Origin of the sequence: Bacteroides sp. (assembly GCF_019417265.1) — a bacterium.
Lineage (GTDB): Bacteria > Bacteroidota > Bacteroidia > Bacteroidales > Bacteroidaceae > Phocaeicola.
In genome coordinates, this window is record NZ_DXVR01000004.1 from 1 (window position 1) to 57671 (window position 57671).

The 57671-nt window shown below is 39.6% G+C and carries 45 protein-coding genes and 1 pseudogene (1 of these 46 running past the window's edge); 10 read left to right on the top strand and 36 right to left on the bottom strand.

The genetic code is table 11. The annotated features are described in order from the left end of the window. The first annotated feature begins 553 nt into the window (after positions 1-553). Both QZ379_RS01295 and dnaG read left to right on the top strand, forming a co-directional pair. Entirely contained in the window at positions 554-1555 is a 1002-nt protein-coding gene (locus QZ379_RS01295; RefSeq protein WP_291557356.1) for a malate dehydrogenase, read from the top strand. Positions 1556-1656: 101 nt separating this feature from the next. Beyond that, the gene (dnaG, locus tag QZ379_RS01300) at positions 1657-3822 is read left to right on the top strand and encodes a DNA primase (protein ID WP_291557359.1); all 2166 of its coding nucleotides are present in this window, start codon (positions 1657-1659) and stop codon (positions 3820-3822) included. On the opposite strand, the gene folE is transcribed toward dnaG, so the two are convergent. The 19 genes from folE to lptB form a co-directional block, all read right to left on the bottom strand. Then, positions 3819-4415 carry a GTP cyclohydrolase I FolE gene (folE, locus tag QZ379_RS01305; protein ID WP_291557362.1) on the bottom strand — a complete coding sequence of 199 codons (597 nt, stop codon included), beginning with the start codon at positions 4413-4415 and terminating at the stop codon, positions 3819-3821. The two genes, dnaG and folE, sit on opposite strands and share 4 nt — an antisense overlap. Further along, positions 4415-4873, bottom strand: coding sequence for an SPOR domain-containing protein (locus tag QZ379_RS01310; RefSeq protein ID WP_291557473.1), 459 nt, complete (start codon positions 4871-4873; stop codon positions 4415-4417). Before QZ379_RS01310 ends, folE begins: the two co-directional genes overlap by 1 nt. A 102-nt stretch (positions 4874-4975) precedes the next feature. After that, on the bottom strand, positions 4976-5731 hold the full coding sequence (gene tpiA, locus QZ379_RS01315; RefSeq protein WP_291557364.1) for a triose-phosphate isomerase: 756 nt from the start codon (positions 5729-5731) through the stop codon (positions 4976-4978). Between the two features lie 42 nt (positions 5732-5773). Then, a complete protein-coding gene (locus tag QZ379_RS01320; RefSeq protein WP_291557366.1) occupies positions 5774-7096 on the bottom strand; it encodes a BT_3928 family protein in 1323 nt (440 codons plus the stop codon). Next, positions 7086-7628, bottom strand: a complete 543-nt coding sequence (locus tag QZ379_RS01325; protein ID WP_291557368.1) for a DUF1599 domain-containing protein — start codon at positions 7626-7628, stop codon at positions 7086-7088. Before QZ379_RS01325 ends, QZ379_RS01320 begins: the two co-directional genes overlap by 11 nt. Before the next feature lie 138 nt (positions 7629-7766). Then, positions 7767-8675 carry a peptidoglycan DD-metalloendopeptidase family protein gene (locus tag QZ379_RS01330; protein WP_291557370.1) on the bottom strand — a complete coding sequence of 303 codons (909 nt, stop codon included), beginning with the start codon at positions 8673-8675 and terminating at the stop codon, positions 7767-7769. Positions 8676-8909: 234 nt separating this feature from the next. Further along, a complete protein-coding gene (locus QZ379_RS01335) occupies positions 8910-9536 on the bottom strand; it encodes a DUF3256 family protein (protein WP_291557372.1) in 627 nt (208 codons plus the stop codon). A 154-nt stretch (positions 9537-9690) separates the two neighbouring features. Then, on the bottom strand, positions 9691-11589 hold the full coding sequence (gene mutL / locus QZ379_RS01340) for a DNA mismatch repair endonuclease MutL (RefSeq protein ID WP_291557374.1): 1899 nt from the start codon (positions 11587-11589) through the stop codon (positions 9691-9693). A gap of 24 nt (positions 11590-11613) precedes the next feature. After that, positions 11614-11910: a hypothetical protein gene (locus QZ379_RS01345; RefSeq protein WP_291557375.1), complete on the bottom strand. Its 297-nt coding sequence runs from the start codon at positions 11908-11910 to the stop codon at positions 11614-11616. Between the two features lie 8 nt (positions 11911-11918). Next, positions 11919-13481, bottom strand: coding sequence for an OstA-like protein (locus QZ379_RS01350; RefSeq protein WP_291557475.1), 1563 nt, complete (start codon positions 13479-13481; stop codon positions 11919-11921). A 129-nt stretch (positions 13482-13610) separates the two neighbouring features. Continuing rightward, positions 13611-14981, bottom strand: coding sequence for a peptidylprolyl isomerase (locus QZ379_RS01355; RefSeq protein ID WP_291557378.1), 1371 nt, complete (start codon positions 14979-14981; stop codon positions 13611-13613). Then, the gene (locus QZ379_RS01360; protein ID WP_291557380.1) at positions 14974-15837 is read right to left on the bottom strand and encodes a peptidyl-prolyl cis-trans isomerase; all 864 of its coding nucleotides are present in this window, start codon (positions 15835-15837) and stop codon (positions 14974-14976) included. Before QZ379_RS01360 ends, QZ379_RS01355 begins: the two co-directional genes overlap by 8 nt. Positions 15838-15873: 36 nt before the next feature. Continuing rightward, positions 15874-17052 (bottom strand): hypothetical protein, encoded by a 1179-nt coding sequence (locus tag QZ379_RS01365; protein WP_291557382.1) that lies wholly within the window; start codon positions 17050-17052, stop codon positions 15874-15876. A gap of 79 nt (positions 17053-17131) precedes the next feature. Then, positions 17132-18607 carry an IMP dehydrogenase gene (gene guaB, locus QZ379_RS01370; protein ID WP_291557384.1) on the bottom strand — a complete coding sequence of 492 codons (1476 nt, stop codon included), beginning with the start codon at positions 18605-18607 and terminating at the stop codon, positions 17132-17134. Positions 18608-18762: 155 nt separating this feature from the next. Continuing rightward, positions 18763-20946: a DNA helicase RecQ gene (gene recQ / locus QZ379_RS01375; protein ID WP_291557386.1), complete on the bottom strand. Its 2184-nt coding sequence runs from the start codon at positions 20944-20946 to the stop codon at positions 18763-18765. A 134-nt stretch (positions 20947-21080) separates the two neighbouring features. Continuing rightward, positions 21081-22331: an ATP-dependent Clp protease ATP-binding subunit ClpX gene (gene clpX, locus QZ379_RS01380; RefSeq protein WP_291557389.1), complete on the bottom strand. Its 1251-nt coding sequence runs from the start codon at positions 22329-22331 to the stop codon at positions 21081-21083. A gap of 48 nt (positions 22332-22379) precedes the next feature. After that, complete coding sequence (clpP, locus tag QZ379_RS01385; RefSeq protein ID WP_235326815.1) at positions 22380-23051, bottom strand: ATP-dependent Clp endopeptidase proteolytic subunit ClpP; 672 nt, start codon at positions 23049-23051, stop codon at positions 22380-22382. A 157-nt stretch (positions 23052-23208) separates the two neighbouring features. Continuing rightward, positions 23209-24555, bottom strand: coding sequence for a trigger factor (gene tig, locus QZ379_RS01390; RefSeq protein WP_291557398.1), 1347 nt, complete (start codon positions 24553-24555; stop codon positions 23209-23211). 141 nt (positions 24556-24696) lie between these two features. After that, positions 24697-25476 (bottom strand): LPS export ABC transporter ATP-binding protein, encoded by a 780-nt coding sequence (gene lptB, locus QZ379_RS01395; RefSeq protein WP_291557479.1) that lies wholly within the window; start codon positions 25474-25476, stop codon positions 24697-24699. A gap of 178 nt (positions 25477-25654) precedes the next feature. Between lptB and QZ379_RS01400 the strand changes: the two genes are divergently transcribed. Together QZ379_RS01400 and QZ379_RS01405 are read left to right on the top strand one after the other, a co-directional pair. After that, positions 25655-26398: an ABC transporter permease gene (locus tag QZ379_RS01400; protein ID WP_291557401.1), complete on the top strand. Its 744-nt coding sequence runs from the start codon at positions 25655-25657 to the stop codon at positions 26396-26398. Beyond that, positions 26395-27165: an ABC transporter ATP-binding protein gene (locus tag QZ379_RS01405; protein WP_291557403.1), complete on the top strand. Its 771-nt coding sequence runs from the start codon at positions 26395-26397 to the stop codon at positions 27163-27165. The genes QZ379_RS01400 and QZ379_RS01405 overlap by 4 nt, the downstream gene beginning before the upstream one ends. Before the next feature lie 123 nt (positions 27166-27288). Here the strand turns inward: QZ379_RS01405 and QZ379_RS01410 are convergent. The 3 genes and pseudogenes from QZ379_RS01410 to QZ379_RS01420 form a co-directional block, all read right to left on the bottom strand. After that, positions 27289-29298: pseudogene (locus QZ379_RS01410) on the bottom strand (alpha-glucuronidase). Then, entirely contained in the window at positions 29291-29437 is a 147-nt protein-coding gene (locus QZ379_RS01415) for a hypothetical protein (RefSeq protein WP_291557406.1), read from the bottom strand. Before QZ379_RS01415 ends, QZ379_RS01410 begins: the two are co-directional and overlap by 8 nt. Before the next feature lie 220 nt (positions 29438-29657). Beyond that, on the bottom strand, positions 29658-30482 hold the full coding sequence (locus QZ379_RS01420; protein ID WP_291557409.1) for a tetratricopeptide repeat protein: 825 nt from the start codon (positions 30480-30482) through the stop codon (positions 29658-29660). Positions 30483-30688: 206 nt separating this feature from the next. On the opposite strand from QZ379_RS01420, the gene QZ379_RS01425 reads away from it, so the two are divergent. From QZ379_RS01425 to msrA, 3 genes are read left to right on the top strand one after another with little or no spacing between them, the layout of a single operon-like run. Next, complete coding sequence (locus QZ379_RS01425) at positions 30689-31003, top strand: nucleotidyltransferase domain-containing protein (protein WP_291557412.1); 315 nt, start codon at positions 30689-30691, stop codon at positions 31001-31003. A gap of 54 nt (positions 31004-31057) precedes the next feature. After that, entirely contained in the window at positions 31058-31240 is a 183-nt protein-coding gene (locus QZ379_RS01430) for a HEPN domain-containing protein (RefSeq protein ID WP_291557416.1), read from the top strand. Between the two features lie 31 nt (positions 31241-31271). After that, a complete protein-coding gene (gene msrA, locus QZ379_RS01435; RefSeq protein ID WP_291557419.1) occupies positions 31272-31757 on the top strand; it encodes a peptide-methionine (S)-S-oxide reductase MsrA in 486 nt (161 codons plus the stop codon). Between the two features lie 81 nt (positions 31758-31838). Here the strand turns inward: msrA and QZ379_RS01440 are convergent, their stop codons facing one another. After that, complete coding sequence (locus QZ379_RS01440; protein ID WP_291557422.1) at positions 31839-34040, bottom strand: cation-translocating P-type ATPase; 2202 nt, start codon at positions 34038-34040, stop codon at positions 31839-31841. A 166-nt stretch (positions 34041-34206) separates the two neighbouring features. Between QZ379_RS01440 and QZ379_RS01445 the strand changes: the two genes are divergently transcribed. Together QZ379_RS01445 and QZ379_RS01450 are read left to right on the top strand one after the other, a co-directional pair. After that, positions 34207-35379, top strand: coding sequence for an iron-containing alcohol dehydrogenase (locus tag QZ379_RS01445; RefSeq protein ID WP_291557424.1), 1173 nt, complete (start codon positions 34207-34209; stop codon positions 35377-35379). A gap of 84 nt (positions 35380-35463) precedes the next feature. Next, positions 35464-36996 carry a carbon-nitrogen hydrolase family protein gene (locus QZ379_RS01450; protein WP_291557426.1) on the top strand — a complete coding sequence of 511 codons (1533 nt, stop codon included), beginning with the start codon at positions 35464-35466 and terminating at the stop codon, positions 36994-36996. Positions 36997-37056: 60 nt separating this feature from the next. Here the strand turns inward: QZ379_RS01450 and QZ379_RS01455 are convergent, their stop codons facing one another. From QZ379_RS01455 to QZ379_RS01500, 10 genes are all read right to left on the bottom strand, one after another. Further along, positions 37057-38436: a sulfatase-like hydrolase/transferase gene (locus QZ379_RS01455; protein WP_291557428.1), complete on the bottom strand. Its 1380-nt coding sequence runs from the start codon at positions 38434-38436 to the stop codon at positions 37057-37059. Positions 38437-38442: 6 nt separating this feature from the next. Continuing rightward, positions 38443-39606 (bottom strand): hypothetical protein, encoded by a 1164-nt coding sequence (locus tag QZ379_RS01460; RefSeq protein ID WP_291557430.1) that lies wholly within the window; start codon positions 39604-39606, stop codon positions 38443-38445. Positions 39607-39628: 22 nt separating this feature from the next. Continuing rightward, positions 39629-40339, bottom strand: coding sequence for an alpha/beta hydrolase (locus tag QZ379_RS01465; protein ID WP_291557432.1), 711 nt, complete (start codon positions 40337-40339; stop codon positions 39629-39631). 172 nt (positions 40340-40511) lie between these two features. Next, positions 40512-41678, bottom strand: coding sequence for a BACON domain-containing protein (locus QZ379_RS01470; RefSeq protein WP_291557434.1), 1167 nt, complete (start codon positions 41676-41678; stop codon positions 40512-40514). Positions 41679-41690: 12 nt separating this feature from the next. Continuing rightward, positions 41691-43268, bottom strand: a complete 1578-nt coding sequence (locus QZ379_RS01475) for a sulfatase (RefSeq protein WP_291557436.1) — start codon at positions 43266-43268, stop codon at positions 41691-41693. Positions 43269-43270: 2 nt separating this feature from the next. Further along, positions 43271-44377 carry a hypothetical protein gene (locus QZ379_RS01480; protein ID WP_291557440.1) on the bottom strand — a complete coding sequence of 369 codons (1107 nt, stop codon included), beginning with the start codon at positions 44375-44377 and terminating at the stop codon, positions 43271-43273. 14 nt (positions 44378-44391) lie between these two features. Continuing rightward, positions 44392-46305 (bottom strand): sulfatase-like hydrolase/transferase, encoded by a 1914-nt coding sequence (locus QZ379_RS01485; protein WP_291557441.1) that lies wholly within the window; start codon positions 46303-46305, stop codon positions 44392-44394. A 20-nt stretch (positions 46306-46325) separates the two neighbouring features. After that, a complete protein-coding gene (locus QZ379_RS01490) occupies positions 46326-47969 on the bottom strand; it encodes a RagB/SusD family nutrient uptake outer membrane protein (RefSeq protein WP_291557443.1) in 1644 nt (547 codons plus the stop codon). An 11-nt stretch (positions 47970-47980) separates the two neighbouring features. Continuing rightward, entirely contained in the window at positions 47981-51262 is a 3282-nt protein-coding gene (locus QZ379_RS01495; RefSeq protein WP_291557445.1) for a TonB-dependent receptor, read from the bottom strand. A 146-nt stretch (positions 51263-51408) separates the two neighbouring features. Next, the gene (locus QZ379_RS01500) at positions 51409-52875 is read right to left on the bottom strand and encodes a sulfatase (RefSeq protein WP_291557447.1); all 1467 of its coding nucleotides are present in this window, start codon (positions 52873-52875) and stop codon (positions 51409-51411) included. Between the two features lie 396 nt (positions 52876-53271). Between QZ379_RS01500 and QZ379_RS01505 the strand changes: the two genes are divergently transcribed. Further along, positions 53272-54135 (top strand): AraC family transcriptional regulator, encoded by an 864-nt coding sequence (locus QZ379_RS01505; RefSeq protein ID WP_291557449.1) that lies wholly within the window; start codon positions 53272-53274, stop codon positions 54133-54135. Positions 54136-54190: 55 nt separating this feature from the next. On the opposite strand, the gene QZ379_RS01510 is transcribed toward QZ379_RS01505, so the two are convergent. The 3 genes in view from QZ379_RS01510 to QZ379_RS01520 are tightly spaced (at most 11 nt apart) and all read right to left on the bottom strand, a layout consistent with a single transcriptional unit that may run on beyond the window. After that, a complete protein-coding gene (locus tag QZ379_RS01510) occupies positions 54191-55423 on the bottom strand; it encodes a hypothetical protein (RefSeq protein ID WP_291557452.1) in 1233 nt (410 codons plus the stop codon). Positions 55424-55434: 11 nt separating this feature from the next. Next, on the bottom strand, positions 55435-57078 hold the full coding sequence (locus QZ379_RS01515) for a sodium:solute symporter (protein ID WP_291557454.1): 1644 nt from the start codon (positions 57076-57078) through the stop codon (positions 55435-55437). Positions 57079-57080: 2 nt separating this feature from the next. Further along, positions 57081-57671, bottom strand: partial view of a glycosidase gene (locus QZ379_RS01520; RefSeq protein ID WP_291557459.1) — the 3' portion only. 423 nt of this gene lie beyond the right edge of the window; 591 of the gene's 1014 nt are visible here — the last part of the coding sequence; its start codon lies beyond the right edge, outside the window; the stop codon is at positions 57081-57083.

Sequence of the window (57671 nt, forward strand, 5' to 3'; positions counted from 1 at the left end):
GTATTAGACTTACTTAAGGTATAAAAATAAAAAGTATTAGATAAAAGGTTATTAGTTTAAGGTTAAGATTAAGGTATTAGGTTTTAAAAAAGGTATTAGTAAAAAGGTAAAAGGTTTTCAGTTTAAGGATAAAAGGTAAAAAGGTCAATAGGTTTAGTGCTAAGGTAAAAAGAAAAGATTGATAGGATAACAAGAAAGACTTGAAAAACCAAAGAAACAAAGAACCCTAAATTGGGGGGTTCTTTCAGGAAGCCGGCGGCATTCAAAATGATGAATGACGCCTTTTTTATTGTCATTACTTATAAATCATCCAACATTTTAAATCAGCTCTAATTGAATTATCACCCATAATTGCAACATCATCATTACAATTTCAATACAACTAAAATGAAATAATGATTTTTTTCCGTAATTAAGTATAAAAGCACAGAAAATACTGTTTATTTGCCATCACTAAATCTGTTATTTCTTCGATTATTTCTTAACTTTGTAGCGCAAGTAAAAGAGTACTGAACAAAAACACTTTTATAACATAACATAAATAATTAGAATTATGGAATTTGTAACAAACGAAAAACTTACTATCGTAGGTGCTGCCGGTATGATCGGTTCTAATATGGCTCAGACTGCAATTATGATGGGCTTGACTAATAACATCTGCTTGTACGACCCATACGCTCCAGGTTTGGAAGGTGTAGCAGAAGAATTGTTCCACTGCGGCTTTGAAGGTGTAAACATCACTTTCACTTCTGATATCAAAGAAGCTTTGACAGGTGCTAAATATATTGTAAACTCAGGTGGTGCTGCCCGTAAGGCAGGTATGACTCGCGAAGACCTTCTTAAAGGTAACGCAGCTATCGCTGAAGAATTCGGTAAGAACGTTAAGGCTTACTGCCCGGACGTAAAACATATCGTTATCATCTTCAACCCAGCTGATATCACCGGTCTTATCACTTTGTTGTACTCAGGTTTGAAACCAGGTCAGGTTACAACTCTTGCCGCTCTTGACTCTACCCGTCTTCGCAGCGAATTAGCTAAACACTTCGGTGTTTCTATGGACGCAGTTGAAAACTGCCGTACATATGGTGGCCACGGCGAACAGATGGCTGTATTCGCTTCTACAGCTAAAGTTAACGGCAAGGCATTGACTGATATCATCGGTACAGACGCTTTGACTAAAGAACAGTGGGCTGAAATCCAGCAGAAAGTAACTAAGGGTGGTGCTAACATCATCAATCTCCGCGGACGTTCTTCATTCCAGAGCCCATCATACGTTTCTATCGAAATGATTGGTGCTGCTATGGGTGGTAAAGCATTCCGTTGGCCAGCCGGTACATATGTATCAAACGATAAGTATGACCACATCATGATGGCTTGGGAAACTTCTATCGACACAGAAGGTTGCCACTGCGCTGCTTTGAACGGAACAGCTGAAGAACAGGCTGCTTTGGATAAGAGCTACGAACACTTGTGCGCTCTTCGTGACGAAGTTATCGCTATGGGCGTTCTTCCTCCAGTATCTGAATGGAACGCATTGAACCCTAATATTAAATAATTAATATACAGGCTATAAATTATATCAAGGGGAAACCGCAAATGTGGTTTCCCCTATTTTTTATCCCTAAATCATATTTTTTATGTACTTTTGCAGCTAATATGATAGATCAGGCCACCATAGACAAGATTCTCGATGCAGCACAAATAGTTGATGTTGTTTCCGACTTCGTTACTCTGCGCAAGCGCGGAGTCAACTACGTTGGTTTGTGCCCTTTCCATAACGAGAAAACTCCATCGTTCAGTGTATCTCCAAGCAAGGGAGTATGTAAGTGCTTCAGTTGCGGAAAAGGTGGGAATGCCGTACATTTCATTATGGAGCATGAGCAGTTGTCGTACTACGAGGCTCTGAAATGGCTTGCAAAGAAGTACAATATCGAAATCAAGGAAAGAGAGCTTACAAAGGAGGAAAAGCAGTCGCAAGGCCTCAGAGAAAGTCTTTTCCTCGTCAATCAGTTTGCAGCTGAATATTTCCAGGACATCTTATACAACAATGTCGACGGACAGAGCATAGGTATGACCTATTTCCGTCAGAGAGGATTCCGCGATGATATAATCAAGAAATTCCAGCTCGGCTATTGCACGGAATCAAAAGATGCATTGGCAAGAACTGCTGTACAAAAAGGCTACAAACAGGAACTGCTGCTCAAAACAGGACTGTGCTACATGAAGGACGACGGAAAAACCATACGCGACCGTTTCTGGGGACGTGTGATTTTCCCTGTTCATAATATCACAGGAAAAGTAGTTGCTTTCGGCGGCCGTGTACTCAGCGCCGCAACGAAGAACGTACAGATGAAGTACGTCAATTCTCCTGAATCAGAAATCTACCATAAGAGTAAAGAACTGTACGGTATATACTTTGCAAAACAGTCTATAATCCGTCAAAACAGATGTTTCCTTGTGGAAGGTTACACCGACGTTATTTCGATGCACCAGAGCGGTATTGAGAACGTAGTGGCATCATCCGGTACGGCACTTACATCGGACCAGATAAGGCTTATTCACAGATTTACGAGCAACATCACAGTGTTATACGATGGCGACGGTGCAGGTATAAAAGCCAGTATCCGCGGTATCGACATGCTTTTGGAAGAAGGCATGAATATAAAGGTGTGTCTGCTTCCCGACGGTGAAGACCCTGACAGCTTTGCCAGAAAGCATAACGCTACGGAGTACCAGGCTTATATCAATAACAATGAGGTTGACTTTATCCGTTTCAAGACCAACCTGCTTATGGACGAGGCCGGCAAAGACCCAATCAAAAGGGCTGAGCTGATTTCAAGCATCGTAAAAAGCATATCTGTAATTCCCGACAGCATAGTCCGTTCTGTATATATCAGAGAGTGCAGCCAGCTGCTTAAGATGGACGAGAAAATATTAGTTGAAGCCACCGCCAAACTTATTGAACAGGCTGTTGAAAACAAGGAGAAGGAAGAAGAGAGAAAAAGACAGAGGGAAGAATACAGCAGAAGACAGCAGGCTATAGCCCCTTCACAACAAGGAGAACAGCAGACTGGCATCAACGGTACAGACAATAACAGTGCCGTGAATACGATTCCACCTGTGAGCAATCCTGATACTGCACCAATCGACACTCCTGTCCTTCTACCGGAAGGCAATATACCTCCACCGGAGTTACTGCCGGAAGCGGTATCACCGGTTGACACATACTCTTCATATATACCGGCTCAGGGAAACGAAAACAAGGTTTTCTACAAGCAGGAAGAGAGTCTTGTGAAAATGATTATCAGATATGGAGAGAAAGTAGTGTGCTGTGTAGAAGACGAAGAAGGTAACGAACAGCCTTTTACAGTAACAGAGTATATAGCGTATAATCTGAGAGTTGACGATATACAGTTCCACAACCCTATACACAGAAAAATACTGAAAGAAGCGGAAGAGAACGTACACAATGAGAATTTTGTGGCCGAAAGATATTTCCTTTCAAACCCTGACCCGGAGATAAGCAAAGTGGCTGCCGATATGTCGAGCGACAGATACCAGTTGAGTAACTACCACTCAAAAGGGCAGAAAATAATAACAGACGAAGAACGTCTTTATGAACTCGTTCCCCGCCTGCTGCTGGATTTTAAGATATCCATTCTAAAAGAAGAGATGAAACATACCCTTCAAGCTCTGAACGATCCTGCCGTGGCTTCGAATCCAGAGAAGTGTGCAGAGATAATGGCACATTTCAAAGACTTGACCGAAACCCAGAATATGATTCTGAAAGATGCCGGCGACCGTACTACAAGCCTGTATTAACGGTTGTTCCGGATAAGATTCATGAACTCCTCACGAGTCTTTGCCTGATTGAAAGCCCCTGTGAAATCGGATGTAGTGGTTATAGAATTCTGTTTCTCTACACCACGCATCTGCATACACATATGCTTAGCCTCAACTACAACCATCACTCCAAGCGGATTCAACGTTTCCTGAATGCATTCCTTTATCTGCAGAGTCATTCGTTCCTGTACCTGCAAGCGGTGTGAAAAGATATCAACCACACGCGCTATCTTGCTCAGTCCCGTAATATATCCGTTGGGAATATACGCCACATGAGCCTTTCCGTAAAACGGAAGCATGTGATGTTCGCACAAAGAAAAGAAATCAATATCCTTCACAATGACCATCTGACTGTATTCCTCCTGGAATTTAGCAGCATTAAGCACAGCCTTCGGGTCCATGTCATATCCTCTGGTGAGAGTAAGCATAGCCTTTGCCACACGCTCCGGCGTTTTCAAAAGTCCCTCACGTTCAGGGTCTTCACCCAACAATGACAAAATCTCCTTGTAGTGTCCCATCAGTTTCTGAACCTTCTCTTCAGACCAGTTTATCATATCAGTTGTCATCATCATTATTCTATCGGAATATTTATCTGTTCACGCACTATCGCCACTTCTTTAAAACTTCCAGCAGCTTTCAGTTGCCTCATTGCAACATGTGCTTCTTCAATACTCTTATAATCGCCTACCCTGCATAGCCAGCGTGGAGGCTGAAAGAAAGTATATACCGGCATATCCGGGAATTTTTCCTTTACCTTTTCAGCTACAGAGTTAGCCTCATCTCTGGCCTGTCGGGAGTTATTACCTGCATAGACCTGCACACGGTAACCGCGCGTCTTTATCACTTTCTGTGCTTCCGAAGCTCCAGTTCTGACAAAACGTTTGCCTATCATTTCGGTTATTTGCGCATCCTGATGCACTGTCACTTTACCCTGTCCGGGAACATTGGTCTGCAGACTTTCCACTATATTGCTCTGTGCCAAAGCCATGACCGAAGAAACAGTAAAGATTAAAGATAAAAGATATTTCATCATACCGGTTTTATTAAATTTTTAAAGACAGTATGCCGGACGGTAGTGCCCGGAATACTGTCATAATATTACACTACAGACTTTTCACGTCTGCAAAATAAATTATTTGAATGCGTCGATGATACCCTTGAAGTCAGCAACTTTCAATGCAGCTCCACCGATAAGACCACCGTCAACATCAGGATTAGCGAACAATTCCTTAGCGTTAGAAGGCTTGCAGCTACCACCGTAAAGGATAGAAGTGTTTTCAGCAACTTCCTTACCGTATTTAGCAGCAACCAAAGAACGGATGTGAGCGTGAATTTCCTGAGCCTGTTCTGGAGTAGCAGTCTTACCTGTACCGATAGCCCAAACCGGTTCGTAAGCCAAGATTACTTTACCGAAATCTTCAGCTGACAAAGAGAATACAGAAGCCAACTGAGCTTCTACTACTTCATTCTGCTTGTTTGCTTCGCGTTCTTCAAGAACTTCACCGATACAGAAGATTGGCTTCAAGTTGTTAGCCAAAGCAAGTTTAACTTTTTCTTCAAGGATTTCTACTGTTTCGTGATAGTAAGCACGACGTTCAGAGTGACCAAGGATTACGTACTGAGCACCTGTAGAAGCTACCATTTCTGCAGAAACTTCACCTGTATATGCTCCTGAAACCTTGTCAGCACAGTTTTCTGCACCTACACCGATGATTGAGCTGTCAACGATAGGAGTTACAGAAGCCAAGTGGATGAACGGAGTACAGATTATCACGTCGCAGTTTGGTTTGTCAGCTGTCAAAGCTTCATTCAATTCTTTTGCCAAAGCAATACCTTCTTGCAGGTTCTTGTTCATTTTCCAGTTACCTGCTACAATGTTTTTTCTCATCTTGTTTGAAATAATTAATTTGTTAAATATAAAAGGTTATAATCAATTTTTCTTCTCGTTATTATTGTGCTTCGAAACCGGTACCACCTTTTTTCTTCTACTGATACTCAGCCAAAGCAAATCTATAAAAATAAACAGAATCAACGGTCCGAAGAACCATACCAGCATTTCCGTCACTTTAGTCCAGAACGTATTCTCATCAATCTGTCCTATAGGCAGTTCATCGAGAGGGCCGGACAACTGATATTCGTCAGGGAAAGAGAAATTACTCCACTTCCTTATCACTACCCCATCCTTGAGGAGCAGAAGTCCCGGATTTGAGCGTATTATGGTTTTCAGCGTTATCTTGTCCATCGTCGCAAAAGGATACTCGGCTCCGGTATAATCCTGCCATCTTGCAATAGCCTCATCTGACGATGCTGTGACGCAATAGAACTTATAGCCGTGGTCCAAGGAATAATCGTAAACCTCGTTTATAAGGTCCATGGAGCTGTCATCGGCATTTTCCAACCATGGCGAAACAAGGAGAAAAGCATAATCGCTGTTCAGAATCTCATCTGTAATATCAAAACCATCCTCATTCGACACTATCACAAAATCCTTGACAGGCGATTCATATCCTTTTTCCTTGAGCACCGTTTTCGATTCCACAAACTTCCAGGTGGAATCCGTAGGGAAATTGTCTATGGTAAACTCCTTCTGTACTCCATCTTTCTGATATGTGAAAATAGTTTCGTACACCGGAAGTTTAACTCCTTCGGGTATTTCAATACCGGCTCTGATATCTGCACCTATGCGATACGGACGGAAGTCGAAAACCGGCAGATGACTCAATGTGAAGTAAGTGAACAAAAAAATAAACACAGTGCTATACATCGCCACAAGCCAGTCCATCTTGTCTGTCACCAACTTGAATATACTCCTATTGCGGAAGAAAACCACTATTGAAGCCAACAGAAGTACTACATTTTTCCAGAAAGTATCCCAGTTGGACAGATGTACCGCATCGCCGAAACATCCGCAATCCGAGATAGGGTTGGCAACGGCAAGCCACAATGTCAGCGGAGTCATAACCAACATAAAAAGCAGGCATGAAACAGATGCCAATCTGCGACGTATTCCGAAGAGAAGATATGAGCCTAACGTAAATTCCACTATAGCCATTATCCAAGCTATAAGATATGGCACAAAACCGGAATTCCATCCTGCCATTCCCCACGCTTCGAAATAATCCTGCACCTTATACACTGTGCCCATGGGGTCATTGGCCTTGATAAATCCTGAAAACAGGAATACTATAGCCAGGAGGAAACGACAAACATTTACACCTGCATAAACAGCTCTATGTATATACCTATTCTCCAAATTCAAGTTTTATTAGTCCGAATACAGAATAGTTTATCATGTCCATATAGTTGGCATCCACACCTTCGGAAACCAAAGTCTCGCCGCCAAGCGACTCTATCTGCTTGGTTCTGTATATCTTCATCAGAATGAGGTCTGTATATGACGATATACGCATACTTCGCCATGCCTCATCATAGTCATGATTCTTTGCCAACATGAGTTCCAGCGCCTTCTTGGCGTATTTGTCGTACATCTCGAGTGCACATTCCACACTCATATCATCAGTTTCGGCAAATCCTAATTCAAGCTGAATCAGACCTATAATACCATAGTTTACTATTGCAATGAATTCCGAACGGATTCCTTCGTCGATAAGGGCTACTCCCTTTACTTCTATACTGCGAATGCGGTTAGCCTTTATGAATATCTGGTCTGTTACAGACGACGGACGCATGATGCGCCACGCTGCGCCGTAATCATGCAATTTCTTCTCGTAAAGGCTACGACATATTTCTATAACGTGTTCAAACTGTTGTTTAGTATCTTTCATAAACCTAATGAATATGTGGCAAAGTTACTTATTTTTTCGTATAAACGCATAATAAAAAAGGTGGAAATGCTTTTGCAATCCACCTTTTTTAATCATATAAACGTCAAATAAGATTCTATATTAAAGTATTATACAGAATTATGAGCAACGCAATACCTGTCCGATTCGGAGAACAGTTGTGCGTTTTATACCGTTCAAGCTACACAGCTTGTCAATAGATACGTGATATTTTCTTGATATCGAGCCCAAAGTGTCGCCACTCTTGATTTTGTGATAGCGTATGGAATTGGCAACAGCAGTAACCTTCTTCATATCGCCGTTCTTGAGTGCAGCCAAGGCACGTGTACGCTGATAGTTATACATATTTGCTCCCTTGATGAACAGATAGCTGTCGGCTACAATATCCTGTTTCGGGAAGTCGAAAAGGAATTCAGGATTGATTACCTGACCGAGCAATCTTGTTTCGAAATGCAGATGCGAACCGGTAGAACGTCCCGTATTTCCGCCAAGACCGATAACCTCGCCTGCCTTAACAAACTGATCTTCCTTGACCAACTGTTTTGAAAGATGTCCGTAGATGGTTTCCAGCCCGTTGTCATGACGAATTACCACATATTTACCGTAACCTGAGCGTTCGTATCTCACGATTCTAACTCTTCCGCTGAATGCCGCACGTATTGTGTCGCCAATATAAACCTTAATATCAAGACCGTTGTGCATACGTCTCCAGCGAGGGCCGCACTTTGAAGTAATCTTTGTATGTGGAGTTGGCATACAGAAACCTGTCAGGTCTATTCTGAAAGTATCAGGCACTGTCACATTGTTACCGTAGGCATGCACCCTTGCATTGCTCCATTCCGGATATAATGAATAAGCCGGATAAAAAGCCTGTTCTGTTTCAATCTGACGTACCAAAGCTAAAGAGTCTACAGACTTCAGCTTCCTGTCTATAGGTGCCTGCTTGGCCAACAAATCCTGTGCCGAAGTATTGACAGACACCAAAGCTAAAGCTGCAACCGATAATGTTCTAAGAATTTTAATAAGCATTTTTTGTCGTAAATATTTTATCTGTGCGTATAAGAAAATTACTTGTTTTAAATGGAATTCCTTAAACGTAACAATTCAAAACTAAAAAAGGTTTTCAAAAATCATCGTAAAGATAAGTTTTTTTGAGGAGGAAGGCAAACCGGATTAAGTATTTTTTAAGTATTTTCATACACTATACACTTAAAACAGTGCGTTTTGTGTTGAACAACATGTTTTAAGTCCGCACAGATGTTACTATTCCTTTACAAACTTTCCATTTTTCCAATTATACCTCAAAGAATCCAAAGTATATGGTTTCACCTGTTCGGCACTTTCCTTACCCATTGTTTCTGCCGAAGTACACTTAAACACTATAGTGTTGTCTTTATCAGACAGTTCGGCTTTCATCATGTACATCTCAGACGCGAAATCTTCTTTCGTCACTACACTTACACTGTCGGCAGAAGGTTTATAGAAGTCTTCATGCTCCGGCAGAGATATAAAATTCCTCAAAGGTAATTCCTTCCAGTCTGTAGAATAGAATGAAACACTACTGTCTTCGACCGGTCCGGCATATGTCTTTACCACGCAAACTACATTTACGGAATCATTCAGCGGAAGAAGTTTCATCTCTTCCGAAGATGACGACGTAGTCTTGAGCTTCAGATAAGTATCGGTGAGCTTCAGCATTTCCGACTTTCCCTCAAACCGGTTCTTCACAACCGCCTTCATTCCCGACGAAAGAAAATCGGCAAAGTCCTGACGATTGACCTTGGTCAGTAACGGAGAAAGGGAATCAGGCATTGATATAAACACTGAGTTGATGTCCTGAGCATTGACAGACAGGCTTAAGAGTATGGAAAACAATAAAACAAATCTCATATTTAGGTTTTAAAATCATTAAACAAACACTGAAACGCCCCGTTATTTTTTGGTGCTGACTATAGTCGGCAGTGGTGCTGACTATGGTCGGCAATGCTGCCCACTATAGTCGGCAGCTCTGCCCACTACTGTCAGCAGCAAAAAACGTAGGGCCTTATCGGAAAAGTTTCTCTATATCATCATCGTTCATCATGGCAAGAACGGTCTTTCCGTCGGGAGTATAATTCGGTGCCGAAACAGAGAACAGACCGTCGACCAGCGCATTCATCTCATCGTTTGAAAGTACCTGTCCGGCAACTATGGCTGATGCACGCGCCATGGAGAGGGCTATCATGCTCTGTACCTCTTCCTTCACCTTGCATCCTTTTTCGATGGCAGAATGAACTATATTGGTTATGAGAGTTTCCGGATTCAGTCCTTCAATATCGGCAGGCACTCCGTTTATGGAATAAGTGCCTCCACCCAAAGGGCTGAGTTCGAAGCCCAATGATGACAAATCTTCCATTATTTCCTCAAGAACAGGAACCTCGGAAGGAGAGAAATGTATCATATCGGGGAAAAGCATACGCTGTGACAGCCCGATGTGCTTCTGTATCTGCTCCATATACTTGTCATAGAGAATTCTGACGTGTGCCCTGTGCTGGTCTATAATCATCAGCCCGGACTTTACGGAAGTAAGGATATATGTTCCTTTATACTGATAATGCTGTGTGGACTTTTCCGCCACTACTGCATCGGGATGTTCATTGTAAATTGTAGGCTCGGCCGTATCTTCTGTTTCCTGATATTTGTCAGCGAAAACAGTGTCATCAGGAAATACGGAAATATCGTCTTTCGCAGGTCTTGAACTTTTTTCCAATCCCTGGTAGAAAGGTTCCCACTCGGTCTTTTTCCTTCCGGCAGACGAGTATGACGATGGCGGCACTACTGATGCCGACTGATTGAACGGATTATACGATGGGTCATATGATGTAGTTGGAAGGCCTCCACCAAAAGAGCCTGCCATATCTATAGCCGGAATATCAGGCATTCCCTCCGTATCGAAGTCTATTGACGGAACGGCATTGAAACGGCCTAATGTTTCTTTTACCGCAGCCGACAAAATCTGCCATATGGCCTGTTCATTCTCAAACTTAATCTCAGTCTTGGTAGGATGAATGTTTACATCGATATTTGCCGGGTCAACATCAAAGTATATAAAATATGATACCTGCTCACCTGTAGGGATAAGATGTTCGTATGCATCGGCTACAGCTTTATGGAAATAAGGATGGCGCATGTATCTGCCATTAACGAAGAAGAACTGGCGTGCGCCTTTCTTTCTTGCAGTTTCAGGTTTGCCGATGAAACCGTGAATCTTCACCATCGTAGTGTCAATATCAAGCGACAGAAGGTCCTGGTTCAGTTTCTTGCCGAACACACCCATTATGCGCTGCCTCAACTGTATAGCCGGCAGATTCAGTATTTCGGTTCCGTTGTGATGGAATGTGAATGATACTTCAGGATTTACAAGAGCTATCCTTTCGAATTCAGAGATTATATTGCTCAGCTCCGTTTGGTTTGACTTCAGGAATTTCCGTCGTGCAGGGACATTGAAAAACAGGTTGCGGACAATGAAGTTACTGCCTTCAGGGCATGCCACTGGCTCCTGCTTCTCTACCTTCGAACCGGCTATGAGGATTGACGTACCGAGTTCCTCGCCGTGCTGCTTTGTACGCAATTCCACTTCCGCCACTGCCGCTATGGATGCCAATGCCTCTCCACGGAATCCCATCGTCCGTAGAGCGAACAAATCCGAAGCTTCGCGTATCTTTGAAGTGGCATGACGTTCGAAAGCCAAACGTGCATCTGTTTCCGACATACCTTTACCATTGTCTATCACCTGGATGCAGGTCTTTCCGGCATCTGTTACAGACACATCAATATGTCCGGCACCGGCATCTATGGCATTCTCCACCAATTCCTTTATGACAGAAGCCGGCCTCTGTATCACCTCTCCTGCAGCTATCTGATTGGCTACGGAATCGGGCAACAAACGGATTATATCGCTCATAAATTATGTTTCTCCTCTATTAAATCAAAAAGTAAAACTACCGGTAATAAGATAATGAAGAATATACAACAGAATCAATATGGCAATAAACAGAGTAGCATAGCTTAACGGTTTTCTGCCACTTTCCTTACGACGCTTCAGATATGTAGTTCCTTCTACAAACTTTCCTCTGATGTCTTCAGGAGAGAATTCCTTAGGCGGCAACATGCCGAGTTCACGTTTTGCAGTTTCCTCTATCTTCTGCAGTTTCTCCTTACGCTCGTCCACATAGATATACTCATGGTGATACGGTCTCGGTTTTCTCATTGTAAACATTCCCATAACATTATCTATTTATCGTTAAACAAATGCTGGTTCGGCAATTCGATAGGACCGCGCACATTCTTCTTGAGCTGGTCTTCAACTTTCTTGCCTCTCCATATAAATATATCCTTCTTGTTCAAAGGACGAATATAGTCAAACCATACAAAATTATCAAGATGACTCTTTTCCTGAGGTATCTGCGACATAGGATAAAGGGTTCCGTTTGATTTAGGACTCATCACCATCCGTTCGAGCTGCTGATTCTCCAGATATATGTCAAGCTGACTTGTTTCCGAAACGTTCATACCGATGAGCAGACTGTCGGAATCCATTGGATAATATACCAGTCTGACAGAACCTATAACTTCCACTTTCTCCATCAGTCCGTCTTCGAAATATGCCTTTATCTCCTTTCCAGAAATCTGATTGAACAAAGTAGTATCTACAGGTACCTGCTCTACTGAAAGAGCCTGATTGATGATATGCGCCCAGTCTATAGTACTGTCGTTCATGTAAATATTAATCTGTTCGCCAAGCAACTGCTGGTTTTCATTCCATAGAATAGGGTCTTTATACATAATCAGGCATGAGTCTTTCGATGAAAAGACAAGCGAGTCTGCTACTCCCTGAACATCAGTTCTGTAGAATCTCACCTTATGATATGCTCTGGCTTCACGATACATGGAGTCTGTGTCAAGATAGAAAGTATTCATGCTGAGCGTATCGGCATGAAGGAAAAGACTGTCACCCTGAGAATAGTCTATAGCTACCGCATTCTTTGTCACGAAAGCATTTTTCAGCTTCTCATTGTAGTATCCATAGTCACCCAGCATCATATTCTTATTAACAGTATCAGTCATGACAATGTTCGAGAAAGCCTCTCCCACTCCCGTATTTCTGTCATAGAACAAAGAGTCGCCTGTAAGCTGTCTGTTATCGCTTGTCAGTACCGAACGCTGATACAAATCCGCCTTGCCTGTCTGAGTGTTATAATATCCTGATTCCGAATAAATATAATTGTCGTCGCTGTAAATATCAGAAGGTCCTACAATGTTTGCCACCTTTGTCAGTGTGCTGTACTTAAGCGTATCGGACAGCATCGTAAACTGAGGGTTTTCTAACTTCACATTGTAATAGAAAACAGACAGTTTGGTAGAAGGACTGTATTCTCCCCATTCGGATGTCAGCACATTCTGGTCGTCCATCATAGTTCCACCATCAAAGAAATAGCCCAAATTAAACACTCTGTCGTAGTTCAGACTATCAGTAAGCAATGTCGTGGTCCTGTTTTCCATTCTAACGTTCATTCTCATCTGGGCAATCTGGGTCAGGCCATCGTAATACAGTCTGTCGCCATAAAGGAACAGTGTATCTCCCTGTTCCATTCGCACATTGCTGAACGCCTCGAACGAATTTATCTTGTCATAATAATATGCGCTGTCGCAATACATATACACACTGTCATGACGGAAAACCACATTACCGACCACTATCTGAGCATCAGGATGCTGTGCATCTTTCTTCAGTTTGTCGGCACGCAACAGATACACCTTGCTTTTCTGTTTCGGCTGTGTCCTTCCGTCCTGCATATCGGCAGCTGTCAGGCAAAAGCCCAACAGGCAGAGAGCACATAACACCAGTACTCTCTGCCCGCCAAATAACATTATTTTCTTCTTTATATCAAACATTCTGTCTTTTTCGGCAATAATGTAAATTCATCATTTTTTAATCCATCCCGGATATTTGAAATCGCAGTTTCTCCAATTTGGATTTATGCGAACATACGTAGTCTTCTGTTTTTCAACTATCCACTCCTGAATTTTCTCTTCGCTTCGTTTTGCAGTCACCATACTCTTCAGTCTTTGGTAGTCTTCAGTAATAGTAGCTTTATGCGCATCTATTCTGTTCTTCAGTTTGACAATGGCACAAACCTCCTTACCTTTGGAGTTAATCATTGTAAATGGTTTCGAGATTTCGCCTATCTGCATTCCTTCTACCACTTTGGCCACTTCCTGAGATACCATTCCGGCCAGATGCTGCATTTCAAAACGTGAAGTTCCTGTCTGCGGATTGGCAAGCAAACCGTGGTTGTTCTTAGTGTCCTTATCCTGTGAAACCCAAGTTGCAGCCTCATCGAATGTTACCTTGCCTTTTCTTATATCATTTGCCAGAGTATCAAGTTTGTTCAAGGCTTCTTCTATTTCCGCCTCGTCCACTTTCGGTTTCATCAATATATGACGGTAACTTACACGGTCACCACGTTTTTCTATCAGCTGTGCAATATGATAACCGTATTCTGTCTCAAACACTTTTGAAATCTTCTTAGGGTCAGTCATATTGAATATCACATTCGCAAACTCAGGTGTCAGCTCGCCTCTACCGGTAAATCCATATTCACCTCCTCTACGTGCGGAACCCGGGTCTTCAGAATAGAATCGTGCCAACATTGAGAAAGATTCGCCTTTATAAATACGGTCGGTAAACTCACGCAATGTTTTCTTCACACGCTCTATCTCCTCTTCCTTTATCTTAGGTTCGCGGGTTATTATCTGCACTTCCACCTGTGTAGGAATACTCGGGATACTGTCAGGAGGCAGATTCTTGAAATAGTTTCTCACCTCGGCAGGAGTAAGTTTGATGTCACCCACCAACTCACGCTGCATCTGCTGAACAATGAGTCCGTTTCTGATATTTTCCCTCAACATCTCGCGTATCTGAGTAGATGTCTTGTTATAGTATTCCTCCATCTTTTCTTTCGAACCAATCTGTTCGATGAGCCATGCAGTCTGCTGTTCTACTTTCTGGATAACTTCCTGTTCAGACACTTCAATACTGTCTATTTCAGCCTGGTGGAGGAAGAGTTTCTGCACTGCCAGTTCTTCAGGGATAACACAATAAGGGTCACCGTCGAAACGTCTTCCCTCATATTGAGCATTCAGACGTTCATTCTCAACGTCCGATTTAAGAATAGCCTCATCTCCAACTACCCAAACGACCTCGTCAATAACATTGTCCTGGGCTTTAACTGTTAATCCCACCAACATAAAGAGCAGGAGTAAACTTACTTTTTTGACACTTAATTTATTCATTTGAGCCATTAAAATATTTTATATCATTGTTTTCTGAGGCCTCGTTATACAAGTCTTCTTTCATTCTTGTAATAAACTCCACCCTCTTTTTATTCATTAGTATCTCTTTAATTTCCTTACCGGCATATTCCAACGGCAGGATTTCACCTTCATCAAGGAATTCTTTCACATTAAGGAAATAATGAAATGCCGAATCACTCAACTCTATATTCTTCTCCTTCTTGATACGTCCTTTTTCGACATCCTTTACCGGCAAACGCAGTAACATCTCGTCCAGTGACCTCCATCTGTCGTAGAAATATTCATAATCCACAGCATTACGCAAACCATATTTCTCAAGGTTATCAACAGCACGTTCCGACGAATCATTATACCAGTGTCTTACCTGCGATATACCTGAAGCCGATTTCGGAACTTTTATATACAATCCCTTTATATACGGCTCTCTGGCTATGAATATCTCCTTGTTACTGTTATAATATACCTCAATCTCACTGTCAGATATATTGCCTTCCACTTCCTGACTGACTATTTGCTCTATATAAGAATGAGTTATCAACGTCTTTCTGTAATCCCTGACCAATTCTTCTATTTCAGCATTATCAGGTATATTTCCTTCAGCCTTGATATATAGGAGAGCATCATCAATCCAGTTTTTGATATACCTGTCTGCCATATGTGCACTATCCTTCAATGACACTCCGGGAGGAATAGCCGAAACAACATCTTCTTTATACAGAAAATTCTTGCCAACCTGAACCAAAGGAGTCTTTCCCCTATGGTCTACAGTTTCAGTGCAACCGTATGACAGCTGCAAAAGAAGACAAACAAGAGTATAAATACATGTATTACGCATCTTTCTATAAATCAGTGAACGAAGATACTGTATAAATCAATTACTTCCATCAGAATTAACGGTTTTTAAAACGTCTATATACTTTTCTACCCTAAATTCACGTTCAAGACGTTCAAAATACAGCTCTTTACGTTTCAAAATATAATCCTGCACCACTATGTCGTAAACATCTTTATAACTGTCAGGCATATAATCAAGACACCTGCCAACGACGAAGGAATAGGGATAACCGTCAACCGGCTTACAGTTTCCACATTTAAAAGCAAGCTTGTCTATATACTCGTTTTCGCCTATGCAGAAAAGTCCGGTTTGCATGACAGCATCATACCTGGAATCCTTTTTCCCAATACCAGAAAGAATGCCACTCCATTCCTCCAGAGGATGTCTTCGGAGTTCCTTCTTTATCTTTCTGGCATATTTTCTACTTTTGCAATGAATGACCGCTCCTTTGTAATGAGGCAATTCCCATCTGTAGCGTTTTCTGTTGGCCTTGAAAAAAACTTTCAAATCATCTTCAGAGTAATTCTGCATATTATCCGAATAATACTTGTCCCATGCTGCAGCGAGCAAAGCATCGTCCGCCTTATCCTCCCATCTGAACTTTTTCACTTCAGGAATACATTTCACCACCACATGAACTCCCTCCGGAGAAACGAACGGCAATGAATGTCCTGTTCCTTTTATTTTCCCAAGCTCTTCTTTTATCTCATTCAACAAAAAAGTTTCATCAGTAACAGAAATGCAGGAGAATCTGCTATCGGACAAATCTCGACATATATCATCAACCTTTACTCCCGTTTCAAGCTTAGAACAAATATCTTTCATCACAGCAATGCCATTCTCCAATTCCTCATCCTGACGTACTCTATATGTCAAAAGTCTCACTTGCTTTTCATCATTTCCATACGAATCCGGATGCAAAAGTTCAGTTTTAAGATTCACTCTCATCCTTTCACCGTCAGAAACTGAATCCAAGCCCAATCTTTCAGCGTCATAAACCTTCAGCTTATATGTGAGGAAATAATAAAAATACTCACTCCTGGAACAATCTCCGAAGTTCGACACATTGTCATACATAGCATTAAACTCCGACAAATATATATTTTCTCCTCCAATCCTTAACAAAACCTTATCCTCAGCTTCAGAAATTCCACCGGAATATAAGTCTATACATTGAAGAAGAAACAAAAAGCAAATCAAAACGGGTCTTACCATATCAAAACAAAAAGCATGGACCATACATAAGCGTAAACGCATTATATACAATCCATGCCAACACTAATATTTATTTATATTATTGAGGACGGCTATAGTTAGGAGCTTCACTTGTAATAGCCACATCGTGCGGATGACTTTCAAGTACACCTGCATTTGTGATGCGAGTAAACTTCGCATTGTGAAGTTCCATAATATTGTGTGCACCGCAATATCCCATACCGGCACGCAAACCACCAATCAACTGGTAGATTACTTCATAAAGAGTACCCTTGTAAGGAACACGTGCAGCAATACCTTCCGGAACAAGTTTCTTAACGTCTGTAGTTGTGCTCTGGAAGTAACGGTCTTTAGAACCATTTTCCATAGCTTCCAAAGAACCCATACCACGATAAGACTTGAACTTACGTCCGTTGAATATGATAGTATCACCAGGAGCTTCTTCTGTACCGGCAACCAAAGAACCAATCATTACGCTGTAACCACCTGCAGCCAATGCCTTAACTACGTCACCTGAATAACGCAATCCACCGTCAGCAATCAGAGGAACACCTGTACCTTCCAATGCCTTTGCTACATCATAAACAGCAGAAAGCTGAGGAACACCTACACCGGCTACAACACGTGTTGTACAGATAGAACCCGGACCGATACCTACCTTCACTGCATCTGCACCGGCTTCAACCAAAGCCTTGGCAGCAGCACCTGTTGCAACGTTACCTACAACGATATCCACGTTAGGAAAACGTTTCTTAGCTTCTTTAAGTTTTTCGATTACATATTTAGAATGTCCGTGTGCAGTATCGATAACGATAGCATCTGCTCCGGCATTAACCAACGCTTCCATACGTTCCAGAGTATCTACTGTCACACCTACACCGGCAGCAACACGCAAACGGCCCTGAGCATCCTTACAAGCCATCGGTTTATCTTTAGCCTTAGTAATATCCTTGTATGTTATAAGACCTATCAGTTTACCTTTCTCATCAACTACAGGAAGCTTTTCAATCTTGTTTTCCTGAAGAATCTGAGCTGCAGTTTCCATATCAGTTGACTGCTTTGTAGTGATGATATTTTCAGAAGTCATCACTTCCTGTATCTGTTTGTCCATATCCTTCTCGAAACGAAGGTCACGGTTAGTAACGATACCTACAAGATAATTCTCATTGTCCACTACAGGAATACCACCGATTTTATATTCAGCCATGATATTCAAAGCATCCTTCACCTTTGCATCTCTGTTGATAGTTACAGGATTTGAAATCATACCGTTTTCAGCACGTTTCACTGTTGCAACCTGACGAGCCTGCTCAGCAATAGACATGTTTTTGTGGATTACACCGATACCTCCCTCTCTGGCAATAGCTATAGCCATCTGAGATTCTGTAACTGTATCCATGGCAGCAGTTACAAAAGGGATTTTCAACTCGATGTTTCTTGAGAACTTAGTCGTAAGTTCGACTGTTTTTGGTAATACTTCAGAATAGGCAGGGATTAACAAAACATCATCGTAAGTCAATCCATCCATAACAACTTTATCTGCAATAAATGACATAGGGCTTTATGCTTTTGATTATTATTGCGTGCAAATATACGATTTTTATACGAATTATTATAAATACACGCCTATACATTAACATATTTTTTATAGCTATATAAAAAAACTTCGTCATACCCACGGCATGACGAAGTTCATAAATATCATAATAATTAATTTGCCATTTCCGAAATGAACTTGATTCTTACGAGTCTTATTTCTTCTTCAGTATAGTCATCACCAAGTTCATCCATAGCATCTTCTATATCGTCTGTTTCAGACTCCTTGAAATAGTCGTATATGTCGAGCATATGGTCTTCATCCATAATCTCGTCTAGGAAATAATCGATATTCAGTTTCGTTCCCGAATAAACTATAGCCTCGACCTCATCAAGCAGTTCCTGAAAATCAATTCCCTTTGCTACAGCGATATCATCAAGTGCCACCTTGCGGTCAATGCTCTGGATTATGGAGACCTTCAGTTTTGACTTGTTTGCCACAGTAAGCACCCTCAAGTCTTCAGGTCTGTCTATTTCATTCTCTTCGCAGTGAGTCTTAATCAAGTCGCAGAACTCCTGACCGTATCGTTTGGCTTTTCCGGCACCTACACCCGGTATATTCTGCAACTCTTCGAGAGTGACAGGATATATGGTTGCCATAGCTTCAAGAGAAGGATCCTGGAATATCACATATGGCGGTACATCCAGTTTTTTAGACATTTTCTTACGCAAATCCTTAAGCATGGAATACAGCACCGGGTCAACAGCACAAGCCGCTCCACCCCTCATTGGTGTTTCTTCCACTTCATCTTCATCAAAATCAGTATCTTCTACTATCTTGAATGATTTCGGGTTCTTAAGGAACTTATGTCCGCTTGGCGTAACCTTCAGCAAGCCGTAATTTTCCACATCCTTAGCAAGATATCCTGCAATGAGAGCCTGACGTATCACGGAGTTCCATAAGCGTTCTTCTTCACCCATACCAGAGCCGAACACTTCGAGTTCATCATGTTTATGAGCCAGTACCTCAGATGTTTCCTTGCCAAGCAAAACATCAATAATATAATCTTGTTTGAAATTTTCTTTAACAGCAACGATTGTTTCAATCACTGCACACAATAATTCCTGAGCCTCCACTTGTTTTTTCGGATTTAAACAGTTATCACAATTACCACAATTTTCTTCAGTATATTCCTCACCGAAATAATGCAACAGAATTTTTCTTCTACATACAGAAGATTCCGCATAAGCAGCTGTTTCAAGAAGCAACTGTTTGCCTATTTCCTGTTCGGATACAGGTTTGCCCTGCATGAACTTCTCCAGTTTCTGCAAATCCTTGTTTGAGTAGAATGCTATACATTGTCCCTCTCCGCCATCTCTTCCTGCACGACCGGTTTCCTGATAATATCCTTCAAGACTCTTTGGAATATCATAATGGAGCACATACCTCACATCCGGTTTGTCAATACCCATACCGAAAGCTATAGTGGCCACAATGACATCAATATTTTCTTTAAGGAAGTCATCCTGATTGGTATTTCGTGTAGCCGCATCCATACCTGCGTGATAAGCCTTCGCCTTTATACCGTTTGCCACAAGTATCTCGGCCAGTTCCTCAACCTTCTTTCTGCTCAAGCAATAAATGATACCCGATTTTTCAGGATTCTGCTTGATGAACTTGATAATATCACGGTCGATATTATTGGTCTTTGGTCGTACCTCATAATACAGGTTAGGACGGTTAAATGATGATTTGAATTCATTAGCCTCAGTCATTCCAAGGTTCTTCTGGATATCCATCTTCACCTTAGGAGTAGCCGTTGCTGTCAGGGCAATCACCGGAGCCTTTCCTATTTCGTTTATGATAGGCCTTATTCTGCGATATTCAGGACGGAAGTCATGTCCCCACTCCGAAATACAGTGAGCCTCATCAATGGCATAGAATGAAATTTTCACATGCTTCAGAAAATCCACATTCTCTTCCTTAGTAAGAGATTCCGGCGCCACATAGAGCAATTTGGTCTTACCTGACGATATATCGGCCTTCACCTGGTCTATAGCAGACTTTGACAACGAAGAGTTGATGAAATGAGCCACTCCATCTTCCTCGCTAAAGTTGCGCATAGCATCCACCTGATTCTTCATAAGTGCAATGAGCGGCGATATAACGATAGCAGTTCCTTCCATCAGCAGGGAAGGCAACTGATAGCACAGCGATTTTCCCCCCCCGGTTGGCATCAATACAAAAGTATCATTACCTTCAAGAAGACTTCTTATTATAGCTTCCTGATTTCCTTTGAAAGTATCAAAACCGAAATACTTCTTCAACTGCTCTGTCAAATTGATTTTTTCCGCCATTGCTTTCTATGAATTAAATGATTTTACGATATACTGAAAAGTTCTTATGTAACAAAGTTATAAACAACTTTCAATATTACGCAAATAAATGAAGAAAAAAAATCGTCAAAACATGCATTTTTTTCTTTCAATATTTAAACAGACTGCAAACGGGATATATTTGACTTCTCCATCTGTTCTTTAGCATATTCGAGCGTAACAACAAATTCGCTGACATTGCTTGACGGTACATTATACATCACATCTATCATAATAGTTTCCACGATAGATCTAAGTCCGCGTGCACCAAGCTTGTATTCGACCGCCTTGTCTACTATATATTCCAAAACTTCAGGCTGGAACACAAGTTTCACTCCATCCATCTCCAAAAGCTTTATATACTGCTTGATAATAGAGTTCTTAGGCTCAGTCAGGATGTTGCGCAATGCATTTCTGTCAAGAGGATTCAAATATGTCAATATAGGCAGACGTCCGATTATTTCAGGTATAAGCCCGAACGATTTCAAATCCTGAGGAGCGATATACTGCATCATGTTGCTACGGTCTATCTTCACAGCTTCCTTCACAGAGTTATATCCTACTACGTTTGTATTCAGACGCTGTGCGATCTTGCGTTCGATACCTTCGAATGCACCTCCGCAGATGAACAGGATATTCTTTGTATTGACAGGAATCATCTTCTGGTCAGGATGCTTTCTTCCTCCCTGTGGCGGAACGTTCACGATAGAGCCTTCAAGCAATTTGAGCAGTCCTTGCTGAACACCTTCGCCGCTCACATCTCTTGTTATAGAAGGATTGTCTCCCTTACGCGCAATCTTGTCTATCTCGTCAATAAACACGATTCCGCGTTCCGCTTCCTCCACATTGTAGTCGGCTACCTGAAGCAGACGTGTAAGAAGGCTTTCTATATCCTCACCCACATATCCGGCCTCTGTCAAAACCGTTGCATCGACAATGGTAAATGGTACTTTCAATAGTTTAGCTATCGTACGTGCCAGCAGCGTCTTTCCCGTACCGGTACCACCCACCATAATGATATTGGACTTCTCTATCTCCACATCATTATTGTCCGATACCTGAAGAAGACGTTTATAATGATTATATACAGCCACTGACAGATATCTCTTTGCATCATCCTGACCTATTACATACTGGTCAAGGAAGTTCTTGATATCCGTCGGTTTAGGCAATTCCTCCAGACGAAAGTTTCCACTCTTTCCGGCATGCAAATGCATATTGGCTTCCTTCACTATCTCGTGAGCCTGCTCCACGCATGAGTCACAAATGCAACCGCTCACTCCCGTTATCAGAAAACCTACCTCGTTCTCCGTACGTCCGCAAAAGCTGCATCTGTTCTTATTTCTTGTTGTTTTTGAATTTTCCAATGACAATAAGTATTTAGTTCTTAGTTGTTTGTTTGTAAGTTTCAGGGCTTACAAAGAAGGCTTGCGTGACATAACCTCATCGATTATACCATACTCCTTAGCCTCCTGTGCAGTCATCCAGTAATCTCTGTCCGAGTCAGCCCACACCTTGTCGAAATCAGTATGCGAATGTTCTGCCACGATAGTGTACAGTTCCTTCTTCAACTTCAATATTTCGCGTGCAGTAATCTCGATATCAGAAGCCTGTCCCTGAGCACCTCCAAGAGGCTGATGAATCATCACGCGCGAGTGTGTCAGTGCAGAACGCTTGCCTTCCTGACCGGCTACAAGCAATACGGCAGCCATAGATGCAGCAAGACCTGTACAGAATGTAGCTACATCGCTGCTGATGAACTGCATAGTGTCATAAATACCCAGTCCGGCATATACTGAGCCACCGGGAGAGTTTATATAAATAGAGATATCTCTGCTTGAGTCTATAGAATCAAGATACAGCAACTGAGCCTGCAAAGTATTGGCAGTGTAATCATTTATCTCTGTTCCAAGGAAGATGATACGATCCATCATCAAACGAGAGAACACGTCGAGCTGAGTTACGTTCAGCTGTCTTTCTTCGAGGATATAAGGATTCAGATAACCGGCCTGTGACTTGATAACATCGTCAAGCACCATACTGCTCATACCCAAATGCTTGGTTGCATATTTTCTGAAATCGTTCATAATTTTATTTATTTTACTTGTAAAAAACACAGAAAGAGACTTTTAGCCATTTCTTTTCCGAGTACAGGACAAGAGCTTGCACCAACCGGAAAAGCCTCGGTTAAAAGCCTCTTCCATTATAATAAGCCTCAGCAATTAACTTCAGCCTGGAATTTTATTACTGAAACATTTTGTTGAAATCTTCTACAGATACAGCTTTGTGGTTCAATGTTACCTGACCCTGAACAGCTGCTGCAAGCTTAGATTCGATTGCTCTGTTTACGAGTGCTTCAACGCTTTCACGCTTCTTAAGCATTTCCTTAGAGTAGTTTTCAAGCAACTCTTCAGGAACGTTAATCATACCGTACTGAGCGAACTGAGCGCGAGTAGCTTCCTTAGCCATGTTCTGGATGTCAGCCTGCTCAATCTTGATACCGTTAGCTTCAACGAGTTTTTCCTTAATCAGGTGCCATGTAAGTTCTTCAAGGCTCTTATCGTAGTTTTCGTTCACGTATTCTTCGCCTTTTTCCTTGTTGTTGTCAAGCATGATACGTTTCATCAAATCGTCAGCGAATTCCAATTTGCCAACCTTACCCATAGTGTAAGTACGCAAGTCGATAAGGAACTTATAGTCGCTGTCTGCTACGAACTGAGTAGCGATGCTTTCCTTAACCTGAGCACGGAATTCTTCTTCGTTAGAAGCTTTACCTTCGCCAAGAACCTGGTCGAACAATTCCTGATTTAATTCACCCGGAATCATACGAGTGATTTCTTCAATCTGGAAGCTGAAGTTACCTTTGTAGTTAGCAACTTCTTCTTTCTTAACTTTCAGAAGAGAAGCAAGTTCAGCTTCGTTGTTATCGAAAGCTACAGATGGGTTGAACACCAATACAGTGTTTACCTTAGCACCGTTGAAGATAGCTTTCTGGTCGTCGTTCTTCATGTATGAAGGCATCATAACTGCACCTTCTACCTGAACACCACCTTCTTTAGTGTTTCCGTTTTCATCAAGTTCAGCCAAAAGACCTTTCAGCATATCCTTATCCTGATAGTCTTCTACCTTGTCATATTTAGCAGTACGCTGTCTGTACATATTAACCTGCTGTTCTACCATTTCGTCAGTAACGTCGATATCATAGTAATCTACAGTATCGTTGCTTGACAATTCGATAGAGAATTCAGGAGCCAAAGCGATATCGAAAGAGAATTCGAAGTTTTCGTCAGTTTCGAAGTTAGCGTTGTTTTCCTTTGGAAGTGGAGTACCCAACATGTTTACTTTATTCTCGCGGATATATTCACCAACTTTTTCCTGCAACAGTTTATCAACTTCTTCCAAAAGAACTGAAACACCATACTGTTTCTTGATAAGTCCCATTGGAACCATACCCTTACGGAATCCCGGCATATTAACTCTCTGACGAAGAGTCTTCAACGCTTTTTCAACTTTCTCCTGATAATCTGCTTTTTCAATCTGCGCAGTAAGTACAGCACTTACATTGCTTACATTCTGTAATGAAATATTCATTTCTTAAGTGTTTTATATTAATTATTATTCTTATTTTCAAAAGTGTAAACCTTTTTGGGGTGTGCAAAAATAGTGTTTAATCTTGCAACTACCAAAAAGTCAGTACAAAAAAAATTTCAAGCACTCCGTAGCGGGTATGAATTACTCACGTATATTCTGCATCTGAAAGTCCTTTTTCCTGAGCACGAAACTATTACTCAAGTACTTTTCACGCACAATTTTATTTTCGGCCAGTTCCTCAGGAGTACCCTGGAAAAGAATTCTTCCTTCAAACAGCAGATAAGCTCTGTCGGTTATACTCAAAGTTTCCTGTACGTTATGGTCAGTAATCAGAATACCTATATTCTTATCCTTCAGTTTCCACACGATATGCTGGATATCTTCCACAGCGATAGGGTCGACTCCGGCAAAAGGCTCGTCCAGCATTATGAACTTAGGGTCTATGGCAAGACATCTCGCAATCTCCGTTCTTCGGCGTTCGCCACCCGAAAGCTGGTCGCCGAGATTCTTTCTCACCTTCTGCAGTCTGAACTCCGCAATAAGGCTCTCAAGCTTCTCTTTCTGATATTCCGGACTTTTGTTTGTCAGTTCCAGCACAGAAGCGATATTATCCTCTACGCTCATTTTGCGGAACACGGAAGCTTCTTGAGCCAGATAGCCGATACCTTTCTGTGCACGCTTATACACCGGATAAGAAGTGATATCCTCATCGTTCAGGAAGATATGTCCCTCATTCGGAACTATAAGTCCTGTAGTCATATAGAACGAAGTAGTCTTTCCTGCACCGTTCGGACCGAGCAGTCCTACAATTTCTCCCTGCCTGACGTTTATCGAAACATCATTCACCACAGTTCGTTTACCATATTTCTTGACAAGATTCTCCGTACGAAGCACCATGCTCTCACTATTATCGGCCTGCATATTTATGTCAGCCGACTTATCTTCGTATTCTTTATCTTTCAATTGTTCCATATAGCCAATTTTGGGCACAAAAGTAGTAAAATTCTTGGGTTATATGGTCATTTATATTAAAATCATACTATCTTTTATTATTTAATAGCTAAAAAACAGTACTTTTGCATCAAATTATAAAACAGTCATGATAAAACCGATAAGCATTTTAGGTAAATACATCATCTTGATGGGCAGGGTATTTTCACGCCCGGAAAGGATAAGAGTATATTTTAAACAGTATGTAAACGAACTGTACCAGCTCGGAATAAACTCCATCGGTATAGTGCTCCTTATATCGTTCTTTATCGGAGCCGTGATATGCATACAGATTAAGCTGAACATCGAGAGCCCGTGGATGCCACGTTTCGTTGTGGGTTATACTACCCGCGAAATCCTTCTTCTTGAGTTCTCATCCTCCATCATGTGTCTTATCCTTGCCGGAAAAGTAGGCTCTAACATAGCCTCCGAGATAGGAACAATGAGAGTGACCCAACAGATAGACGCACTCGAGACAATGGGTATAAACTCGGCATCATACCTCATACTGCCAAAGATTCTCGGACTTATGACCATGATACCGTTCCTCGTGATATTCAGTATTTTTGCCGGTATCATAGGAGCATTCTGTACGGCATGGTTCGCCGGAATAATGAACGCCACCGACCTTGAGTTCGGTCTGCAATACTGCTTCATAGAGTGGTACATCTGGTGCAGCTTCATCAAATCGCTGTTCTTTGCATTTATCATAGCCAGCGTATCGGCTTACTTCGGCTATACCGTAGACGGCGGCTCAATATCAGTAGGAAAGGCCAGCACAAACGCAGTGGTATCAAGCAGCGTGCTTATATTGTTTTCCGATTTAGTTCTCACTCAATTATTAATGGGATGATACAAGTAAAATCCATAAGCAAGTCATTCGAGGACAAAACGGTTCTTGAAGACATAAATTTCACATTCGAAAACGGAAAGACCAACCTTATAATAGGCCAAAGCGGCTCGGGAAAGACCGTTCTGATGAAATGTATCGTAGGTCTGCTGACACCGGAAAAAGGTGAGGTTCTGTACGACAACAGAGATCTTCTGCAGATGGGCAAGTGCGAGAAAAAAACTCTGCGTAAGGAAATGGGAATGATATTCCAGAGTGCGGCTCTGTTTGACTCTCTGTCAGTACTGGAGAATGTGATGTTCCCTCTTGATATGTTCTCTACAGATACTTATCGCGACCGAGTTCGCCGTGCCCGTTTCTGTCTTGACAGGGTAAACCTGCTTGATGCAGAAAATAAATTTCCCGGCGAGATAAGTGGAGGTATGCAGAAACGTGTTGCCATAGCCAGAGCAATAGCTCTTAATCCGAAATACCTGTTTTGTGACGAGCCGAACTCCGGTCTTGACCCTAAGACATCGTTAGTGATAGACGAATTGGTACACGACATTACGACGGAATTCAATATGACAACAATCATTAATACACACGACATGAACTCCGTTATGGGTATAGGCGACAGCATTCTTTACATCTATCAAGGACACAAGGAATGGTCCGGAACAAAGGACGATGTATTCACTGCAACAAATGAAAGACTGAACAATTTCATCTTTGCATCCGACCTGCTGAGAAAGGTAAAAACAGAAGAAAACAGGAATAAGAATATCTGATAAAAATACACAAATAAAAAACGCTTCGTCGTTTCAACTAAAATGAACGGTCATTTAGATTGAAACGACGAAGCGTTTTTCCGACGGGTCCTGACACTCTGAAAAAGGATCTATCTATGGTGATTATTTACGGGGCAATATATCCTCAGACGGACACTCATAATTGCTGATAGGCAATTTGACTTTTTTAAGTTCCTTGAGTCTGAACACCGGTTTGTCTACTCCGGAAGGATATTTCATTCGGGAGAATGTACGGAAATACTCCAAGCATGCGTCTTTCCACCATACAGCATCATCAGCCTGTATTTTCAAACGATTGGCAATGGCTTGATATCTCTCGCTGCCTACATAATCAGACGTCTGATTCCAGACTTCACAAAACTCCTGAGCCTTTTCCACACCTGCCTGATATTTATAACACAATTCATCCCATAAAGTATTGCCTGACTTTAGTTTATGGTCCCATGAAACATGATGAAACCAAAGCAAAAATTCTTCCGGACACGAAGACAGGGAGTTGAAGACAGTAGCCAGAGAGTCAGGATACTGCGAGACGGCATCACTTCCGGTTGTCGTCCTGTCAAATCCTATGCCTTCACGGTCGGCACAATGATAGTATGAAGGCAACCAGTCTGCTCTTGCCCCTGGAATTTCGCACCATGGTTCAGGTCCGTAATGATGGTTCCAGGCAAAAATATGGTGTAGTCCGAGAGGCATCATATAGTCCACAACTGCTTCACGGCTCTCAAGCATCATCTCCTCCACAGGATTAAGGAATTCCGATTCATCAGTGAATGTCTGCACAAGCCACTCCCTCGCTATCTGCGATGATGACAGTTCAGGATTCCAGGCCAACCGGCCGAAAGCATACCAGTTGGACTGTGCAAAATCATGTCCGCACCAGTTGACATCATCTCCAATATTAGCCACTCCGGCTACTGCCTTAATGGAATATGGCGACACATATTCATAAAACTATTTCCACATCGGAGCAAGATAAGCCAGATGGTTGGAGTGTCCTAAATATTCCTGAGTAATCTGAAATTCCACCATAAGCGGAGTGTGGGGCATACTGCCAAACAGCGGACTGTAAGGCTCACGTGGCTGGAAGTCAATAGGTCCGTTCTTTACCTGCACTATTACATTATCGAGAAACTTTCCGTCTAACGGCTTAAACTCAAGATAAGCCTGCTTGGCTCTGTCATCATCCGTAGGGCTATAGACAAAAGCTCTCCACATCACTATTCCGCCATACGGTTTCAATGCCGAAGCAAGCATATTTGCTCCCTGATCATGTGTACGTCCATAATCGCATGGCCCCGGCTGCCCTTCAGAATTGGCTTTTACAAGGAAGCCTCCGAAATCAGGTATCAGGGAATATATTTCGTGAACTTTTCTTTTCCACCATTCCGCAACTTTTTCATCCATAGAATCGGCTGTGTCAAGTCCGCCAAGCTTCATCGGAGAAGCGAAATTAACTGACAGATATACTTTTATACCATAAGGACGGAATATATCCGACAGTGCCTTAACTTTATCAAGGTATTTATCGGAAAGAATCTCAACCGAAGCATTCACATTATTGAGGACTGTTCCGTTTATACCGACAGAAGCATTTGCACGTGCATATTTTTCGTATGTGGGCGATATCACAGAAGGCAGTTCTTCCCATTTCCAAAGTGACTTTCCAGCATAACCTCGTTCTACCGTACCGTCTATATTGTCCCAATGATTAAGTATTCTATATTCATAAAGAGGGCTTTCTGATATATTCAGGTTCTTACAGTCGTTTCCTTCAGCCTGCAGACGTAACAGATGGTAGGCTGCATAAAGCAGCCCCTTCTCTGCAGATGATTCCAGTATTATATCATTACCGGCCGAGCGTATGGTATAGCCTTCATCACCAAGTCCATAGTGTTCGCGGTCGGCACTTATGCGTAATATCACCTCCCCTCCTTTCCAAAAAGAAGCCAATTCCTTGCGTGCTACATCAATGACAGGAGAGGCTATATCACAAACCACCGTAGCCTGACAGGACGGTTCTTGTCTGAGCCATAGATTACTTCCATTTTCTGCAGATGCGGTTAAACCGCATCCACAGAAAAACAAGCCTAATAATATTCTGTTAATCATTTGCACTGCCTTCTATTGTGATAACCATTCCATCAGAAATCAGTTTTGGCAAACTGACTTTTACCTGCGAAAGTGTGCTGCATGATACAAACAGAATACATAAAGTAATAATTCTCTTTAAAGATATCAGTGCTTTCATAAATTTTAATTTTTACTGTAGGCAAAAATACAAATTCATGTTCTCAAATACATTTCCGCACGATACCAAAACTTTATGTAATGTTACATGGAGAAAAAATTTGCTACAAATTATATTCTGTATGTTACATCCACCGTTTTCAGAAGCAATATAACAGCATTATAGACATAATTATCTGTAAATGTAACATTTCATCATTCATGAAATAATGCAGCTTTCATTACTTGCATTTCTTTATCTGCTCCATGAGAGCAGAACGTGGTATTCCAAGACTTATAGCCTTTTCATATGCATTAAGCGCCTTGCCTTTTTGCTTCAATGAAAGATAAACATCACCTAACTGCACCGTAGTTTCCGCATCATCAGGATTAACGCGCAAAGCCTCCTCCAAATCAAGAACAGCCGATTCAGGATATCCCCTTTCCAAATCAAGATTCGCTCTCATGACAAGAAGTGATGCATCGTCTGAGAACTCACCTATAAGAAGATTCAGTTTGTCACGGGCTGCAGTAAGATTGCCTTCAAGCTGGTCAAGCATTGCAAGACCGATTCGGGCCGCCTTGTGCGACGGTTCTTTCCCGACAATCACATTATAGTCTATTCTTGCCTCCTTGTATTCGCGACGCTGCATATAAATATATGCACGATAAAGACGTGCCTCAATATTCTCAGGTATAAGGTCTATCACATTGCAGAAATCGACATATGCCTTCGAGTCAAGCCCTTTATCAAGATAAAGAGTGCCGCGGTTAAGAAGCATGGCCGTAGAATAAGGAGTGATGTTTAGAGCCATTGTATATGCCTCGATAGCCTCATCAGTGCGCCCCATTCGCTTAAGTACAGTTCCTAAATTAGAAAAGAGCAATGCATTGCGTGCGTTGTTCGAGTCCATTTTCAATGCTTGTCGGAAAAGTTGTTCAGCCTGAACAAGGCTGTCGCACAAAGCGCATTTCATTGCACGGTCCACTACCTCATTATACGTCTGTCCGTAAGAATGATACAAAGCCGAAAAAGATATAATGAAAAATAATATTATTTTCCTCATAATGATATGTTTTCAATGGTTTATTTCGCAAAGGTAACAGATAAACGGATATATGGTGACACAAGTTAAAATCTTTTTGTATGTTTGTACATTCATTTATAAAACAATACTCCTAAAAAACTTTCTTAACACGTTTATACCCTGTTTTTCTTGTAATTATGATTTTTCTTGTATAACTTTGTTCTGAATCAAAAAATCCAAATGAAATGAAACGTCCACAAATAGTTGAACAAATTCGTAAAGCAATGCGTCAGGTAGCCCCAAATGCAAAAGCTATTCTGTACGGAAGTGAAGCTCGTGGCGATGCCAGACCGGATAGTGACATAGACTTATTAGTACTGGTGGACGGCAATCATCTGTCTGTATCAGAAGAGGAAAGAATTATCGCTCCACTTTATGACATTGAAATAGAAACCGGTGTACAAATTAACGCAAGAGTTATATTGAAAAAGATGTGGGATAACATACCATTCCTGACCCCTTTCCACATTAATGTTAAAAATGAAGGTATTGTGTTATGAAAGAGCAGATGAGCATTGAAAACCAGAGGACATTAGCGGCTTACCGTTATAAGAATGCATTTTGTAGCAACCGGTCGTTTACCCAAAGAATTAGGAAGGTATTTCTCTCTACTTTTTGAAAGAAGACATAGTAGCGATTATGATGATTTCGCCTATTCAAGTGCTGAAGAAATAGATGAATTACTTCCAAAAGCGACTGCATTTATAGCAGCAATAGGCGATTTGCTTAAAGAATGAGAAATCTACATTTATAAAACAAACAAAAATCATGAAAACTGAAAAAGCGATTTTTGCCTGCGGATGTTTCTGGGGAGTACAGCACCAGATGGAAAAGGCAATAGGCGTAATAAGTACCACAGTAGGATACATTGGCGGACATAAAGAGAGCCCTACATATCAGGAAGTCAAGGCTCACACTACCGGACATGCGGAAGCTGTATTGGTGGAATACGATGCCGAAAAGATTTCATATACGGATTTATGCAAACTGTTCTTTGAGATACATGACCCTGCACAGACAGACGGACAAGGCCCCGACATAGGTCCACAATACAGGAGTGAGATTTTTTATCTTGACAATTCTCAAGAAGAAGAAGCAGAAAAGGTGATTTCCATCTTACGGGATAAAGGTTATGAAGTCAATACTGCCCTCACACCGGCATCACAATTCTGGAAAGCAGAAGAATATCATCAACATTACTACGACAAGACAGGCGGCGAACCTTATTGCCATATCAGGGTAAAGAAGTTCTGACAATTACTGAGAAGTATTGTAACCACATAAAAAGGCCTGCGTTTATATAAGTCACATATGGATTTATATAAACGCAGGTCATTATTTATTAAACCTTTTCAGTCTTAAGCTATTAGTCACGACACTGACACTGCTCATGGCCATTGCAGCACTTGCTATCATCGGATTAAGCAGAAAACCGTTTATAGGATATAAGGCACCGGCTGCTACAGGTACACCTATTATATTATATATAAATGCCCAGAACAGATTCTGACGGATAGTCCGTACAGTATGTCGCGAAAGACTTATAGTGTCTGCTATCTTCTCAAGGTTGGATGAAATAATCGTCACCTTTGCCACATCCATGGCGATATCGCTACCCTTTCCCATGGCGATACTCAAATCAGCCTCGGCAAGGGCAGCACTATCGTTTATCCCGTCGCCGGCCATCGCAACGATATTTCCTTGCGAACGTAACAAACGTACAAACTCAGCCTTTTGCTGAGGAGTGACATCTGCCTTATACTCGTCCACTCCGGACAGTTCAGCCATATAGCGTGCCGGAGCATCTGCATCACCCGTAAGCATCACTACCTTTATACCCATATTCTGTAATCTATCTATGGCTCCGGAAGAAGTATCTTTCATCTTATCTGCTATGGCACAGAGACACAATACTCTCTCATTATCGGCAAACCATATAACCGTCTTACCCTGAGATGAAAGCAATGACGCTTTTTCTTCCATTTCTGCAGAAACGACAATTCCACAGGATAAAATCAAACGCCTGTTTCCTGCAATGTATGTTCTCCCTCCATGAAAGCCCTTCACTCCCATTCCTGTAATACTTTCAAAACCGGTTATTTCAGCAGCTTCCACTTCAAGACCATTTACTACCGCCATTGCCAATGGATGCTCGGAATGTTTCTCCAGTCCGCATAATATAGATTTCAGTTCCTCACTTTCATCAGTCCACACCCAGTCTGTAGCAACGGGAGTGCCTTCGGTGATAGTTCCGGTTTTATCAAGTACCACGGTATCAACCTTGCGGGCTATCTCCAGACTGTCAGCATCCTTGATAAGTATTCCCATCTCCGCACCCTTGCCTATACCTACCATAATGGCTGTAGGTGTGGCAAGTCCTAAGGCGCATGGACAAGCAACAACCAAGACTGTCACAGCAGCAAGAAAACCATGAGTAAGTCCGCTTTCTGCATCAAAAGCAACCCAAAGAACAAACGAAAGTAAAGCTACTGATATTATAACAGGAACAAATATACCTGCCACTTTGTCCACAAGTTTCTGTACAGGTGCCTTACTTCCCTGAGCCTCCTGAACCATCTTGATAATTTGTGCCAGAACTGTTTCACTTCCAACTTTATCGGCTACAAACCTGAAACTTCCTTTTTGATTGATTGTTCCAGCAAACACTTTAGAGCCTTTCTCCTTCAATACAGCTACAGGCTCTCCGCTCAACATACTTTCGTCCACATACGATGTTCCGGTAACAACTGTCCCGTCAACAGCAATACGCTCACCCGGCTTTACCACTACCGTATCGCCCACCATCAGGCGGTTTATATCTGTTTCCACCTCCGTGCCGTTTATCATCACTGTCACTTTCTTAGGCCGGAGCCCCATAAGTTTCTTTATTGCATCAGCTGTATTTCCCTTAGCCCTGTCCTCCAAAGTACGCCCAAGAAGAATAAAGGCCACAATCATTGAAGCCGCCTCGAAATAGACATGAGGAGTTATCCCATGACGAAGAAGGTATTCAGGAAAAACCATATTGAACAAACTGAAAAAGTAAGAAATTCCTGTGCTCAATGCCACAAGCGTATCCATATTGGCTCCCCCTTTAATAAGAAGTTTCCAGGCATTCACGAAAAACCTGTTCCCCAATCCGAAAACCACAATAGCGGAAAGCACTGCCATTATTTGCAATGCATATGGCATATCATGAAAAAACATAACTATCACTGATACAGGAACAGACAGTACGACAGCGAGCAAAGTACGCATTTTCAACGACCTGTAATGACTCTTGCGAACTTCATCCATCTCCTTCTGCGTTTCTTTCTTTTCCTCTATGATAAGGTCGAAACCTATCTTCTTAACAGCTTCCTTCAACTGCTCAGGAGTACATTCCTCTGGATTATATTCCACTGTAGCCATAGCTGCAGCCAGATTTACCGATACACTTATTATTCCAGGTTGTTTGTTTAAAGTCTTATCTACGCGGGCCGAACATCCGGCACAGCTCATTCCTAAAACAGGGAAACTCTTTTTTATAGTTTTCATTGCATATACTGTTTATTACAGGCAGCAAAGGTATCACTAAATAATGCAACAACGAATATTTATCATCATTGCCTATGAATGAATAGTATTTTTTAACTCTAAGCATGACCTATTATCAACATAATTGCTTAATTTTGAAAATACGAACTTTAAAACTATAGACATTATGAATACAAATCCTGTTTTCAGTCTGAACATACCTACCAAGTTGATGTTCGGATGTGGCGAAATTAAGAATCTTGCCACAGAGCAACTACCCGGAAAGAAGGCCATGATTGTTATCTCTGCAGGTTCATCAATGCGCAAATACGGTTATTTGGACAAGGTGATTGAACTGCTTAAAGAAAACGATGTGGATTCAATAGTATATGACAAGATTCTTCCAAACCCTATAAAAGACCATGTCATGGAAGGTGCAGCCATCTGCCGTGAAATGAAATGCGACATGCTCGTCGGACTCGGAGGTGGCAGTTCTATCGACTCAGCCAAAGCCATAGCAGTAATGGCATGCAATGACGGTGACTATTGGGACTACATCCAGAGCGGCTCGGGCAAAGGACGTCCTGTTAAATGTGCACTGCCTGTTATAGCCATACCTACCACAGCCGGTACAGGTACAGAAGTAGATCCATGGACAGTTATAACAAACACTGAGAAAACTGAAAAGATAGGTTTCGGATGTCAATATACATTCCCAAGACTGTCAATCGTAGACCCGGAAATGATGCTTTCTGTTCCACCTCAACTGACAGCTTATCAGGGGTTTGACGCATTCTTCCATGCTTCGGAAGGCTTTATTGCAAATTGCGCAACACCTATCAGCGACCTTTATGCACTCGAAGCAGTCAGACTTCTTTATAAATACCTGCCGGTTGCAGTAAAAGACGGACGTAACCTGAAAGCCAGAGCAAAAGTGGCATGGGGAAGTACCCTTGCCGGATTGGTGGAAGCGACATCAAGATGTGTGTCACAACATGCGCTGGAACATGCCATGAGTGCAAAATACCCTGAACTTCCACACGGAGCAGGACTTATAGCACTGAGTGACGCTTACTTCGAAACTTTCAAGAATGACTGCATGAAACGCTACATGAAGATGGCGGAAGTAATGACTCAAAAGAAGAGCAACAGGCCAAGTGATTTCCTTGAAGCACTTGCATTGATGAAAAAAGAATGCGGTATGGACAACCTTAAACTAAGCGACTGGGGTATGAAGCCGGAAGATTTACCGGAAATGGTTACCAACGCAAGAGACATAGCAGGAGGATTCTACCGTTTCGATGTTCGCCCACTTACAGATGATGAAGTTTTAGAAATCTATAAAAAATCGTATAAATAAGAACTTTTACAATATCTCCAATATCAGCCACGGTATTGGAGATATTTTCATTTTTTAAAGAAAGATATATCATAACATAAAACAATGGACTCACTAAAAATCAACAAAGTACAAATCAGAAATTTACAAATCGAAGATTATGACCAGTTGGCACAATCATTCACACGTGTTTACAGCGATGGAAGCGATGTATTCTGGACACACAAGCAAATAGAAAAACTTATCAGAATTTTCCCTGAAGGACAGATAGTCACCGTAGTGGACGAAAAGATAGTGGGATGCGCACTATCTATAATAGTAAACTACGATGATGTAAAAAATGACCACACGTACGCACAAGTTACAGGCAAAGAAACTTTCAATACACATGACCCAAAAGGAAATATATTATATGGTATTGAGGTATTCATACATCCACAATACAGAGGACTGCGCTTGGCACGACGAATGTATGAATACCGCAAGGAATTGTGTGAGGAATTAAATCTGAAAGCTATTATGTTCGGTGGCAGAATTCCGAACTATCACAAATATGCCGACAAAATGCGGCCAAAGGAATACATAGACAAGGTTAGGCAAAAAGAAATTTATGACCCTGTTCTGACATTCCAGCTATCAAACGATTTCCACGTACGCAAGGTTATGCGTAATTATCTTCCGAACGATGAGGAATCAAGACACTATGCCTGCCTTCTTCAATGGGATAATATCTACTACCAGCCACCTACACAGGAATATATCAGTCCTAAGACTTCAGTACGAGTAGGCTTGGTACAGTGGCAGATGCGTTCGTATAACACATTGGACGATCTGTTTGAGCAAGTTGAATTCTTTGTAGATGCTGTATCAGACTATAAAAGTGACTTCATTCTGTTTCCTGAATATTTCAACGCACCTCTCATGGCACGTTTCAACAATGAAGCAGAATCAGAAGCTATCCGCGGACTGGCAGCATATACAGATGAAATACGGGAACGATTTATAAAACTGGCTATAAGTTATAACATAAACATAATAACAGGCAGTATGCCTCTTATAAAAGAAGATGGACGCCTGTACAACGTTGGCTTCCTTTGTCGCCGTGACGGTACAACCGAAATGTACGAAAAAATCCACGTTACCCCGGATGAAACAAAGAGTTGGGGACTTAGCGGAGGTCGTTCCATTAAGACATTTGAAACTGACTGTGCCAAAATAGGTGTACTGATATGTTACGATGTAGAATTTCCGGAACTGTCACGAATCATGGCCGATCAGGGTATGCAAATTCTCTTCGTTCCTTTCATGACCGATACACAAAATGCCTACAGCCGAGTTAAGGTTTGTGCCCATGCCAGAGCTATAGAAAACGAATGTTTCGTTGTGATAGCCGGAAGTGTAGGAAACTTGCCACGTGTACATAACATGGATATCCAATATGCCCAATCAGGAGTATTCACCCCTTGCGACTTCACATTCCCTACCGACGGTAAGCGTGCCGAAGCCACTCCAAATACAGAAATGATTCTTGTATCGGATGTTGACCTTGACCTACTGAACGAACTACACACATACGGTAGTGTAAGAAATCTGAAAGACAGACGAAATGACTTGTATGAGGTGAAGGTTAAGAAATAAAATTTAAAAGCCAATCCCCCCCTTTTCAAGGGATGATTGGCTTTATTCAAAGTAACAGATTTATCTATCATGACGATTCTTAGTATAAGGAATTTTACCCCATATTCTATAAAATTCAGTAAGCTTGATTTGTAACTTTAAATATTCCTCACCATCCAATTCCAAAGGAGATGTTTCCAAAGAATCAACCGCAATATTATAAAACTCCATAGGTTTCGTCGGTCTGTTCTGCAAAAGTTTGTACGACTTATATCGTATAGCACTCTGCGACTTTCCGCAAAAATCTTTTCCGTTTTCGTTTCTCACCCAGAAAATATATCTATCCTCAGTATCTTGTTCCTCCCCTTTCCAGCATGGTAGGACAGAAATTCCATCTATCTCATGTTCCAGCTTTATCCCAATGTAATCGCATAATGTAGGCATAAAGTCAGAAAGCATTATGAAATTATCAATTTCTTTTCCACCTTCAAACACATTAGGCATATTTACTGCACAAGGAACTCTCAAACCACCTTCATACATATCGCCTTTATATCCTCTTGTAGGTCCATTATTAGCCATCGAGGCCTTATATCCTCCATTATCGGATGTAAAAATGACAATCGTATTATCAAGCTGATTTGTTTCCTGAAGACACTTCATCACCTTACCTATATTATAATCAAGATGCTCTATCATTGCAACCAATTTTGCTCTTTTTTCAGGAATACCATTCTCTCTTTCTTTTACCGTATTCAAGAAATCAACAGGAGGCTGCAACGGGTCATGAGGAGCATTATATGCCAAATACAAGAAAAACGGATTATCCTCGGCAGACTGTTTCCTTATATAATCTATTCCCCAATCTGTAAAAATATCAGTAGCATGCCCTTCAGGATTAATAGTTTTTTCATTTAATCGCATATAATTTATATCATGCCTTAAATGAGTGTAATAATCATCCATCATATCTCCCAAGAAACCATGAAAAAAGTCAAATCCTTTTTCATTAGGTGTATTGGGCGTTTCATAGCCAAGGTGCCATTTTCCTATCAGTGCAGTGTTGTAGTCGTTATCTTTCAAAACCTGAGGTAACATAATGACTCCGGCCTGCAAATCCCACCAACATTGGTATGCCTTAGTTCGTATAACTCCCGGAACACCGACCATTGCAGGAAATTTACCGGTTAATAATCCGGCACGAGAAGGTGATGATACGGTAGAATTTGCATGACAATTGGTAAGACGCAAACCTGTATTGAAAATTCTGTCTATATTCGGAGTCCTTATATCTTTGGCATACTGGCACGAAAGATCGCCTAATCCAAGATCATCCGCAAGGATTAAAAGTATATTAGGCTTTGTCTCCTTAACCTTTGAAGACGCAGACAATACATTGGGAGAAAACGTCCCTACAGCCAAACAACTGCCAAACAATAAAGCGTTAAACCGATTCTGCATATACCCTTATTTTAAATAGTCCTTAATAACCTTACACGCTATGCTTTCAGAGCCGTCAGGACGATAAAGCCATAATCCTTTCATTTCATCAGCAGTTTTCATCGGATAAAATTTATCTTTATCTGCCGAAATCTTTGGCTCATTACAATATACTTCCCAATAGATTATATATGGGACTTCTTTTTCTATACACGCATCATATATGGCTCTCATTCGTTCATAAACATTAAAGCTTACCATATTCTCCTGAAAACCTATTTCGCCAATCATTACTGTTTGGTTGCCTGGGAAACGCCCTTTTTTAAGATGCATTTTTGCCAAATAGTCTATTCCCGCTTTTATCGTATTAGCTGAAGTCAGCCCATCATAACTGGACCAAGAGACCAAATCCACTTTCACATATGGAAGAACTGAATTTGCTACAGAAGGCAGGCTATTCATTGTAGAAATTACCTTATTTGCTTCAAGTGCTTGATAAACCTTGCATTTAGAATCTGTATTTTCATTTACAGCAGCGTCTATGGCTTCCTGTCGAGCATTTATCCATTTAATGAAATTTTCACACCTCAAGGCCTTTTTATCAGCAGGAACATTAGCCCAGGCATTGTCTTCCTTATCGTTACTTCTTAGAATCCAATCTCCCTCCCAGTTCTTGATTATAAATGTAATATCACGATCCTTGAATTTTACAAGAAGATAACGTGCCAAATCTCCAATTTCCTTTGAAGACTCAGTGAAATCCGCATCCGGCTTTGACAACTGCTGGTTATGGTCAGTAATATTGAAAACTATGGTTTTGAAATCCATTTTGAAAACTTCCTCAAAATACGGAGAAGATACTATTTCCACCCATGATTTATCTTTCGTTGCACTCCAATCCGAATTATAAGGAAACTGTTTTGACATATCCTTTGATAGAAAGAATTTAACAGTCTTAATGCCCAACGAATTGATCTTACGTGCACCTTCTATGATAAAAGGCTCTGTTGTCAAACAATATTTACCTCCCGTATGAGTAACTCCCAAACGTTCATTCATTTCAATGACATTCTCATCTACAGGTGTACCATCGTCTGTATTATCACTATCATTACCAGTCATATCATCCGTAACCTTTGTTGAACATGAAATAAAAGTCAACAAAGAAAGGAACATTATAAATTTTCTCATTTTCAACTATTCTTTTTTAATATTATTCACTGATAAATCCGTATCGTACAAGAAATTCATATGATAATTTCAAGGTTTTATCATAGTCATCTCCCTTATTGAAAAAGCCGTGTTTCCTATCCTCAAAAATATGCAAATCACAGACACCTCCTAAATCCTCACATTTCTTTTTATATTCTTCTGCAGATTTTACAGTTATATAAATGTCTTCATCACCTAAGAAATATATAGTAGGAACCGGATTTTTCACATTATGAGCAGGAGAGAAATCCGGGAAGTAGTCTTTTATCCTTTTATACCCATATCCTGTTTCTGAATTATCAACCACAGGATTAAACAGGACCAAAGCATTTGGTTTAGGAGAGATATTCAAGTCATCGTTCTCATCATTAAACTTATCCACGTAAGCCGTTGCAGCAGCCAAATGTCCTCCGGCTGAGCCTCCTGAAGCTACAATCATATCAGGATTAACATTAAAACGTTCAGAGTTTTTCCTGACATACCTTATAGCAGATTTAGCATCCTTAATACACTCTATCGGATGAACAGAATCTGTTTGCCACACTCTATAATCCGCAATAAAACATACCATACCCTTACTACACAGATATTCAGCTTGTGGTTCAAACTGGTTCAATCTCCTTGATTTCCATCCTCTGCCAAAGAAGAATACGATAGCCGATCTTTTATCACCTTCTTTTATATCAGATGGAGTATATACTTTTAATGTCAATTGACGAGTGTTTGTTGTTTTAAAAACTTCAGTTGTTATATTTCCGGCAATGATTTTACCGGAAATAAATAATATCAATACTAATAAAAATCTTGGACACATATTTATTTGAAAAAAATAAAGAGTTAAAGAGGTTCTTAATAAAACTGTCTTTAACTCTTTAAATATATTATTATTTATATTGAATTACAAAATCCTTAAAAAATATAGGATCACCTGCAGGTATTTCAAATTTTACAAAATCTGTTCCTGCAACATTTTCAAACTCAACTTCAAACTTTTTCATATCATCATTGAATTTAGCTTTAGGAGCAGTTGTAGTCGTCTTACCACCTACATCAATTATTACTGCATGTGAAGACTTAGTTTCATTTGCCGAGTTACACAGATTTACATTAATACTTATATCTGGAGTACCATTCATTGTGTAACCATAGAAAGAAACAATAATATTACTTGGTGCAACAATTGATGATAAAACTGGAGTAATAACCGAACCTGGAGTATCCAGTTTAGCAACAATAATAGATTGATGCGCTATACCAGCACACGTAACATGCCATCCGTCCAATCCAAATCCGGCGAGCTTTTCATCATTAAGGCCTCTATCATAACTACTAGGGTTAAATTCTGTTCCTTTGACAGGATAAGGTTTGTTTGGTATATTTGACGTAATAAATCCTTTCAACACGTAAAGATCATTAACTGAAAATGGACAAACCATATCCTCTATCCCATACAATCCCGTAATATTAAAATCAAGGCTTCCCATTTGTTGAGGTGTACCTGTTATCGGTATCCTTATTTCACCATCATTGACTATAGTAACTTCAAAATCAGAAACAGGTTCAAATCCACCTGATGCTACTCCTGTAGGTATGACATTCAAAACCAATTTCATTTCACTTTCAACACCTGAATATGGAATAACCAAATAGCCAGAAAAAGGTTCATCCTTTTTAGCATTCCCTTCCACAAATGGAGTTTTAAAATAATTTTTAACAGCAGGCACAGACAAAACAAAAGTCTGTTTTACAGTTTCATCTACTGAACTAAAAGACAAGCCCACAGTTCTTTTCTCTATAGACAGCCCCGGAGTAATGCTCATCTCAACAGACGAATTTCCTACACCTGAAGTTTGCTGCAATTTAGCCCATTCCTGATTGGACACGACATTCCACTCAACATTACTACCAACATTAATTTTTACTTTTCCAACTTCATATTCCACATTAACTACCTTGATATAAGAATCTGAGGTATCTTCTTTGGAACAAGAAGAGAAAAACATACATACAGTACTCAAAACTGTACATACAAGTAAACCGAATCTTTTCATCGTTTTAAATAATTAAGGTTCATACTTTTTCATTCTTTTCTCTGTAAGGCTGCGTCTTTCTTCAAGACTTAATCCGTCGTACTTCTTAACCATCTCATCAAGCTGTGTGTGAAGTTCCGATATTATATCTTTATACTCCGGATTATTATAAGCGTTTACCAACTCTTTCGGGTCTTTCTGCAAATCATATAATTCCCATACATCAATATCATAATAGAAATGTATAAGCTTATAGCGTTCTGTCCTGATACCATAATGCGGTTGTACTCTATGCCATTTTGGATATTCGAAATACTGGTAATACATGGCCTTGCGCCAGTCTTTTGCCGCATTGTCATGGTCGAGCAACAAGCCTTTGAAGCTTTCTCCCTGCATATCTTCAGGAACACTAAGACCTGTAAAATCGAGAAGAGTTGGAGCCATATCTATATTAAGAGTTATATCATTGATTCTTGTACCGGCTTTAATTTTAGCAGGATAAGAAATCAGACATGGCATTTGAAGTGATGTTTCGTACATCCATCTTTTGTCGTACAATCCATTTTCACCCAAATAAAAACCTTGGTCGCCCATATAGATTATTATCGTATTATCCAGAAGATTATTCTTCTTTAGATAAGAAATGACATTACCTACCTGATCGTCAACAGACTTGACACATCTGAAATAGTCCTTTATATATCTTTGGAATTTCCATTTTTTCAGTTCTGTCTCGCTCATATTAGGATCTGGTGTCCAGAATTGGTTTTCACCACTTCCTCCATACCAAAGCCATTTATCCTTAGCTTCTTGCGAAAGTCCTTCAGGCGCCTGCATTTTCAAATCGCCACGTGAAAGATGCTCGGAAATCTTGGCCATACTTTTACCCATGGTCTGTTCACGTGTAGAATAGTCATCATTGAATGTATCTGGATAAGGGAATTCCACATCGTCGTACAAATTAAGATAACAAGAATCGGGTTCCCACGATCTGTGTGGTGCTTTGAAATTGAGCATCATACAGAATGGCTTTGACTTATCCCTTTGTTTGTCAAGCCAGCGCAAAGCGGCATTGGCAGTCAGTGTGGTACAATACCCTTCTATAACTTCTTTCTTGCCGTTGGTATTGTAAATAGGATTCCAATAAAGTCCCTGCTGACCTTTATTATCATGAATCATGAAATAATCAAAGCCCTGAGGAGTGGAATACAAATGCCATTTACCGAATAAAGAAGTGGTATATCCATTCTCTTTTAGTATTTTTTGTACCTGTTGCTGATCTCCGTTGAATACCATACCACCTTCATTCTGATAGAAGCCATTTTCGGTACTGTACTTTCCGGTCAATATACATGCTCGGCTTGGACCAGAAATGGAGTTAGTACACATCATATTATTGAATATGGCACCATTCTGTGCTAAATAATCAATATTAGGCGTTGGAGCGATTGCAGCGTTTATTCCTCCATATGCACTGATAGCAGTTCTGGCATGGTCGTCTGAAAGAATAAACAGAATATTAGGCTTTTCCTGTTCTTTATTATCTGACCCTGAACAAGAAGCCATCAATGGGAGAACTCCCAATAATATCAAATTATCATTTATTTTCATAATCATCTTTTTAAATAGTCCTCCAATACTTTACATGCTATACTCTCTGAACCATCCGGACGGAAAAGCCAAAGTCCTTTCATTTCGTCAGTAGTTCTCATAGGGTAAGATTTAGACCTTGTACTCTGGTCTTTTGGTTCATTACAATAAACTTCCCAATAAATAATATACGGAACTTCCATTTCGAGACATTTGTCATAAATGGATTTCATTCTTTTAGCCACATCGAATGTTGCTACCTGTTCCTGAAATCCTATTTCGCCAATCATCACAGTCTGTTTTCCTGGGAAAGTTCCTCTCTTTTTATGCATTTCGGACAAATGCTTTATTCCGCGCTCCATATCTTCAGCAGACTTAAGACCGTCATAACTGGACCATGAAACCAAATCGACCTTTACAAACGGAAGTACAGAATTGGAAACCGATACTATACCGTCGATTCCTGCCATCACTTTATTTGCTTCAAGAGCATGATATACTTTACACTTTGAATTCTTTACACTTTCACGAGCTTTCTCTATAGCTTCCTGTCTTGAATTAATCCATTTTATAAAGTTATCACATCTAAGTTTCTTTATATCTTGAGGAACTTTAGCCCATTTGTCTTCTTTATTGGCAAGTCCCCTCAATATCCAGTCACCTTCCCAGTTCTTTATGATAAATGTAATATCTCTATCAGCAAACCTTTTTTTCAGATATATCACCAAATCACCAATCTCTTTTGAAGATTTCTTGAAGTTTGCATTTTTCTTCGCCAATTGCTTGTTATGGTCGGTAATATTGAAAACAAGTGTTTTGAAATCCATCTTGAAAACTTCATCAAAGTATTTGCTGCTTACAACATCCGTCCATGTTGGATTTTCAGGAAGATTCCATTCCGAATTATAAGGATAGAGTCTGTCCATATCCTTACTTAGGAAAAACTTAATGGTTTTAAATCCCATTGAATCTATTTTATGAGCTCCTTCGATTATAAAAGGTTCTTTGGTAAGGCAATATTTACCTCCGGTATGAGTTACGCCCAAAACTTCATTTATGTTCTTAGCATTTAATACCGATACCGCTGAAATAAATGCTGATAAGCCTAATATCAAAACTAATTTTTTCATTTTTATCTTAAATATCATTTGTTATAAACCGCTACTTTATTGTACTTAAAGTTATGTTCCTTCATTTTAGGAATTACTTTCATTTCAACCGTCATAGGTATATTGGCAGGGAAAACTGAAGTGGCAACCTTTACTCCTGAATACAGTTTAGAAGGGCCAAAAGTACGTTCCATCTTTTCTTCAACCATTAACCAATAATAGCGTTCATTACCTGATTCATCTTTTATCAAGATAGTGTTTTTATCTGATTCTACAACTTTCTCTGCTTTCTCAAAGTCCGATGTATCAGAAGCGTAAAGTACATACTTTACTGCAGACGGTATATTCTCGTTTATTGTGAACTTCAAGTTTTTACCTGTTCTTTCAACATTAGTCGAAAGCAATGGGAAATCATCTACAGTCCAGTCTGCCAAAGCCCTGAATCTTAATTGTTCTATAATCTCCGATATTTCAGAGGAAGGAGAAATGGCAAGATTATGTTGCTCATTAGGATCTGCCTCCAAATCATAAAGCTGATCTATAAACCCATGTGTATAAATGTATTTATAATTCTTCCATCTACACATCCTCATAGGTACCATCTTTTCTTTTGGAAACATTTTATACTGTTGGCCTGCTTCATAAAATTCAGAATATACATATCTGTCTTCTGCAGAATTATTTATCAATGAAACCCCATCAAAGGTAGATGGAATCTCTATATCTGATAATTCCAATATTGTTGGAAGCAAATCAAGCGTTGAAACCAAATTATCAGAGACCTGACCTTTAGAAAGTTCTTTAGGATAAGAGATTATCATAGGAACCCCTACAGCCGATTCAAACATACAATGTTTCTGCAAAAGACCGTGTTGGTACATATTTTCTCCATGGTCTGTGGTATATACGAATATCGTATTGTCATAGATTCCAAGTCGTTTGCAAGCCTCTATCACCTTACCGACCTGATCATCCATAGAACTTACACACGCATAATAGCCTGCCATTGTATTCTTTGCCATCATTTTGTTTCCATGTTTCTGAGGCAACCAGTTCATCAGGAAAGGAAAAGGACCGTCTTCGTTAAACTGATTCCATTCTTCGGGCAATGGCATGTCCTCCGGGTTATAAAGATCCATATATTTTCTGGTAGTAGTATATGGTTCATGAGGTTTTTCAAATCCTACATTTATGAAGAACGGTTTGTTTTCTCTTACACATTTCTCCATAAATTTGATAGACTCTTCAGCTACCAAATAGTCAAACATTTGGGAATCTTTTTCAACAAGAGTTTCAAGATATTTCACATTGTTATGATTATCTTTTACAGTAACTGAAGGATCTACTTCAGAGTATTTTACTCCATCTATCTCACTATATGTTTTCTTCTTGTAAGGATCCATTTCCCTATATCGCCTGTTCCAATCTCCATTTGCACGATCAGCATAATGAGCTCCGGGATATTCTGTGTAAAAACGAAGATCTACATAATCGTACCCCAAGTCATTTACATCCTTAAGCTCCCCATGAACATGCATCTTACCTATTGCCGCAGTAGAGTATCCGGCTTTTCTAAACAATTCTGCAAAACATGGTAAATCAGGAAGTATTCCGGGAAAACGAGATTCCCCGGAACCTTTACCATTATATTTATGTCTTAAAGCAGTATGATGAGAAGGATAACAGCCGGTAGTTAAAGAGGCTCTGGCAGGAGCACTTAGAGGCGCAGGAGTATATGCATTAGTATAAAGAATACCATTGGCAGCAAGAGAGTCTATATTGGGAGTAACAGAACCACCGGTTACAGTTCTTACTTCACTTCCCAAACATCCAACAGCCATTTTCTGATGCTGGTCACTCATAATAAAAACAATATTGGGGCGCTCCTGCGCCAACATAGCTACCGGTAACATTACCGGTAAAGATGCCCAAAATAATCTAATATCCATATACTAATAAAAAGTTATAACTATTTTACATTTCCTGTATTAGCAGCCACCTCGTCTTGTGAGATAGGCCAATAATAATTATCCAAGGTTCTTACCTTTGCACCATTACCTTTTGCAACTACTTTTTTACATTCGCTAATATATTTACCCATCCTCAGCAAAGTGAAATATCTGTCACCTTCACCGGCAAACTCCTGTAACCTTTCTCTTAATATCAGGTTTCTGAATTTTTCCATCGGAGTTTCACCTTCAAAACCATCAAGATAAGTATCATTAATTTCAGGTATACCTGCTAATCTTTGTCTTGCAGCGTTTATATCTGCATATCCATTGGCTGGGTTTTGAGCAAGTTCTGCTTTACATTCTGAAAGCATTAAATATAAATCTACAGAACGCAAAATAGGTAAATCACACGATGATGATGCCTCGCTTGATGTTGCAGGATCATTCCATTTTTTCAAACTTAATTTATTTTTTCCACCACCCTTTCCTTGAGTATTGGTACCTGTTATAAAATAGAATCCTTTTCCTGCTGTATTCCATCTCCAATCTTCTGGCTTTGTTCCATCTCTATATTCTACATTCAAAACAAAACCATTATTCCATCTATAATTATTATCCGTATCAAGCGTACGTAGATTAACAAACTCTAACACAAACCTATTAACTCCTCCCTGAGAGCTTCTTGACCCACCAAGTACACATTGGCGTGGCAAGAACAAAAACGGCAATCTGTTTCCATATCCTGTTTCATTAGAATACTGTATAGCAAATATATATTCTTTTGGATTTTTATTAGTTGTAACGTTCCATAAATCAGCCCAATCCTCTTCCATTGCAAAGTCTTTATGGCTAATCCCCCTTTCGCAAGCTTCCTTACAAAGTGTATAATATTCATCATAATTGCTATACCCGGAAAAATCTTTATGTATTCCAGGGAAGTCTCCATCTTTAAAATTTGGGTCATTAGCTATTCGTCCCACAGTGGCCATATACAAGTAAACTTTTGCCAACAATGTTGTTGCAGCCAAAGATGTCACCCTTCCAACTTCATTTACGAAGCCCTCTCTTTTCTCTTCGCGATTCCAACAATTAGCCTCAGCATACACCAAATCCGAAACTATCTGTTCAAGTATGGATTGTTTTGATGCAAGTTCCAATTTTTCATCCTTATCAAAATCAAGAACAGGCTGTAACCTTAAAGGAACTTCCCCAAAACATTGTACTAAATTAAAGTAATTTAGGGCTCTTATAAATTTGGCCTCACCTATCACCCTTGATTTTAAAACCGGATTTACATCTTCTGCTTTTTCAGAATAATATATTACTGAATTAGCTCTGGCAATACCTTTATAAATTTGTGCCCATATATTCTTAAGAATAAGATGTTCTCCTGTTAGTTCTCCTCGTGTAAATTGTTGAACAGAGTTCTGTCCGGTATTCCCCTCTCCATAATCTGCAGAACAAAATATAGCAGAAGTAAATTGATTGCCATAATACTGTTCATGTGAAAGCACATTATAACAAGAATTCACACTCATTATTAGATCATCATTCGACTTATAAAAATCATCCTTTTGTGTAAAGTCTATCGGTCTTTCGTCAAGTGAACATGAAACCAAAGACATAGACATAAACAAGAAATACAATATATTTTTTCTCATGGTGTTATCAATTAAAAGTTAATCTGTACTGAACCTGTTATTGTTCTCTGTGCCGGATAAGCTCCCAAATCAATAGATCTCATCATAGGGCTTAAAGAAGATGATATTTCAGGGTCATATCCAGGATATTTTGTAAAGGTAAACAAATTAGTACCACTTACAGAAAGCCTTAATGAAGAAATCTTAGGTATATTATTAAATGTATATCCAACTGTTACACTCTGAATTTTTAGGAAAGAAGCATCATGCAACATGGCATCATTCATCACATCATTTCTATATCTTGCTATTTTGGTAACATCCCCCTGATAGACAACAGTACTTTCTTTATCCCAATTCATTGCTCTTGGATAAGATGCAGATGAAGTATTTCCAGTTGAGCCGAATACATGACTATTACCGTTTGCATCAACTACAGTATACTGTATAGGAGCTTTCCAACTATTCTCAAAAGCAGGAGCATACATATTATATGGTCTCCACATATTTGTAAGAATACCATAGTCTGCCCAATATATATCTCCTCCTACTTGTCCTGTGAAAAGAATATTGAAGTCAAATCCCTTGTATCTGAAATCAGTACCGAATGCATAAACAAAATCCGGATTCGGATCACCGATAACTGTATAATCCTCTTCATTTATAACTTGCTTTTCTGAAGGGACTAAATTACCACTTGCATCTTCTACATAATCAACATGGAGATTCTCAAATATATATTCCCCAGGAGTTGCGTTTCTTTGTGCAACACCGTCAGGGGAGTTTCTTATCTGATCCCATGACTCAAAGATTCCTTTCTGGCGAAGTCCATAAAACACACCTAATGGCTGACCTACCATAAATCTATTTGCAATAACACCTCCTATGGTATTTCCTTGAATGTAATCCCTGTTACCTAAAGATAGCAGTTTGTTCCTATTTACACCTCCATTAGCAAAAACGGACCATTCAAGTTTCTTTTTTGAGAAAATCTTATAATTGACATCAAATTCAATACCTTTATTTTCTACCTCACCAAGATTCATAAGTCTTGTTCCAAAACCGGTAGAAGGAGCAATCTTTACCTGCTGTAACAAATCTCGAGTAAGTTTATAATAGGCATCAACAGTAAGCATGAGTCTATTGTTGAAAAATCCTAAATCAAGCCCCACATTATATTGATCAGTTTTTTCCCAACTCAATTCCGGATTACCCAAATTTGCTTCGTATGCACCGGAATCCAAAACCCCATCAAAAGGATACTTACTATACTCCATTTTTGACAGCGACTGATATGCCACATTTGGATAATTTCCTGTAACACCATAGGAAGCACGCAGTTTCAAATTACTAATATAATCTACATTTTTCATAAAAGGTTCTTCAGAGATTCTCCACGATGCAGCCAAAGAAGGGAAGAAATCATATTTACTATCGTATGATCCTCTACTTGAGCCATCCACTCTAAATGTGGCTGTCAACAAATATCTATTTCTATAATTGTAATTCGCACGGAAAATATATGAAAGCAGCTGTGAACTCCAGTATGAGTCTTCAGGAGAATAAATTTCTTTCGCACTAGATACATTATTAAATTTCAAAGCATCATTAGGAAAGCCTGAATATTTTTGATAAAAACTCTTAAAATCAACATCTTCATAACTTACAGCACCCATTACTGAGAAATTATGAAACTTGCCAAATTTAGTTGTATAATTCAACCTACCTTCCAACATATATTTGGAATTTAAATTGGAAGCCAAAGAAGCTATTCCTTCAGACGCTTCCCCTCTTTTAGAGACTATCGGGAAATACTGCGATCTCTCATTTGTAATTCTTGAATATGCCATTGTTCCTGTAGCTATAAGACCCTTAATTATCTGATATTCAAGTTTATTTACATTCCTAAGAGTAAAATTCCCTTTCTCATCATCAATCAAAGTAGCAAGAAGGTATGGGTTATTAAACTGATTACCATCATTAAGTTCTGACAAATCATCTTCTTCTGGTTCATCAGTCAATTCATATACAGGCTGACACCATAAAGCATTTGTTACAACGCCTCTATTAGCAAATACATCACCGGTTGATGTCAATCCACCTTGCGTATCGGATTTAGATAAATTCACACTGCTTGACAGTTTAAGATTTTTAGCGACTTTATGATCAATGGTAGATGACAATGTAAACCTTCTAAAATTCGTCTCAATAATCGAACCATTTGAGACAGAGATACCTCCTGATACTGAGAACTTAGTTTTATCATTTCCTCCGGAAATTTTTAAAGAATGGTTGGTATTGAAAGCCGGTCTATAAACCGCATCTTGCCAATCCGTACCTGTTCCGGCAAGTCCAGAGGGAAGAGGCTTGTTTATCCCATCATATGGAAGACTTACAGGTTCAAGTTTATCAGCCGCTAAATATCCTAACCTTACAGCCTCAGACTGGATATAATATCTGTTCAATTCTTTTTGATTCATATATTCAGCATAACCTTGTTCATCAAGCAAATCTATTTTTTTTGAAACGACAGACACACCTACGCCACCATTATATGAAACTTGAGTTTTTCCAGATTTACCGGATTTTGTCTGTATCAGGACAACGCCATTAGCACCTCTGGCACCATATATTGCAGTGGCAGAAGCATCTTTTAAGACTTCAATACTTTCAATATCGTTTGGATTGATAAAATTTAATGATGATTGAGACGGTGAGGTATTTCCTGTACCTTTAGCATCTACAGATGGTTCAATAGGAAATCCGTCAACAACATACAATGGCTCTGTTCCTCCAAGCATTGAATTAGTACCTCTTATCTGGATGCTCAAACCCTCACCAGGAGCATTTCCACCGGTTACCTTTACACCAGCAATACGTCCCTTCAAAGCCTCTTCCGGACTGTTCATAAATTGGTCTTCAAACTGCTTTGACTTAATACCTTGTGACGCACCACTCAAATCGCTTTTCTTCATTGTTCCATAACCAACAACTACTACTTCTTCAAGCAATTCCGCGTCTGTTTCTAAGACAATCTCATAAAAATCTTTCTTAGAGACATTCAAATTCAATGTTTTAAAACCAACATAAGAAACCTTAAGTTTAGATTCCAGCGAAACATTTAAAACGAACTTACCATCAAAATCTGTAATTGTTCCATTTTTTGTACCTCTTTCTACAATATTAACACCAATCAAGGGTTCTCCTGAAGAATCTGTAACGATTCCCTTAATGACCTTAGTCTGAGCAAACAAAGATAGAGGAACCACTAAGGCACAAAACACAAATAATTTAATCAGAAATCCACTTTTCATAATTTATTAGATTTTACAAAAACATTAATATATTATTATCAATTATTTCCATATTTTAGATATTACAAAAATACAAAATGACTAAAATCAGATATTGACCAATATTGCACATATAATATACTATATTGCATAATGCAAATAGTTTTTTAATGTTTAGCTTTATTCTTATATTTAGCTTCCCATTTTGGTGCTTGTACTCTTAGCCAAAAATCTCTATCTGAGGTATATCCTGTTTCTTTCATCAATTTTTTAAGTTCTTTCCTCAAGTCCTTCTGTACGGAATTATATTCAGGATTATTAATCAAGTTTACCATTTCACCCGGGTCTTTCTCAAGATCATACAGTTCATCTATATCATCATCCAAGAAACAATCAACCAATTTGTACTTTTCTGTACGGACTGCCACCTGAGTAGGACCGGCATAAGGATAAGCGTCGTCAACATAATATTCAAACAAGAAAGAATCTCTCCAATCAACACTCTGTCCTTGCAACAAAGGCAGCATTGATTTACCCTGAACGTAGTCCGGAACTTTAACACCGGCAATATCCATCATTGTTGGTGCTATATCAATGTTCAGACACATCTGTTTAATATGTTTGCCGGCTCCTAATTTATTAGGCAAACGCATTATCAATGGTATTCTCATACATTCATCATACGAGATTCTTTTATCCCAAAATCCATGTTCACCCATAAAATATCCATTATCACTTGAAAAAATCACTATTGTATTTTCCAATTCGCCAATCTTCTCCAATGTGTTTAGAACAGAACCTATAGATTCATCTACAGCTAATAATGTCTCAAGAATTTTCTTAGGTGTTGCATAATCCGGATTCCATTCAGGATCATTTTCACCTATTTTATAGAAAGTCTTTTTATATTTCTGCCACCCAGGTTTTCCTTCGAAACGTTCCACACCATTTCCATTAGGAGGAAGTGGTAACGATTCCTGCTGATAACATCCTAAATGTCTTGGAGCTGCTACATATGGTTCATGAACAGCTTTATGCCACAGACACAGGGAGAACGGTTTATTCTTGTCCCTCTTCTTTGTCAACCAATCATTTGCATAATCTGTTAAAACATCAGTGATATAGCCTTCCTTATAAAATTCCTTTCCATTCTCATTAAAAGTATTTTTAAAGTAATCACCCTGATGTCTGAATCCAAGCCAATAATCAAAACCGGGACGCACCTGCTCCTCATCCCACAATGCAGCTTGGTGCATTTTTCCTATAAATGCTGTTTCATAACCGGCATCTTGCAAATAAGATGAGTATGGAGGATATTTTTCCCAATTAGCATCAACTCTTGCGTCATTTTGCGTAACACCATGCTTGTGAGGATACATACCTGTCAACATACATGCTCTTGAAGGAGAGCTTAAAGCCATAGTACAAAAGAAATTATCAAAAGTAACCCCTTCCGATTGCAACCTGCTTATATAAGGAGTTTTCAAAAATGGATAACGATTCGTAGATTCTATCGCATCGTAAGCCAAATCATCCAACAAAACATAAACGATATTATGTTTTTCATTTGGCTGAGACATTCCGGCTACACAAAAACCGGCAAAAGGCAACGTTAAAAATAACTTATTAAACATAATTATATAGATTTTAAATGTTTTATATTGCTTAATATTGCAAGAAACAAAATCAACAGTTGCATCAAAATAAATTTCAGTACTAAATTGAACATATCTATTCAGAATATGAACTTTGATAGCCCCATCCAAATACAAACATCAACACAAGTTTTAAAAAAAACTTTTAATCATATCATATTCAACACAAATATATTTTATTATATAACAACATGATAACAATAAATGTAATTCACAATATTATCTTATAAATACTTTATATTTCTATTTGCAAATTTATGGCAAATCAAATCAAGAATAAGGCATTTTACTGCAAAAGCATGATATTATTTTGCTCACCTATTGTTTTTTTGGTTATTTTATACTACTATTGCAATATGATTTAAAACAAGCACCATGAAACAGATAATACGTGAAATTACACCAATAAACAATGATGATTTTTTCATTTTATTAAATCATCCGAATGCTTCATTTGATTTTCCTACTCATTATCACTATGAATACGAAATAAATCTTGTTATGGATTTTACAGGTAAAAGGATTGTAGGTGATTCAGTAGAAAACATATCTGGTACGGATTTAGTCTTAATAGGTCCGAATACCTTTCATTCATGGGAAAGTACACCTGATTATCATACTCATGTGATAACTATTCAATTCTGCCGTGAACTGTTTGGTAATTCTTTTTTGAACAAGAACTTATTCAGGCCAATAAAAGAGTTACTTACATTATCAGACAAAGGAATAGTTTTCTCAGATGAAGATAAGAAAATAGTTGTTCCAATGCTTATGTCACTTGCTGAAAAAAAAGGATTTGACACAGTATTGGATTTTATGAACATATTATACATACTTTCAAGGTCGGTAAATAAAAGATTATTGTGCAGTCCGAATTTTACACAAAACCATTATGAAATCAAGAGCAGGAGAATAAAAATTGTACACCAATATATTCAAAAGAACTATAGTAAAAAAATCACAATTGCAGAAGTTGCTAAATTAATAAACATGACAGAATCAGGGTTTTGCCATTTCTTTAAGAAAAGAACCCAAAAAAGTTTCATTGATTTTCTAAACGATTTAAGAGTTGGAGAGGCTGCCAGAATGTTGCTTGAAACGACTAATACGATTTCAGAAATTTCTTATGACTGCGGTTTCAATAATATCTCAAACTTCAACAGAATTTTCAAAAAAAGGAAAGGAGTAACTCCAAGTGAATTTAGAGATGACAATATAAACAAACTTACTATTTATTAACGAAAAGAAGGAGGCTTTCGCCTCCTTCGAATACCTGAAAACTTATACTTACCTTTTAATTTAAAGAATTGAAACCAACAGCAGCCTCAACAAATTCATCATGTGACGGCATTTTTCCATTCTTTTCGTAATATTCTTTTACCCATGTTCTTGACTCTTTATAAAAATTCTGGTGGGTATAATAAAGAGGTGTCTTTTTGTTATACTTATCTATAAGCCAAAACCCCCTGTTTGAGCCGTCTTCTGTCAATTCATTATTATACATTTCCCAGAACAAGACAAACGGGCATCCCCATTTTAACGCCGTCTTCATTACCCACTTGGCTCTTTCATCGATAACTTCCTGAAGATAAGCAGCTTCGTTCCATCCGTACTCACCTATAAAAAGCCTCTTACCTTTTATTGTTTCTTTTGCAGGAATCTTTGATTCAATATAGTCAAGATGTTTTGTCAAAACAGAATCCATTTCTTCTTCCGTTGAAGGAGGATTTGTTGCCGAATACGATGAAAACGATACATAGTCCGTATTTGTATATGGCAGAACACTGTTTGTAACACAAACCTCACCCCTTACTGCAAGATCGGAAAGATTAAGCTCAAGATAGTGATACAATTGTATATCATTGTGAGGAGTATCTCTCTTTGCATCATCTATAGCTTTCTGCCTTGTATTAATCCATCTTATCATTCCTTCTATTGTTTTGGGATTAGCAGGCTTTTTCCTATTATAATCCCAACGCAAATGCCAGTCTCCTTCCCAATTTCCCAAGAAAAAGACTTTACCGGTTCCAGAATATGTCTTCAAAAGGTAGGATGCCAAATCATATATTTCCTTGTATGATTTTTCTGCATATTCATCTGATAAACCATCTATAAACTTTATCTGGTATTCATCCTTTTTCTGTCCTTCAGGTTCCTGTGTATATTGTGAAAATTCGTATGACCATATCTGATAATACTTGAAATCCATATCAAGCACCTCTTTTACTGATTTTTCTTGTGCCAAGTCTTTCAGACATTTTATATTCTCATCATATGGTATATCATAATTCTCCCAATAATATCTGGGACTTAAACTAAACTTCAATAAGTTAGACCCCATACCACGTATGGCTTTTGCAGTTTCAACCAGATTTGTTTCATCGGTAAACTTGTATTTCGCTCCTACGGTCTGTGTACCAATTACATAATTAAAGCCATCCAATTCTTTTTCATTAATCTCACTCGAGCAAGACAGCAGAAACAATGCAGACATAAACGCTATATATTTCATTGATTTCTTCATCATAATACTTTTTTTTAAATAAACAACAAATATTCTATTACACACAAAAGAGCTAAAATAGCACAAAGGACTCTGAAATTCTTGTACCAAACAACGCCTTTCAACTCCTTGGTTTCATCTTTCCACAACTGAACCTTCCACGTATTGGCCTCAACCTTATCGGCCGGAGGTAAAGAGGTACAAAGACTTACAACTGACATAACTACCATACTTGCTATCATCAACAATGGTGCCAACATCAGATAGTGTATTCCTATATTTACTCCCATACCATATTTCAGTCCCATAATAAGGAATGCCACTGCAAGACCAAACATAAGTCCTGTAAACGCTCCTATCGCATTTGCTCTTTTCCAAAAGACTCCAATGAAAAATGCTCCGACAATCGGTGGGGCGATATAAGAGACCATTTCCTGATAATAACCTACCAAAGAATCGAATTTTTGGATAAACGGTGCCCATGAAATAGCTATTACCAAGGCAACGAAAGATGCTATCTGTCCTATTCTCACCATTTTTTTAGAATCATTCACTTTGACATAACGTGAATAAAAATCCATGGTAAACAATGTAGATACAGAACTTAGAGTAGCACTAAGTGTAGAAGTCAAAGCGGAAATCATAGCGGCTATAATCACACCTATCAAACCTACAGGAAGTAATTTTACTATAAGACGTGGATAAACTTCATCAGTATTAATACCATATGTTTCCTTCAACACTCCACCGCTTATTATTTCATCAGGCAAGGCATCTCCTACTCCAAAAAGGTCTATGCCACGTGCTATAAGCCCCGGCATGATAAATATGAAAAGTGTAAACATATAGAGAAAACCAACAAAAAGCACTCCCTTGCGTCCTTCGTCTATGGATTTTGCCGACAAAACACGCTGAACCATAACTTGATTGTTACCCCAAAAGTAAAAACTCAGAATAGTAACTCCAAACAAAAGTCCTGGCCATGGCACAGTGGGGTCATCAATAGGTCTTATCAACTTTAGCCAAACTCCATCGTGAAATCTGTCAACAAAATTTTCCCATCCACCAATACTGTTAAAACATAGTATTGACAATATAATGGAACCTACCAACAGAATGACAGACTGTATAGCATCAGCATTTATAACAGAGGACAATCCGCCGACAATAGTATAACTGCCGGCCACTATACCCATTCCTATTATTATCCACATCATATCTATATCCGGGAACATCATCTTCAAAATCAATGCTCCGGTATATAGTGCGGCTGCAGCATCAAGAAAAACATTTCCTATAATCGTAATAAATGAGAAATACAATCGTGAACGACCATCAAAGCGCCTTTCCAAAAATTCAGGTATAGTGTAAATGCCTGATTTAATATAAAAAGGCAGGAAAAACATAGCGAAGAAAATCATTACAAATACGGCCATCAGATTGTAATTGAACACTGCTATGCCACTGATAAAACCTTCACCTGAATGACCTATAAGAGTTGAACTTGATATACTTGCTGCAAACAGGGACAAGCCCACCATTGGCCAGGACATACTTTTTCCGGCAAGGAAATAAGATTCCGAATCGGAAGTCTTACTATTTCGTAATGCCCACCAAATTATTCCTATAACAAATAATACAATTATCGTTATATCTATTGCCGAGATTGAACCTACCATAATTATTTGCTATCTTTTTTCACAAAATCAACCAATTCACTCAATTTGCATGTCGCCACACAGCACCACTGGTCCGAAGCACCATAATATACATATAAATCATCACCACGTACTACAGCCCCGGTCGGGAATACTACTCCCCATTTATATAAGCCGTCCTTTTCAAAACTTGTTTCAGGTTCCATGAGAAAATTCTGTGTCTTATACAAAACCTTTGTAGGGTCATCCAAATCAAGAAGACACGCACCTACACGATAAGTGAAATTTTCATCTACTCCATGATACAACAACAACCATCCTGACTCAGTTTTAATCGGAGGAGTATTTCCACCAACTTTTACCTCCCATTTCTCCTCACCTTTTAAAAGCAACTTGCTGGGAACATCCCAACTCATCAAATCTTCAGACGATTTTATCCATATAGCAGGATAATCCGTACCATATTCCGCACCAACATAATTTTTCGGACGATGCAACATATAGAACTTTCCGTTTATCTTTTCCGGGAAAAGAATAACATCCCTATCATCAAGAGATGGATGTGTCAACCTGCCAACCTTCTTGAAGTTCTTAAGATCCTTTGTTACAGCCAA

Coding starts and splice junctions, on each gene's coding strand:
- QZ379_RS01295 (WP_291557356.1), top strand. CDS start 554: ATGGAATTTGTAACAAACGAAAAACTTACTATCGTAGGTGCTGCCGGT.
- dnaG (WP_291557359.1), top strand. CDS start 1,657: ATGATAGATCAGGCCACCATAGACAAGATTCTCGATGCAGCACAAATA.
- folE (WP_291557362.1), bottom strand. CDS start 4,415: ATGATGATGACAACTGATATGATAAACTGGTCTGAAGAGAAGGTTCAG.
- QZ379_RS01310 (WP_291557473.1), bottom strand. CDS start 4,873: ATGAAATATCTTTTATCTTTAATCTTTACTGTTTCTTCGGTCATGGCT.
- tpiA (WP_291557364.1), bottom strand. CDS start 5,731: ATGAGAAAAAACATTGTAGCAGGTAACTGGAAAATGAACAAGAACCTG.
- QZ379_RS01325 (WP_291557368.1), bottom strand. CDS start 7,628: ATGAAAGATACTAAACAACAGTTTGAACACGTTATAGAAATATGTCGT.
- QZ379_RS01330 (WP_291557370.1), bottom strand. CDS start 8,675: ATGCTTATTAAAATTCTTAGAACATTATCGGTTGCAGCTTTAGCTTTG.
- QZ379_RS01335 (WP_291557372.1), bottom strand. CDS start 9,536: ATGAGATTTGTTTTATTGTTTTCCATACTCTTAAGCCTGTCTGTCAAT.
- mutL (WP_291557374.1), bottom strand. CDS start 11,589: ATGAGCGATATAATCCGTTTGTTGCCCGATTCCGTAGCCAATCAGATA.
- QZ379_RS01345 (WP_291557375.1), bottom strand. CDS start 11,910: ATGGGAATGTTTACAATGAGAAAACCGAGACCGTATCACCATGAGTAT.
- QZ379_RS01350 (WP_291557475.1), bottom strand. CDS start 13,481: ATGCAGGACGGAAGGACACAGCCGAAACAGAAAAGCAAGGTGTATCTG.
- QZ379_RS01355 (WP_291557378.1), bottom strand. CDS start 14,981: ATGAATAAATTAAGTGTCAAAAAAGTAAGTTTACTCCTGCTCTTTATG.
- QZ379_RS01360 (WP_291557380.1), bottom strand. CDS start 15,837: ATGCGTAATACATGTATTTATACTCTTGTTTGTCTTCTTTTGCAGCTG.
- QZ379_RS01365 (WP_291557382.1), bottom strand. CDS start 17,052: ATGGTAAGACCCGTTTTGATTTGCTTTTTGTTTCTTCTTCAATGTATA.
- guaB (WP_291557384.1), bottom strand. CDS start 18,607: ATGTCATTTATTGCAGATAAAGTTGTTATGGATGGATTGACTTACGAT.
- recQ (WP_291557386.1), bottom strand. CDS start 20,946: ATGGCGGAAAAAATCAATTTGACAGAGCAGTTGAAGAAGTATTTCGGT.
- clpP (WP_235326815.1), bottom strand. CDS start 23,051: ATGAACGATTTCAGAAAATATGCAACCAAGCATTTGGGTATGAGCAGT.
- tig (WP_291557398.1), bottom strand. CDS start 24,555: ATGAATATTTCATTACAGAATGTAAGCAATGTAAGTGCTGTACTTACT.
- lptB (WP_291557479.1), bottom strand. CDS start 25,476: ATGCAGGCCGATAATAGTGAGAGCATGGTGCTTCGTACGGAGAATCTT.
- QZ379_RS01400 (WP_291557401.1), top strand. CDS start 25,655: ATGATAAAACCGATAAGCATTTTAGGTAAATACATCATCTTGATGGGC.
- QZ379_RS01405 (WP_291557403.1), top strand. CDS start 26,395: ATGATACAAGTAAAATCCATAAGCAAGTCATTCGAGGACAAAACGGTT.
- QZ379_RS01415 (WP_291557406.1), bottom strand. CDS start 29,437: ATGAAAGCACTGATATCTTTAAAGAGAATTATTACTTTATGTATTCTG.
- QZ379_RS01420 (WP_291557409.1), bottom strand. CDS start 30,482: ATGAGGAAAATAATATTATTTTTCATTATATCTTTTTCGGCTTTGTAT.
- QZ379_RS01425 (WP_291557412.1), top strand. CDS start 30,689: ATGAAACGTCCACAAATAGTTGAACAAATTCGTAAAGCAATGCGTCAG.
- QZ379_RS01430 (WP_291557416.1), top strand. CDS start 31,058: ATGCATTTTGTAGCAACCGGTCGTTTACCCAAAGAATTAGGAAGGTAT.
- msrA (WP_291557419.1), top strand. CDS start 31,272: ATGAAAACTGAAAAAGCGATTTTTGCCTGCGGATGTTTCTGGGGAGTA.
- QZ379_RS01440 (WP_291557422.1), bottom strand. CDS start 34,040: ATGAAAACTATAAAAAAGAGTTTCCCTGTTTTAGGAATGAGCTGTGCC.
- QZ379_RS01445 (WP_291557424.1), top strand. CDS start 34,207: ATGAATACAAATCCTGTTTTCAGTCTGAACATACCTACCAAGTTGATG.
- QZ379_RS01450 (WP_291557426.1), top strand. CDS start 35,464: ATGGACTCACTAAAAATCAACAAAGTACAAATCAGAAATTTACAAATC.
- QZ379_RS01455 (WP_291557428.1), bottom strand. CDS start 38,436: ATGCAGAATCGGTTTAACGCTTTATTGTTTGGCAGTTGTTTGGCTGTA.
- QZ379_RS01460 (WP_291557430.1), bottom strand. CDS start 39,606: ATGAGAAAATTTATAATGTTCCTTTCTTTGTTGACTTTTATTTCATGT.
- QZ379_RS01470 (WP_291557434.1), bottom strand. CDS start 41,678: ATGAAAAGATTCGGTTTACTTGTATGTACAGTTTTGAGTACTGTATGT.
- QZ379_RS01475 (WP_291557436.1), bottom strand. CDS start 43,268: ATGAAAATAAATGATAATTTGATATTATTGGGAGTTCTCCCATTGATG.
- QZ379_RS01480 (WP_291557440.1), bottom strand. CDS start 44,377: ATGAAAAAATTAGTTTTGATATTAGGCTTATCAGCATTTATTTCAGCG.
- QZ379_RS01485 (WP_291557441.1), bottom strand. CDS start 46,305: ATGGATATTAGATTATTTTGGGCATCTTTACCGGTAATGTTACCGGTA.
- QZ379_RS01490 (WP_291557443.1), bottom strand. CDS start 47,969: ATGAGAAAAAATATATTGTATTTCTTGTTTATGTCTATGTCTTTGGTT.
- QZ379_RS01495 (WP_291557445.1), bottom strand. CDS start 51,262: ATGAAAAGTGGATTTCTGATTAAATTATTTGTGTTTTGTGCCTTAGTG.
- QZ379_RS01500 (WP_291557447.1), bottom strand. CDS start 52,875: ATGTTTAATAAGTTATTTTTAACGTTGCCTTTTGCCGGTTTTTGTGTA.
- QZ379_RS01505 (WP_291557449.1), top strand. CDS start 53,272: ATGAAACAGATAATACGTGAAATTACACCAATAAACAATGATGATTTT.
- QZ379_RS01510 (WP_291557452.1), bottom strand. CDS start 55,423: ATGATGAAGAAATCAATGAAATATATAGCGTTTATGTCTGCATTGTTT.
- QZ379_RS01515 (WP_291557454.1), bottom strand. CDS start 57,078: ATGGTAGGTTCAATCTCGGCAATAGATATAACGATAATTGTATTATTT.